The 54,744-nt window shown below is 72.0% G+C and carries 57 protein-coding genes and 1 riboswitch (1 of these 58 running past the window's edge); of the genes, 38 read left to right on the top strand and 19 right to left on the bottom strand.

Annotated features, from left to right (window positions below):
• Positions 1-1,566: chaperonin GroEL (groL, locus tag ACFO0B_RS21805; RefSeq protein ID WP_378614383.1), on the top strand; the 1,566-nt coding region annotated here is incomplete at its 5' end.
• A 151-nt stretch (positions 1,567-1,717) separates the two neighbouring features.
• Here the strand turns inward: groL and ACFO0B_RS21810 are convergent.
• From ACFO0B_RS21810 to ACFO0B_RS21820, 3 genes are all read right to left on the bottom strand, one after another.
• Complete coding sequence (locus ACFO0B_RS21810; protein ID WP_378614384.1) at positions 1,718-1,957, bottom strand: hypothetical protein; 240 nt, start codon at positions 1,955-1,957, stop codon at positions 1,718-1,720.
• A 1-nt stretch (position 1,958) separates the two neighbouring features.
• Positions 1,959-2,597, bottom strand: a complete 639-nt coding sequence (locus ACFO0B_RS21815; protein WP_281202002.1) for a sigma-70 family RNA polymerase sigma factor — start codon at positions 2,595-2,597, stop codon at positions 1,959-1,961.
• A gap of 258 nt (positions 2,598-2,855) precedes the next feature.
• Complete coding sequence (locus ACFO0B_RS21820; protein WP_378614385.1) at positions 2,856-3,149, bottom strand: WhiB family transcriptional regulator; 294 nt, start codon at positions 3,147-3,149, stop codon at positions 2,856-2,858.
• A 596-nt stretch (positions 3,150-3,745) separates the two neighbouring features.
• Here ACFO0B_RS21820 and ACFO0B_RS21825 point away from each other — a divergent pair.
• The 3 genes from ACFO0B_RS21825 to ACFO0B_RS21835 all read left to right on the top strand — a co-directional run bounded on the left by ACFO0B_RS21825 (position 3,746) and on the right by ACFO0B_RS21835 (position 6,523).
• Positions 3,746-4,675, top strand: coding sequence for a hypothetical protein (locus ACFO0B_RS21825; RefSeq protein ID WP_378614386.1), 930 nt, complete (start codon positions 3,746-3,748; stop codon positions 4,673-4,675).
• A 200-nt stretch (positions 4,676-4,875) separates the two neighbouring features.
• Entirely contained in the window at positions 4,876-5,454 is a 579-nt protein-coding gene (locus ACFO0B_RS21830; protein WP_378614387.1) for a sigma-70 family RNA polymerase sigma factor, read from the top strand.
• Complete coding sequence (locus ACFO0B_RS21835) at positions 5,447-6,523, top strand: anti-sigma-D factor RsdA (RefSeq protein ID WP_378614388.1); 1,077 nt, start codon at positions 5,447-5,449, stop codon at positions 6,521-6,523. Before ACFO0B_RS21830 ends, ACFO0B_RS21835 begins: the two co-directional genes overlap by 8 nt.
• A 131-nt stretch (positions 6,524-6,654) precedes the next feature.
• Here ACFO0B_RS21835 and ACFO0B_RS21840 read toward each other — a convergent pair whose 3' ends face one another.
• Positions 6,655-7,068 (bottom strand): DUF5319 domain-containing protein, encoded by a 414-nt coding sequence (locus tag ACFO0B_RS21840; RefSeq protein WP_011207424.1) that lies wholly within the window; start codon positions 7,066-7,068, stop codon positions 6,655-6,657.
• Between the two features lie 276 nt (positions 7,069-7,344).
• Here ACFO0B_RS21840 and guaB point away from each other — a divergent pair, with 276 nt between their 5' ends.
• Together guaB and ACFO0B_RS21850 are read left to right on the top strand one after the other, a co-directional pair.
• Positions 7,345-8,889 carry an IMP dehydrogenase gene (gene guaB / locus ACFO0B_RS21845; protein WP_378614389.1) on the top strand — a complete coding sequence of 515 codons (1,545 nt, stop codon included), beginning with the start codon at positions 7,345-7,347 and terminating at the stop codon, positions 8,887-8,889.
• Between the two features lie 252 nt (positions 8,890-9,141).
• Positions 9,142-10,302 (top strand): GuaB3 family IMP dehydrogenase-related protein, encoded by a 1,161-nt coding sequence (locus ACFO0B_RS21850; protein ID WP_378614390.1) that lies wholly within the window; start codon positions 9,142-9,144, stop codon positions 10,300-10,302.
• On the opposite strand, the gene ACFO0B_RS21855 is transcribed toward ACFO0B_RS21850, so the two are convergent.
• Positions 10,251-11,084, bottom strand: coding sequence for an alpha/beta fold hydrolase (locus ACFO0B_RS21855; RefSeq protein WP_378614391.1), 834 nt, complete (start codon positions 11,082-11,084; stop codon positions 10,251-10,253). The two genes, ACFO0B_RS21850 and ACFO0B_RS21855, sit on opposite strands and share 52 nt — an antisense overlap.
• Positions 11,085-11,150: 66 nt before the next feature.
• Here ACFO0B_RS21855 and guaA point away from each other — a divergent pair, with 66 nt between their 5' ends.
• Complete coding sequence (guaA, locus tag ACFO0B_RS21860) at positions 11,151-12,722, top strand: glutamine-hydrolyzing GMP synthase (protein ID WP_378614392.1); 1,572 nt, start codon at positions 11,151-11,153, stop codon at positions 12,720-12,722.
• 50 nt (positions 12,723-12,772) lie between these two features.
• Here guaA and ACFO0B_RS21865 read toward each other — a convergent pair whose 3' ends face one another.
• Both ACFO0B_RS21865 and ACFO0B_RS21870 read right to left on the bottom strand, forming a co-directional pair.
• Positions 12,773-12,991, bottom strand: a complete 219-nt coding sequence (locus tag ACFO0B_RS21865) for a hypothetical protein (protein WP_378614393.1) — start codon at positions 12,989-12,991, stop codon at positions 12,773-12,775.
• Positions 12,984-14,579 carry a PspC domain-containing protein gene (locus tag ACFO0B_RS21870; RefSeq protein WP_378614394.1) on the bottom strand — a complete coding sequence of 532 codons (1,596 nt, stop codon included), beginning with the start codon at positions 14,577-14,579 and terminating at the stop codon, positions 12,984-12,986. The genes ACFO0B_RS21865 and ACFO0B_RS21870 overlap by 8 nt, the downstream gene beginning before the upstream one ends.
• Before the next feature lie 125 nt (positions 14,580-14,704).
• On the opposite strand from ACFO0B_RS21870, the gene ACFO0B_RS21875 reads away from it, so the two are divergent.
• Together ACFO0B_RS21875 and ACFO0B_RS21880 are read left to right on the top strand one after the other, a co-directional pair.
• Positions 14,705-15,976, top strand: coding sequence for an ATP-binding protein (locus ACFO0B_RS21875; RefSeq protein WP_378614395.1), 1,272 nt, complete (start codon positions 14,705-14,707; stop codon positions 15,974-15,976).
• Between the two features lie 49 nt (positions 15,977-16,025).
• Complete coding sequence (locus ACFO0B_RS21880; protein WP_233021152.1) at positions 16,026-16,661, top strand: response regulator; 636 nt, start codon at positions 16,026-16,028, stop codon at positions 16,659-16,661.
• Between the two features lie 3 nt (positions 16,662-16,664).
• On the opposite strand, the gene ACFO0B_RS21885 is transcribed toward ACFO0B_RS21880, so the two are convergent.
• A complete protein-coding gene (locus tag ACFO0B_RS21885) occupies positions 16,665-17,813 on the bottom strand; it encodes a serine/threonine-protein kinase (protein WP_378614396.1) in 1,149 nt (382 codons plus the stop codon).
• 269 nt (positions 17,814-18,082) lie between these two features.
• On the opposite strand from ACFO0B_RS21885, the gene ACFO0B_RS21890 reads away from it, so the two are divergent.
• Positions 18,083-19,645, top strand: coding sequence for a DNA polymerase Y family protein (locus tag ACFO0B_RS21890; protein WP_378614397.1), 1,563 nt, complete (start codon positions 18,083-18,085; stop codon positions 19,643-19,645).
• Here the strand turns inward: ACFO0B_RS21890 and ACFO0B_RS21895 are convergent.
• Positions 19,636-20,145 (bottom strand): VOC family protein, encoded by a 510-nt coding sequence (locus tag ACFO0B_RS21895; RefSeq protein ID WP_378614398.1) that lies wholly within the window; start codon positions 20,143-20,145, stop codon positions 19,636-19,638. The two genes, ACFO0B_RS21890 and ACFO0B_RS21895, sit on opposite strands and share 10 nt — an antisense overlap.
• Before the next feature lie 84 nt (positions 20,146-20,229).
• Positions 20,230-21,150: an SDR family NAD(P)-dependent oxidoreductase gene (locus ACFO0B_RS21900; RefSeq protein WP_378614399.1), complete on the bottom strand. Its 921-nt coding sequence runs from the start codon at positions 21,148-21,150 to the stop codon at positions 20,230-20,232.
• 85 nt (positions 21,151-21,235) lie between these two features.
• On the opposite strand from ACFO0B_RS21900, the gene ACFO0B_RS21905 reads away from it, so the two are divergent.
• The 6 genes from ACFO0B_RS21905 (at position 21,236) to ACFO0B_RS21930 (ending at position 28,270) form a co-directional block, all read left to right on the top strand.
• The gene (locus ACFO0B_RS21905; protein WP_378614400.1) at positions 21,236-21,670 is read left to right on the top strand and encodes a MarR family winged helix-turn-helix transcriptional regulator; all 435 of its coding nucleotides are present in this window, start codon (positions 21,236-21,238) and stop codon (positions 21,668-21,670) included.
• Positions 21,670-22,860: an epoxide hydrolase family protein gene (locus tag ACFO0B_RS21910; RefSeq protein ID WP_378614401.1), complete on the top strand. Its 1,191-nt coding sequence runs from the start codon at positions 21,670-21,672 to the stop codon at positions 22,858-22,860. The genes ACFO0B_RS21905 and ACFO0B_RS21910 overlap by 1 nt, the downstream gene beginning before the upstream one ends.
• Before the next feature lie 79 nt (positions 22,861-22,939).
• On the top strand, positions 22,940-23,392 hold the full coding sequence (locus ACFO0B_RS21915) for a hypothetical protein (protein WP_233016145.1): 453 nt from the start codon (positions 22,940-22,942) through the stop codon (positions 23,390-23,392).
• 9 nt (positions 23,393-23,401) lie between these two features.
• Positions 23,402-26,971, top strand: coding sequence for an error-prone DNA polymerase (locus tag ACFO0B_RS21920; RefSeq protein ID WP_378614402.1), 3,570 nt, complete (start codon positions 23,402-23,404; stop codon positions 26,969-26,971).
• 20 nt (positions 26,972-26,991) lie between these two features.
• Positions 26,992-28,086 (top strand): DUF4349 domain-containing protein, encoded by a 1,095-nt coding sequence (locus ACFO0B_RS21925; protein ID WP_378614403.1) that lies wholly within the window; start codon positions 26,992-26,994, stop codon positions 28,084-28,086.
• The gene (locus tag ACFO0B_RS21930; protein ID WP_378614404.1) at positions 28,046-28,270 is read left to right on the top strand and encodes a DUF167 domain-containing protein; all 225 of its coding nucleotides are present in this window, start codon (positions 28,046-28,048) and stop codon (positions 28,268-28,270) included. The genes ACFO0B_RS21925 and ACFO0B_RS21930 overlap by 41 nt, the downstream gene beginning before the upstream one ends.
• Here the strand turns inward: ACFO0B_RS21930 and ACFO0B_RS21935 are convergent.
• Entirely contained in the window at positions 28,267-28,731 is a 465-nt protein-coding gene (locus ACFO0B_RS21935; protein ID WP_378614405.1) for a tRNA (cytidine(34)-2'-O)-methyltransferase, read from the bottom strand. The two genes, ACFO0B_RS21930 and ACFO0B_RS21935, sit on opposite strands and share 4 nt — an antisense overlap.
• A 99-nt stretch (positions 28,732-28,830) precedes the next feature.
• Here ACFO0B_RS21935 and ACFO0B_RS21940 point away from each other — a divergent pair, with 99 nt between their 5' ends.
• The 3 genes from ACFO0B_RS21940 to ACFO0B_RS21950 all read left to right on the top strand — a co-directional run bounded on the left by ACFO0B_RS21940 (position 28,831) and on the right by ACFO0B_RS21950 (position 30,388).
• Positions 28,831-29,622, top strand: coding sequence for a helix-turn-helix domain-containing protein (locus tag ACFO0B_RS21940; protein WP_378614406.1), 792 nt, complete (start codon positions 28,831-28,833; stop codon positions 29,620-29,622).
• 89 nt (positions 29,623-29,711) lie between these two features.
• Positions 29,712-30,068 (top strand): VOC family protein, encoded by a 357-nt coding sequence (locus tag ACFO0B_RS21945; RefSeq protein WP_378614407.1) that lies wholly within the window; start codon positions 29,712-29,714, stop codon positions 30,066-30,068.
• Positions 30,069-30,142: 74 nt separating this feature from the next.
• Entirely contained in the window at positions 30,143-30,388 is a 246-nt protein-coding gene (locus ACFO0B_RS21950; protein WP_233021153.1) for a DUF3017 domain-containing protein, read from the top strand.
• Here ACFO0B_RS21950 and metX read toward each other — a convergent pair.
• Both metX and ACFO0B_RS21960 read right to left on the bottom strand, forming a co-directional pair.
• Positions 30,385-31,512 carry a homoserine O-acetyltransferase MetX gene (gene metX / locus ACFO0B_RS21955; protein ID WP_378614408.1) on the bottom strand — a complete coding sequence of 376 codons (1,128 nt, stop codon included), beginning with the start codon at positions 31,510-31,512 and terminating at the stop codon, positions 30,385-30,387. The two genes, ACFO0B_RS21950 and metX, sit on opposite strands and share 4 nt — an antisense overlap.
• Positions 31,509-32,825, bottom strand: a complete 1,317-nt coding sequence (locus ACFO0B_RS21960) for a bifunctional o-acetylhomoserine/o-acetylserine sulfhydrylase (RefSeq protein WP_378614409.1) — start codon at positions 32,823-32,825, stop codon at positions 31,509-31,511. Before ACFO0B_RS21960 ends, metX begins: the two co-directional genes overlap by 4 nt.
• Before the next feature lie 13 nt (positions 32,826-32,838).
• Positions 32,839-32,949: riboswitch (SAM riboswitch) on the bottom strand.
• Positions 32,950-33,350: 401 nt separating this feature from the next.
• Between ACFO0B_RS21960 and ACFO0B_RS21965 the strand changes: the two genes are divergently transcribed.
• The 5 genes from ACFO0B_RS21965 to ACFO0B_RS21985 all read left to right on the top strand — a co-directional run bounded on the left by ACFO0B_RS21965 (position 33,351) and on the right by ACFO0B_RS21985 (position 37,128).
• Positions 33,351-34,568 carry an NADP-dependent isocitrate dehydrogenase gene (locus tag ACFO0B_RS21965; RefSeq protein WP_378614410.1) on the top strand — a complete coding sequence of 406 codons (1,218 nt, stop codon included), beginning with the start codon at positions 33,351-33,353 and terminating at the stop codon, positions 34,566-34,568.
• A 566-nt stretch (positions 34,569-35,134) separates the two neighbouring features.
• On the top strand, positions 35,135-35,395 hold the full coding sequence (locus ACFO0B_RS21970) for a hypothetical protein (protein WP_378614411.1): 261 nt from the start codon (positions 35,135-35,137) through the stop codon (positions 35,393-35,395).
• Positions 35,385-35,696, top strand: a complete 312-nt coding sequence (locus tag ACFO0B_RS21975) for a hypothetical protein (RefSeq protein WP_378614412.1) — start codon at positions 35,385-35,387, stop codon at positions 35,694-35,696. The genes ACFO0B_RS21970 and ACFO0B_RS21975 overlap by 11 nt, the downstream gene beginning before the upstream one ends.
• Positions 35,693-36,577 carry a hypothetical protein gene (locus ACFO0B_RS21980; protein ID WP_378614413.1) on the top strand — a complete coding sequence of 295 codons (885 nt, stop codon included), beginning with the start codon at positions 35,693-35,695 and terminating at the stop codon, positions 36,575-36,577. The genes ACFO0B_RS21975 and ACFO0B_RS21980 overlap by 4 nt, the downstream gene beginning before the upstream one ends.
• Positions 36,574-37,128: a hypothetical protein gene (locus tag ACFO0B_RS21985; protein ID WP_378614414.1), complete on the top strand. Its 555-nt coding sequence runs from the start codon at positions 36,574-36,576 to the stop codon at positions 37,126-37,128. Before ACFO0B_RS21980 ends, ACFO0B_RS21985 begins: the two co-directional genes overlap by 4 nt.
• A 38-nt stretch (positions 37,129-37,166) precedes the next feature.
• Here the strand turns inward: ACFO0B_RS21985 and ACFO0B_RS21990 are convergent, their stop codons facing one another.
• The gene (locus tag ACFO0B_RS21990) at positions 37,167-38,030 is read right to left on the bottom strand and encodes an NAD(P)-dependent oxidoreductase (protein ID WP_378614415.1); all 864 of its coding nucleotides are present in this window, start codon (positions 38,028-38,030) and stop codon (positions 37,167-37,169) included.
• 121 nt (positions 38,031-38,151) lie between these two features.
• Here ACFO0B_RS21990 and ACFO0B_RS21995 point away from each other — a divergent pair, with 121 nt between their 5' ends.
• The 5 genes from ACFO0B_RS21995 (at position 38,152) to ACFO0B_RS22015 (ending at position 43,375) form a co-directional block, all read left to right on the top strand.
• Entirely contained in the window at positions 38,152-39,135 is a 984-nt protein-coding gene (locus tag ACFO0B_RS21995; protein ID WP_378614416.1) for a helix-turn-helix domain-containing protein, read from the top strand.
• Between the two features lie 68 nt (positions 39,136-39,203).
• Positions 39,204-40,403 (top strand): MFS transporter, encoded by a 1,200-nt coding sequence (locus ACFO0B_RS22000; protein WP_378614417.1) that lies wholly within the window; start codon positions 39,204-39,206, stop codon positions 40,401-40,403.
• Between the two features lie 162 nt (positions 40,404-40,565).
• Entirely contained in the window at positions 40,566-41,198 is a 633-nt protein-coding gene (locus ACFO0B_RS22005; RefSeq protein WP_378614418.1) for a TetR/AcrR family transcriptional regulator, read from the top strand.
• Between the two features lie 93 nt (positions 41,199-41,291).
• Complete coding sequence (locus ACFO0B_RS22010; protein ID WP_378614419.1) at positions 41,292-42,524, top strand: acyl-CoA dehydrogenase family protein; 1,233 nt, start codon at positions 41,292-41,294, stop codon at positions 42,522-42,524.
• 11 nt (positions 42,525-42,535) lie between these two features.
• A complete protein-coding gene (locus tag ACFO0B_RS22015) occupies positions 42,536-43,375 on the top strand; it encodes an SDR family oxidoreductase (RefSeq protein WP_378614420.1) in 840 nt (279 codons plus the stop codon).
• Here ACFO0B_RS22015 and ACFO0B_RS22020 read toward each other — a convergent pair whose 3' ends face one another.
• On the bottom strand, positions 43,376-44,581 hold the full coding sequence (locus tag ACFO0B_RS22020) for an alpha/beta fold hydrolase (RefSeq protein WP_378614421.1): 1,206 nt from the start codon (positions 44,579-44,581) through the stop codon (positions 43,376-43,378). It lies immediately after the preceding gene.
• Positions 44,582-44,755: 174 nt separating this feature from the next.
• Here ACFO0B_RS22020 and ACFO0B_RS22025 point away from each other — a divergent pair, with 174 nt between their 5' ends.
• A complete protein-coding gene (locus ACFO0B_RS22025) occupies positions 44,756-45,592 on the top strand; it encodes an exodeoxyribonuclease III (RefSeq protein WP_378614422.1) in 837 nt (278 codons plus the stop codon).
• On the opposite strand, the gene ACFO0B_RS22030 is transcribed toward ACFO0B_RS22025, so the two are convergent.
• Entirely contained in the window at positions 45,589-45,810 is a 222-nt protein-coding gene (locus ACFO0B_RS22030) for a hypothetical protein (RefSeq protein WP_233016165.1), read from the bottom strand. The genes ACFO0B_RS22025 and ACFO0B_RS22030 overlap by 4 nt on opposite strands.
• A 313-nt stretch (positions 45,811-46,123) precedes the next feature.
• Here ACFO0B_RS22030 and ACFO0B_RS22035 point away from each other — a divergent pair, with 313 nt between their 5' ends.
• The 5 genes from ACFO0B_RS22035 to ACFO0B_RS22055 are packed head-to-tail and all read left to right on the top strand — an operon-like array spanning position 46,124 to position 49,396.
• The gene (locus tag ACFO0B_RS22035) at positions 46,124-47,344 is read left to right on the top strand and encodes a helix-turn-helix domain-containing protein (protein ID WP_378614423.1); all 1,221 of its coding nucleotides are present in this window, start codon (positions 46,124-46,126) and stop codon (positions 47,342-47,344) included.
• Between the two features lie 44 nt (positions 47,345-47,388).
• Positions 47,389-47,862: an NUDIX hydrolase gene (locus ACFO0B_RS22040; RefSeq protein ID WP_378614424.1), complete on the top strand. Its 474-nt coding sequence runs from the start codon at positions 47,389-47,391 to the stop codon at positions 47,860-47,862.
• A 6-nt stretch (positions 47,863-47,868) separates the two neighbouring features.
• Positions 47,869-48,390 carry a DUF6879 family protein gene (locus ACFO0B_RS22045; RefSeq protein ID WP_378614425.1) on the top strand — a complete coding sequence of 174 codons (522 nt, stop codon included), beginning with the start codon at positions 47,869-47,871 and terminating at the stop codon, positions 48,388-48,390.
• Positions 48,391-48,446: 56 nt separating this feature from the next.
• Complete coding sequence (locus ACFO0B_RS22050; RefSeq protein WP_378614426.1) at positions 48,447-48,938, top strand: ribonuclease domain-containing protein; 492 nt, start codon at positions 48,447-48,449, stop codon at positions 48,936-48,938.
• Positions 48,938-49,396: a barstar family protein gene (locus ACFO0B_RS22055; protein ID WP_378614427.1), complete on the top strand. Its 459-nt coding sequence runs from the start codon at positions 48,938-48,940 to the stop codon at positions 49,394-49,396. The genes ACFO0B_RS22050 and ACFO0B_RS22055 overlap by 1 nt, the downstream gene beginning before the upstream one ends.
• On the opposite strand, the gene ACFO0B_RS22060 is transcribed toward ACFO0B_RS22055, so the two are convergent.
• A complete protein-coding gene (locus tag ACFO0B_RS22060; protein WP_378614428.1) occupies positions 49,386-50,024 on the bottom strand; it encodes a TetR/AcrR family transcriptional regulator in 639 nt (212 codons plus the stop codon). The genes ACFO0B_RS22055 and ACFO0B_RS22060 overlap by 11 nt on opposite strands.
• Positions 50,025-50,129: 105 nt before the next feature.
• Between ACFO0B_RS22060 and ACFO0B_RS22065 the strand changes: the two genes are divergently transcribed.
• From ACFO0B_RS22065 to yhjD, 3 genes are read left to right on the top strand one after another with little or no spacing between them, the layout of a single operon-like run.
• Positions 50,130-51,044, top strand: coding sequence for an oxygenase MpaB family protein (locus ACFO0B_RS22065; RefSeq protein ID WP_378614429.1), 915 nt, complete (start codon positions 50,130-50,132; stop codon positions 51,042-51,044).
• Between the two features lie 22 nt (positions 51,045-51,066).
• A complete protein-coding gene (trpS, locus tag ACFO0B_RS22070) occupies positions 51,067-52,092 on the top strand; it encodes a tryptophan--tRNA ligase (RefSeq protein WP_378614431.1) in 1,026 nt (341 codons plus the stop codon).
• 33 nt (positions 52,093-52,125) lie between these two features.
• Positions 52,126-53,145, top strand: a complete 1,020-nt coding sequence (yhjD, locus tag ACFO0B_RS22075; RefSeq protein WP_378614433.1) for an inner membrane protein YhjD — start codon at positions 52,126-52,128, stop codon at positions 53,143-53,145.
• Between the two features lie 71 nt (positions 53,146-53,216).
• Here yhjD and ACFO0B_RS22080 read toward each other — a convergent pair whose 3' ends face one another.
• Complete coding sequence (locus ACFO0B_RS22080; protein WP_378614434.1) at positions 53,217-54,497, bottom strand: D-alanyl-D-alanine carboxypeptidase family protein; 1,281 nt, start codon at positions 54,495-54,497, stop codon at positions 53,217-53,219.
• 32 nt (positions 54,498-54,529) lie between these two features.
• Positions 54,530-54,744, bottom strand: partial view of a phenylalanine 4-monooxygenase gene (locus ACFO0B_RS22085; RefSeq protein WP_378614435.1) — the final stretch only. The gene runs 682 nt beyond the window's last position; only the last 215 of its 897 coding nucleotides appear in the window; the start codon falls outside the window, past its right edge; it ends in the stop codon at positions 54,530-54,532.

Below are 54,744 nucleotides of genomic sequence, written 5' to 3' on the forward strand. Positions count from 1 at the left end.
CTGGAACGCGGTGTCGACAAGCTCGCCGACGCCGTGAAGGTCACCCTCGGCCCGCGGGGCAGGCACGTCGTGCTCGCCAAGGCGTTCGGCGGCCCGACCGTGACCAACGACGGCGTCACGATCGCGCGCGACATCGAGCTCGAGGACCCGTTCGAGAACCTGGGCGCGCAGCTGGTGAAGAGCGTCGCGACCAAGACCAACGACGTCGCGGGCGACGGCACCACCACCGCCACCGTGCTGGCCCAGGCCCTGATCAGGGGCGGGCTCAAGAACATCGCCGCGGGTGCCAACCCGATCGCCGTCGGCGCGGGCATCGCCAAGGCGGCCGACGCCGTCTCCGAGGCGCTGCTGAAGCTGGCCACCCCGGTCTCCGGCGAGGAGGCCATCGCCCAGGTCGCCACGGTCTCCTCGCGCGACCCGGAGATCGGCGCGATGGTCGGCAAGGCGCTGACCACCGTCGGCAAGGACGGCGTCGTCACCGTCGAGGAGGCGTCGACGCTGCTGACCGAGCTGATCGTCACCGAGGGCGTGCAGTTCGACAAGGGCTACCTCTCGCCCTACTTCGTCACCGACACCGACGCGCAGCAGGCCGTCCTGGAGGACGCCTACATCCTGCTGCACCGCGAGAAGATCAGCTCGCTGCCCGACCTGCTCCCGCTGCTGGAGAAGATCGCGGAGAGCGGCAAGGCCGTCCTGATCATCGCCGAGGACATCGAGGGCGAGGCGCTCTCCACCCTGGTGGTGAACAGCATCCGCAAGACGATCAAGGCCGTCGCGGTCAAGGCGCCGTTCTTCGGCGACCGGCGCAAGGCGTTCCTGGACGACCTGGCCGTCGTCACCGCGGGCACCGTGGTGAACCCGGACATCGGCATCGGGCTGCGCGAGGCCGGGCTCGACGTGCTCGGCGTCGCCCGCCGCATCGTGGTCGGCAAGGACGAGACCACCATCATCGACGGTGCGGGCACCGCCGACGACATCGCCGCCCGCAGCGCCCAGCTGCGCCGGGAGATCGAGGCGACCGAGTCCGACTGGGATCGGGAGAAGCTCGAGGAGCGCCTGGCCAAGCTGGCAGGCGGCGTCGCGGTGATCCGGGTCGGCGCGGCCACCGAGACCGCGCTCAAGGAGCGCAAGTACCGGGTGGACGACGCGGTCGCGGCGGCCAAGGCCGCTGTCGCCGAGGGCATCGTGCCCGGCGGCGGCACCGCGCTGGTGCAGGCCGGGGCCTCGCTCGAGGCGCTGCGCGATTCGCTCTCCGGCGATCAGGCGGTCGGCGTCGAGGTGGTCAGGCAGGCGCTGCGCGCGCCGCTGTACTGGATCGCCACCAATGCCGGGCTGGACGGCGCGGTCGTGGTCAGCAAGATCATCGAGGGCGAGCTGGGCTTCAACGCGGCCACCCTGACCTACGGTGACCTGCTCGCCGAGGGCGTCGTCGACCCGGTCCGGGTCACCCGCTCCGCGGTGGTCAACGCTGCCTCGGTCGCGCGCATGGTGCTCACCACCGAGAGCGCGATCGTCGAGAAGCCCGCCGAGGCCGAGGATCACTCGCACCACGGGCACAGTCACTGAGTGTCACGTCGTGAACAGCGCCCCCGGACCGTGTGGTCCGGGGGCGCTGTTCGTCGTGGCGACGGTGATCGCGCCGTCCGGCGCGCGGGTTCGCGCTCCGCGCGGTCGGGCCCCGGTGCCGGTAGCGGCGGGCAGATCGGGCGCTGTGGCGTCAGGAGGCGGTGTCGCGCTCGGGGGCGATGGCGTCGAGGAGGCGGGCGCGGAGCGCGGGTGGCGGGGCCGCGGCGGTGACCTCGGAGAGCGCCGCGAGCGCCGCTCGGGAGCGTCTCACCTCGGTGCGGAACTTCTCGCGGGCCGCGGTGCCGAGCACCACGAGCATCGCTGCGTGGTCTTCGTCGTCGATCGAGCCGAGCGCGACGGTGTGCGCGAGGTCGAGACCCGGCTCGTCCATCTCACGGCACCCCCAAACTTCTCTTCAGGCGAGTGAGCCCGTCCCGTATCCGGGACTTGACCGTCGGCAAGCCTACGCCGAGATGGCGAGCCACCTCCGCGTAGGTGCGGCCGCCGTAGTAGGCGAGCGAGATCGCCTCGCGCTGCGTCTCGGTCAGCGTGGCGAGCCCGGCGACCACGGCCTGCTGCTCCAGCCTGCGTTCCACCTCCTCGGTCACCTCGTCGAAGTCGTACCCGAGTACCCGGCTGCCGTAGGTGTTCTCGCGCTGGCTGTGCGCCTGCTCCGCGCGCACCCGATCGACCGCGCGCCGGTGTGCCAGGGTCATCAGCCAGGTCAGCGCCGAGCCCTTGGCCGGGTCGAAGCCCGAGGCGGTGCGCCAGATCTGGAGGTAGACCTCTTGGGTCGTCTCCTCGGCGTAGCCTGCGTCCTGCAGCACCCGGAGCACCAGCCCGAAGACCCGCGCGCTCGTCCGGTCGTAGAGCTCGGCGAACGCCTCCTGGTCGGCGCGGCCGCAGCCGCGTAGCAGCTGCGCGAGCTCGAGATTCTCCGCCGCGCGCGCCGTCGTAGCAGTGCCCGTTCCCGGTGGGCAGGCTGCTCTCCGGAACGCATCGCCCCCTGCGGCCGAAGGCCGCGTCGTCACAACGCTCCATTCTGAGTCATCGCGGACTACGGTAGCGCGCGACTCCCAGAGCCGGGGCAGGACACGGCAAACCATCGGCCAACCGGCAGCGGGGCGGAAAAGTTCCGCTCCGGCACCGTGGCTACCAGCCATCGGCCGGTGCGGCCGGAAAACTTCCGATCACCGGCGCCGGAAACCCGCAGCACCGAGCGACCGTTTGGCTTACAGGCATTCGGCGCCGCTGCACCCGGTGGATGGGAGCGGTGGGCGGAACGGCTCTCAGACCGTCATCCGGCGCCGGTTGCGCCTGGCGTGCAGCTCCCGCTCGGTCTCGGACATTCCGCCCCAGATGCCGTACGGCTCGCTCACTTTGAGCGCGTGCGCGCGGCACTGGATGAGGACCGGGCAGGTTCGGCAGATCTCCTTGGCGCGCATCTCCCGCGCGGTGCGGGCGCGGCCGCGTTCTCCGTCGGGGTGGAAGAACACCGCCGAATCCACGCCGCGGCAGGAGCCGCGCATCTGCCAATCCCAGACGTCGGCGTTCGGTCCGGGGAGGTGGGTGGGCATGGGCATGGTGAACTCCTCGTGGTGCGAGCTCGTCGGCGTTGTCGAGCCGGTTCTACTGCGAACAGGTGTCAACCACGGCGTCGCCGGAACTCGCTGACGCGAGGTCGCTGTAATTTCGCGCGGCGCCGACCGTGGCGATGAGTTACGTTAGGACCCGGGTCGAAATTCCGTCAATAGTTCGGCGCAGGGGTTCCTCGAACAGGCGGAGAACAGATTTAACCTTCGCACTGTTTACAAGTGCGGCCCGTCCGGCGATACTGATCGGTTGACCAAACTGAGGTCGCTCATCGCCGTTCGGTGCATTCCTTGAAAAGCCCTGGTAGAAGCATTTTTGCCGATGATCGAGCGGTTTTTGCGCGTGCCCCGGGGCTGGGGCGGCGGCCCGGCGCGGCGTCGTGGTCGCCCGCCGACAGCGCCGGAGATGGCGAAAACGGGGCGCGCGGGTTAATAGCGGGAAACGTGCGTGAATTCGAAAGTCCACGCGATCGCCTTTGACCGGACGAGATTTACCTGATGGAAACATCGTTCACCGTGGAAAATGCTGAGAGATTGCCGCGCAGGTGAGAGTGGTTCGCTGGGGTCGCTCGGATACAGTGCCTCCGGTGGTAAGCCTCCCGCACTCGGTTCTCGCCGCCGCCGCCTTCGGCCCCGCGCCCGGCGCCGCCCGGCTACCGCCCGCGCGCACCCCGCTCGACCGCTGGCACCGCGCCGTCGCGCTCGGCGGCGCGGGCCGCTACGCCGCCGCCCGCGCCGAGCTCGCGGCGTTCAGCCGCCCCGGCACCGCCCCCGTGCTCCGCTCGCTCGCGCTCAGCACGACGGCCTCGCTCATCCGCCAGTCCGGCAGGCACGCCGCCGCCGCCGATCCCGACGGCCGAGCCGCCCACCTCGTCGCTGGTATCGGCCCGCGCGCGGGCCGCGCCGGCCCGTCGGCCGGCCGCCGCTCAGGTGCCGCCACCGCCGGCGAACCGGCGCGGCCGGAGGCCGACCCCGGTGCCCCCACCGCCGGCGGGCCGGACGCCGATCCCTGGTTCGGCGCCCCGGACGCCGTCGACGCCTGGTGCGACGCGCTCACCGGCCTCGCCGCCGACGCACTCGGCAGCGCCCGCCCCGCCCTCGCCTTCCGCCTCCTCGCCCGCGTGCGGGAGCCGGCGCGCACCCGCCCGCGCGCCGCGGTCCGGCTGCACTGGGTGACCGCGGAGACCGCGCTCTCGGTCGGCGACCCCGGCACCGCGCTCGAGCACGCCGCCGCGGCCGTGGAACTGGGGGCGCAAGCCCCCTCGACCCGGCACCGGGTGAAATCCGCCCTGCTGCTCGCCGCCGCCACCGCCGCGTCCGGCGACGCCGCGGGCGCCGCGGCGCTGGCCGAGCCGGTCGCGCGCGATTGCGCCGCGCACGATCTGCTCCCGCTGCGCTGGGCCACCGCCATGCTGCGGGCCGGGCTCGGGGTGGCCGCCGCGGCCGCGGAGGCGGCCGAATGCGCGGCCCTGCTGCGGGCAAGGGGGGGTGACTTCTCGGGTCCGGCCGGCTCCTGAACCGGATTCGATCTTCGGCCCGACCACGGCGTCAGCGCCCGCGCGGCGAAATACTCTCCCGGGGGCGGGATCCGCGGACCGCACCGGGTGCGCGTGTGGCATCTGTTGTGTCGCTATTGTTGGAGCCGTTCCGTCCGATCGGGCGGAAGCATCGGTTGTCACCGCCGGTGCCACTTGTAACGCCAGGAATCTCTCTGACGATGACGCACTCGGGCGAAGAGTTGGACCTCGCCGTCGCTGCCGCTGCGCAGGGCGACAGATCCGCTTTAGCTCAGGTACTCGCACTGGTCCGACCACTGGTGGTTCGTTACTGCCGGGCGCGGATCGGCGCCGCGGAGCGCGGCCAGCTCTCCGCCGACGACGTCGCGCAGGAGGTCTGCTTGGCCGTGATGACGGCGCTGCCCCGGTATCAGGACCAGGGCAGACCCTTCATGGCCTTCGTATACGGAATCGCTTCGCACAAGGTCGCCGACGCCCATCGGAACGCCGCCCGTAACAAGGCGGAGGCGATGGCCGAAGTACCAGATGTCATATCCACCGACCAGGGACCGGAGCAACGGGCTCTCGATTCCGAGACGAGCCGGCAGATGAACCGTCTGCTCGCGACTCTTCCGGAGAAGCATCGGGAGATTCTGATCCTCCGTCTGGTCATGGGTCTGTCAGCGGAAGAAACCGCGGTCGCCGTGGGCAGTACGGCGGGCGCGATACGGGTTGCCCAGCACAGGGCACTCGCGAAACTGAAGTCACAAGTGGCGAGGGCAGGTGAAATGTATGGCTAGGGATGGCGAGCGCGGCGATCGCACAGCGTGGCTCGGCGCGCGGAACAGCGGTCCCTATGCCGGGGGGACCGGTGACTCCGGTCCCGTCGATATCGCCGCGGTACGCCGCGACGACGCGCTCATCGACGCCATCGCCAGCGATGGACCGGTGCAGACCGACAGCCCGGAGGAGTTCCAGCTCGCGGCCTTGCTCGCGGACTGGCGCGCGGAAGTGGTCGCGCCACCCCTCCCGGCGGCGCCCGATCTCGACGAGATCGTGGCGGCTGTCAATCAGGAGATCGGTGCGAGGAAGGTGCGGGTCGGGCCGCGCGGCGGCAGGCTCCGGCTGGTCCGCCCGCTCATGGGGGCGGCGGCGGCGCTCGCCCTCGTCTTCGGCGGGATGACGGCATTCTCCTACAACGCCGAGCCGGGTGACCCGCTCTGGCGGGTCAAGGAAGTCGTTTTCAGCGAGCAGGCGCAGACCACCGTGGTGGCCCGCGCCGACGACGAGCTGAGCCAGGTGCAGGCGGCGCTCGCACAGGGCGACAACGACCAGGCGCGGGTGCTCCTCGACCGGGTGCGCGCTACCGCGCAGCAGGTCGACGACCCGGCCAAGCAGGACGATCTGATCGAGCGTTGGAACGCATTGGTGGCGGAACTGGGGAAGGTCGCGCCCGAAATCGCCAGCCAGATCACGTCCACCCAGGCCAGGCCGACGGAGCCGAAGCCGTCCGGGCAGGTGCCGACCACGGTGCCGACCGAGCCGGGTACCACCCCGGACCCGTCGGTGCTCGGCACCCAGGAGCCGAGTACCCAGGACCCGGGCACCGTGCTGCCGACCAGGCCGACGGGCCCGACCCAGGAGCCGACGCAGCAGCAGCCGCCGACGCAGCAGCCCACCCAACCGGAACAGCCCACACCCCCGGCACCGACCACGATCGCCTCGCCGACCGTGGTGGTGCCGACAGCCGGGGGCGGTGGCGCCCAGACCCAGCAGCCGGTGCCGACCCAGTCGGCGCCGGCTGTGGACACTGTGCCGCCGGCTCAGGTGCCCGCGGTTCCGGCGGTTCCGGTCACCCCCGGGGGCTGAGTACGACACAGCGAAGAGCCGGCCGTCGGGTGACGGCCGGCTCTTTCGCGTCCGCGCTCGGCGGGCTGTGTGCGTGCGCCCGCCTGGATCCGGCGCGCCCGGTGACCGCGCGCCGCAGGGTGTTCTTCGCCTCAGCTGTCGAAGCCGTCGAATCCGTCGCCGTGGAAGGCCTCGTTCATCGAGGCGTCCGCGTAGCCCCGGCAGTAATCCCAGGTGACGTAGGCCTCCGGGGTCGGGTCGTAGGCGGGCTCGTGCGGGCGGACGGTGCCGTCGACGAGCAGTTGGAGCAGATTCGCGCGGAGCATGTCCCAGTCGTGGTAGTGATCCTGCCTGCAGTCCTCGCAGCTGACCACGAGCCCGCGGATTCCGCGGTGTGCCAGCAGGGCTTCGTAGACAGCGAGGTCGGCGAGATCTTCCTCGACCGCGAGGCGCTCATGGGGATCCAGCGGCTCACCGGGCTCGATGGCGTCGAGCGCGGCGGACGGGTCGGAGGGGTCTCCGGCGAAGGGATCCGGCGGCAAGCCAGGTGGTAGATGGTCACGCACATCCCCACGGTACGCAGAACAGGTGGGTCTGCGCCAGCGGTGCGCCGGGCCAGTTTCCCGGGCGGACCGACTGGAACATCGCGTTCACGCGACCGATACCATAGGCGAAAGGCACAGGCGATGCCCGCGCAGCTCGGCGTATTTACGGAAGCCGTCCGTATCGCGCGCCGAATCCGGGGCCGCCTCCGCCGCCACCGTCCATCCGATTCACACCGCCGCGGCGCCGGTTCCGATCCGGTTCCCGGTGCCTTCGGCGTCCAGAAGGGGTCGATCCGAATGAGTAATCCCGTACCGGGCGAACGACTCGCCGCTCGCCCCCATACGGGTGGTGACGATCCGAACAAGATCGCCATGCTCGGTCTCACGTTCGACGACGTGCTGCTGCTGCCCGCGGCGTCGGACCTGATTCCCAGCTCGGTGGAGACCTCCAGCCAGCTGTCCAGGGAGATCCGGCTGCGCACCCCGCTGGTCAGCTCGGCGATGGACACCGTCACCGAGGCGCGGATGGCGATCGCCATGGCGCGCGCGGGCGGCATGGGCGTGCTGCACCGCAACCTCTCCGGCGCCGACCAGGCCGCCCAGGTGGAGACGGTGAAGCGCTCCGAGGCGGGCATGGTCACCGACCCGGTCACCTGTCGCCCGACCGACACCCTCGCCGAGGTGGACGCCATGTGCGCCCGCTTCCGGATCTCCGGCCTCCCGGTCGTCGACGAGCAGGGCGCGCTGGTCGGCATCATCACCAACCGCGACATGCGGTTCGAGGTGGACCAGAACCGCAGGGTCGCCGATGTCATGACCAAGGCGCCGCTGATCACCGCCCAGGAGGGCGTCACCGCGGAGGCGGCGCTCGGGCTGCTGCGCAGGCACAAGGTGGAGAAGCTGCCGATCGTCGACGGCGGCGGCAGGCTGCGCGGCCTGATCACGGTGAAGGATTTCGTCAAGACCGATCAGTATCCGAACGCCACCAAGGACCGGGACGGCAGGCTGCTGGTCGGCGCCGCGGTCGGCGTCGGCGACGATGCCTGGTCGCGCGCGATGACGCTGGCCGACGCCGGCGTGGACGTGCTGGTGGTCGACACCGCGCACGGCCACCAGGCGCAGGTGCTGCAGATGGTCACCAAGGTGAAGACCGAGGTCGGCGAGCGGATCCAGATCGTCGGCGGCAACGTCGCCACCAGGGCGGGCGCGCAGGCGCTCGTCGACGCGGGCGCGGACGCGGTGAAGGTCGGCGTCGGTCCCGGCTCGATCTGCACCACCCGCGTCGTCGCCGGCGTCGGCGCCCCGCAGATCACCGCGATCCTGGAGGCGGTCTCGGTGTGCCGGCCCGCGGGCGTCCCGGTGATCGCCGACGGCGGCATCCAGTTCTCCGGCGACATCGCCAAGGCCATCGCGGCCGGCGCCTCCACCGTCATGCTCGGCTCGCTGCTCGCAGGCACCGCGGAGTCTCCCGGTGAGCTCATCCTGGTCGGCGGCAAGCAGTTCAAGAGCTACCGCGGCATGGGCTCGCTCGGCGCCATGCAGGGCCGCGGCCAGGCCAAGAGCTTCTCCAAGGACCGCTACTTCCAGGACGACGTCCTCGCCGAGGACAAGCTGGTCCCCGAGGGCATCGAGGGAAGGGTCCCGTTCCGCGGCCCCGTCAACCAGGTGATCCACCAGCTCGTCGGCGGCCTCCGCGCCGCCATGGGCTACACCGGCTCGCAGAACATCGCGCACCTCCAGGACGCCCAGTTCGTCCAGATCACCGCCGCGGGCCTCAAGGAGAGCCACCCCCACGACATCACCATGACCGTCGAGGCCCCCAACTACACCGGCCGCGGCTAAGCTCTACCCCGGCTTGCGCAGAAGCCGGGGTAGAACCATGTCCGCCCCCGGCGCGGCACCCCCGGGGCGGCACCCCCGGGTCAACATCCGGATCCAGCGGCGACGTCACAGACGAGCCCACAACGGTTTGCGGCCCGTCCCGCGTTCGGCGGCCGAAGCAATGCGGCGCAGCCGCGAGTCTCGGCCGCCGAACGCGGGACCCCGAAGGGCCGCAAACCCGCCCGCGCCAGCGGGCAGAAAGGCACAGCACTTATGCGCGACATGGTTGAGATCGGCATGGGGCGTACAGCTCGCCGGACCTACGACCTGGACGACGTCGATATCGTCCCGTCGCGGCGCACCCGCTCCTCCAAGCAGGTCTCGCTGTCCTGGCAGCTGGACGCGTACCGCTTCGACATCCCGGTGGTGGCGCACCCGACCGACGCGCTGGTCTCGCCCGAGTTCGCGATCGAGCTGGGCAGGCTCGGCGGTCTCGGCGTGATCAACGGCGAGGGGCTCTGGGCCAGGCACGCGGACGTGCGGGCGAAGATCGAGCAGCTGACCGACCTGGCCTCCGCCGGCCCGTCCGATCGCGCGGTGGCGCTCCTGCAGGAGCTGCACGCGGCCCCCATGCAGCCGGACCTGCTGGCCGCGGCGGTGGCGCAGGTGCGCGCAGCCGGGGTCACGGTCGCGGTGCGGGTGAGCCCGCAGAACGCCCGCGCCCTGACCCCGGCGCTGGTGCAGGCCGGCGTCGACCTGCTCGTGGTGCACGGCACCATCATCTCGGCCGAGCACGTGAGCGAGGGCGAGCCGCTCAACCTCAAGACCTTCATCGCCGAGCTGGACGTCCCGGTGGTGGCGGGCGGGGTGAGCGATCACCGCACCGCGCTGCACCTGATGCGGACCGGCGCGGCGGGCGTGATCGTCGGCTACGGCTCGTACCCGGGCGCGACGACGACCGGCGAGGTGCTCGGGATCGGGGTGCCCATGGCGACCGCGATCGCGGACGCGGCGGCGGCGCGGCGGGACTACCTGGACGAGACCGGCGGCCGGTACGTGCACGTGATCGCGGACGGCGACGTCTCGACCTCGGGGCAGCTGGCGAAGGCGATCGCCTGTGGCGCGGATGCCGCGGTGCTCGGGGTTCCGCTGGCGCTGGCCGCGGAGGCGCCGGGCCGGGGCTGGTACTGGCCGTCGGCGGCGGCGCACCCCTCGGTGCCGCGCGGCGCGCTGCTCGAGGTGGACGACCCGTGGGACGCGGGCGGCGCCGACCCGGAGCGGGCGCGGCCCGATCTGCACCGGGTGCTCTTCGGCCCGTCGGACGACCCGTTCGGCTCGCTGAACCTGGTCGGTGGGTTGCGCCGGTCGATGGCGAAGGCGGGCTACTCCGATCTCAAGGAGTTCCAGAAGGTCGGGCTGACGGTCCGGGCCTGAGCGGTGTGCGCCCGGAGGAACCGGCCGATGGCGATGTTCACCGGCTCCGGGTGGGTCATGGTGACGGCGAGCCTGGCGCCGTCGATCTCCAGGTAGGTGGCGCCGGGCAGGCCGCGCGCGAGTTCGCGGGACCGGTCCCTGGCGATGCCGCTGTGGGTGGCGTGGATCACCAGGGCGGGGCAGGTGATCTCGTCGAGCCGGTCGGCCACCGAGTCGCGGGCGAGCACGCAGCCGGCGGCGACCTCGATGTCGCGGCGGCCCTGGCCGAGCCAGCGCCTGGTCCAGATGGCGCGGTACCAGTCGTCGTCGCCGATGAGCCAGCGGGCGAGCTGCTGCGCGGCCCGCTCGCGGGAGGTCTCGTCGTACCAGAGGTCGAGGAATCGCAGTGTGGCGGTCGACTGTTCGCGGCTGAGGCCACCTGCCTCGGTGCTGATCAGGATCAGCCCGGCAACCCGCTCCGGGGCGAGCAGCGCGGTGCGCAGCGCGGTGAAGCCGCCCTGCGCGGTGCCGCCGACCACCGCGCGCTCCACCCCGATGTGGTCGAGCACGGTCAGGGCGTCGCGGGCGGCGGTCCAGAAGGTGAAGGGGAGGCGCTGGTCACGCGTGCGGCCGTGGCCGCGCGCGTCCCACGACACGATGCGGAACTCCGGGCTGAGGGCGGCCTGCTGCGCGGCGAACATCGTTCGGTCCATGAAGAATTCGTGCGCCAGCAGAACGACCGGCCCGGTGCCCCCGCTGTCCTCGTAGTGGATGTCGGCGTCTATCGCACGGGCGAACGGCACGCCGATGAGGATAGCCAGCGGCGCGGGGGTGCGCGGGGCGATTCGCGCGCTCACTAAACTGTGCCGGTGGCAGATACCCAGAGCCCTGTTCTCGTCATCGACTTCGGCGCGCAGTACGCCCAGCTGATCGCCCGCCGGGTGCGCGAGGCGCGCGTCTTCTCCGAGGTGGTCCCGCACACCATCACGGTGGCGGAGATCGCCGAGCGGAAGCCGGCGGCTGTGATCCTGTCCGGCGGCCCGGCCAGCGTGTACGCCGACGGCGCGCCGCGGCTGGATGCCGGCCTGTTCGATCTCGACGTCCCGGTGTTCGGCATCTGCTACGGGTTCCAGGCGATGGCGCAGGCGCTCGGCGGCACCGTCGCGCAGACCGGGACCAGGGAGTACGGCCGCACCGAGCTGAATGTCGACGGCGGCGTGCTGCACGGCGGGCTGCCCGCGGTGCAGCCGGTCTGGATGAGCCACGGCGACGCGGTGACCGGCGCCCCCGACGGCTTCACCGTCACCGGGACGTCGGCGGGCGCGCCGGTCGCGGCCTTCGAGGACCGGGCGCGGCGGCTGGCCGGGGTGCAGTACCACCCCGAGGTGCTGCACTCGCCGCACGGTCAGCAGGTGCTGAGCCGGTTCCTGCACGAGCTGGCCGGGATCCCGGCCGGCTGGACCCCGGCCAATATCGCGGAGTCGCTGATCGGTGCGGTGCGCGAGCAGATCGGCGACGGCCACGCCATCTGCGGCCTCTCCGGCGGGGTGGACAGCGCGGTGGCGGCGGCGCTGGTGCAGCGCGCGATCGGGAACCGGCTGACCTGTGTCTTCGTCGACCACGGGCTGCTGCGGGCCGGTGAGCGCGAGCAGGTCCAGCAGGATTTCGTCGCCTCGACCGGCGCGAAGCTGGTGACGGTCGACGCGGTGGACAAGTTCCTCGGCGAGCTGAAGGGCGTCACCGACCCGGAGGAGAAGCGCAAGATCATCGGCCGGGAGTTCATCCGGTCGTTCGAGGACGCGGTCACCGGGATCGTGGCCGAGCAGAGCGAGGGGGGCGGCGCGGGCTCGGTGGAGTTCCTGGTGCAGGGCACGCTCTACCCGGACGTGGTCGAGTCCGGCGGCGGCAGCGGCACCGCGAACATCAAGTCGCACCACAATGTCGGCGGGCTGCCGGACGATCTGGAGTTCGCGCTGGTGGAGCCGTTGCGGCTGCTCTTCAAGGACGAGGTGCGCGCGGTCGGGCGCGAGCTCGGGCTGCCCGAGGAGATCGTCGGGCGCCAGCCCTTCCCCGGGCCGGGGCTCGCCATCCGGATCGTCGGCGAGGTGACCGGCGACCGGCTGGCCACGCTGCGCCAGGCCGACGCCATCGCCCGCGAGGAGCTCACCGCGGCCGGGCTGGACGGGCAGATCTGGCAGTGCCCGGTGGTGCTGCTCGCGGATGTGCGCAGTGTCGGCGTGCAGGGCGACGGCCGCACCTACGGCCACCCCATCGTGCTGCGCCCGGTGACCAGCGAGGACGCCATGACCGCCGACTGGACCCGGCTGCCCTACGAGGTGCTCGAGCGCATCTCCACCCGGATCACCAACGAGGTCGCCGAGGTCAACCGGGTCGTGCTCGACGTGACGAGCAAGCCGCCGGGCACCATCGAGTGGGAGTGACGCCGAACGGGCGCCGCTCCCGGTGGGAGCGGCGCCCGTTCGCGGCGCGGTCAGTCCTTCGTGTTCCGCCCGCGCGGGAGTACCAGCAGGATGCCTGCCACGATGGCGACGCCGACGGCGGTCCAGCCGAGCGGGATGATGTCCACCGCGCTCGGGCCGACGAAGGCCCCGATGCTGATCGCCAGGCCGATCAGCCCGGCCACCAGCATGGACAGCGACGGCCCGCTGCGGCGGCGCTTGCCGCACCCGGTCTCGGCGTGGTCAGCCACGGCGCACCTCCACGTTGCCCGCGACGACATCGATGTTCAGGTCGAGCACCGGCGCGCCGGGGGTGGCCGGGCCGCTGATGCCGGGGACGCAGTTGGACTCGCCCATGGTGGTCGCGCAGGTCATGTTCACCGTCAGGTCGGCGGGGAGCAGCACCTCGGCCTCGCCCAATCTGACCTCCAGCTGGACCGCGCGGTTCTCGGTGAGCGCGAGCTCGCGCAGGTCGAGCGTGGCGTTGCCCATGTTCACCCGGTAGGCGGGTTCGAGCGTGCTCGCCGACGCGGCGGTCCAGACGTGCTCGCCCATGTCGGCCCGGTCGAAGTTCATCGGGCCGATCAGCGAGGCGAGCAGCACGAACCCGGCCAGCGGAACGGCCGCGAGGTACAGCCCGTGGCCACGGCGCAGGAACGCGCCGACCAGCAGGCCGATACTGAGCACCGCCAGCGCGGCGCCGCCGATCATCGCCGGTGTCATCCACGCGGCGCCCGCGGCGGCGACGGAGCCCGCCGCGCCCGCGGCCAGGATGGCGAGGCCGATGGTCACCGGTGTGAGGCGGGAGCGCGGGTGGCGCTCGGGCGGCGCGACCGGTGTCTTTGCCGGGGTGGGCTCGGGGAGGTCCCAGGCGAGGGGGGCGACGCCGAGGGGGTCCCAGGAGGGCGGAACCGGGGTGGGGAAGGGGTGCCGGGCCGCCGGGGTCGGGGATTTGGTGAGGTTCGGGCGTTCGGGGGTCGGAATGCCGGATGAGGCATTCGGGTCGGCCGCGGCGATCGAGGGACCCGCGGTGCCGAGGTCGGCCGCGGCGACCGAGAGACCCGCGGTGCCGGAGCCGGTCGCGGCGGCCGGGGTACCCGCGGTGCCGGACCTGGCCGCGGTGGTCTCGGCCGCGCCGGTGGCCGGGGTTTCGCCGATCCGCTCCGGGTCGGCGGCCGCCTTGGTCAGGTCCGCCCCGTGGCCTTCCGGCTCGGCGTCCGGCTCCGCGCGCAGCGGCGTGGTCGCGGCGGGATCCTGCTCCGGCACGTAGAACTCCGGGAGCTTGGTGTACGGCGAGTACGGCCCCGGGTCGGCGCGGAACATGTCGCCGACCGAGCGCAGCGGCGACCCGGCCGGGACACCGGGGTAGCCGGTGGCGGGGAAGCCGCCGAACGAGGTCACGGGCTGCCCGGGCAGCCCGAGCGGCGGCTCCGGCTGCCGCAGGTGCAGCAGCCACCACCCGCCGAGCATGAGCGCCATGCTGATCAGCCCGGAGCCGCCGAGCCCGACGCCGATCGGGCCCATCGTGCTCACCGCGATGGCGAGCGCGACGATCAGCACCACCGTCTTGGTCTGCGACTGCGACTTGTCCAGCAGCGAGCGCGGGGGCACGCTCGGGTCGCCCGCGTCGTCGAGCATCAGCCAGGCCAGCAGGTAGAGCACGATGCCCGCCCCGCCGAACAGCGTCGACACCACGAACGCGATCCGCACCAGGACCGGGTCGATGTCGTAGCGCCTGCCGAAGCCGGCGGCGACGCCGGCGACCGGGCCCTGGCGCGACATCCGGACCGGCCGGGTCTGCCACAACTGCTGGAGCTGGTCTCCGATGCTCGTCTTCATGCTTTCCATGGTGGCGAGACCTGGGCTTTCGCGCATCGGGGGTAACCCTGAATCGCTACCGGGGGGCGGCGGGTCAGGGTGTTTCCCGATATCCCCCCGGGCGGGGGCGTGCCACCATCGGAGGTATGTCCCCCGCCCCCGCCACACCCGTGCCCGCCTCCCCGCCGCGGTTGGTGCGGCGCACCGGCGGCCGGGTGATCGGCGGCGTCGCGGGCGGGCTCGCGGATCACCTCGGCATCCGGGTCTTCCAGGTGCGGATGGCCTTCGTGCTGCTCTCCGCGCTGGCCGGGGCCGGGATCTTCGGCTACGGCCTGCTCTGGCTCTTCACCCCGGCGGGGGCGGACACCGAGGAGGTCTCCGGCGAGGAGCGGCGGCAGGCGGTCGGGCTGGTGCTGCTCGGCATCGGGCTCGCGGTGGCGGTGTCCTGGGTGTTCAGCGGGCGGATCGCGGGCATCGTCGCACCCATCGTGGTGGTGGCGGTCGGCGCCGCGCTGGTCTGGCGGGAGTACGACGCCGACGGCGGCGGCCCGCGCTCGCTGCTCGGGCTGCCCGCCAAGCCGACGGTGATCACCTGGTCCCGGATCATCGCGGGGGTCACGCTGGTCGTGGTCGGGCTCGGCGTCGTGGTGCTGGCCAGGATCGACCTCGGCTCGCTCGGGCCCGCGCTGCTCGCGGTCGGGGTCACGCTGCTCGGTGCCGGGCTGCTCACCGTCCCGCTCTGGGTGAAGACGGTGCGCGCGCTGAACGCCGAGCGCGCCGCCCGCATCCGGAACGAGGAGCGCGAGGAGATCGCCTCGCACCTGCACGACTCGGTGCTGCAGACGCTCGCGCTCATCCAGCGTCAGGCGGCCGACGCGCAGGAGGTGGTGCGGCTGGCCCGCAGCCAGGAGCGGGAGCTGCGGCGCTGGCTCTTCGAGGACGCGGGGCCCGCGCAGTCCAGCCTGGCCGCCGCGCTGCGCACGATCGCCGGCGAGGTGGAGGACCAGCACGGGGTGAAGGTCACCCCGGTGACCGTCGGCGACGTCAGCATGGATGTCGGCGACACCGGGAGCGGGCTGCCGAGGGAGCACTTCACCGCGCTGCTCGGGGCGGGCCGGGAGGCACTGGTGAACGCGGCCAAGCACGCGGGCGTCCCGGAGATCGACCTCTTCGCCGAGGCCGAGCCGCACCGGGTCAGCGTCTTCGTCCGGGATCGCGGCGTCGGCTTCGACCCGGCCGACATCCCGGCCGACCGGCAGGGGCTCGCGCGCTCGGTGCGCGGCCGGATCGAGCGGCGCGGCGGCACCGTCGAGGTGCGCTCCACCCCCGGCCGCGGCACCGAGGTGCGGATCGTCATGCCGCGCAGCGATTCCGGGGCGGAGGAGGAGGCCGTGCTCAGCCCCGCGGCCCGGCCGTGAGCTCCCACGGGCATGATGGCTCCGTGACGAGGAGGAGTAACCGGTGAGTGTGCGCGTCTTTCTGGTCGACGATCACGCCGTGTTCCGGTCGGGGGTCAGGGCCGAGCTGGGGCGGGAGGCCGACATGGAGGTGATCGGCGAGGCGGGCGGCGTCGCCGACGCGGTCTCCGGCATCAATACCGCCAGGCCCGATGTGGTGCTGCTGGACGTGCACATGCCGGACGGCGGCGGCGTCGCGGTGCTCAACGGCATCGACGACGGCCCGGTCTGCCTCGCGCTCAGCGTCTCGGACGCCGCCGAGGACGTCATCGCGGTGATCAGGGCGGGCGCCCGCGGCTACGTCACCAAGACCATCTCCGGCGCCGAGCTCGCCGACGGCATCCGCCGGGTCGCAGGCGGCGACGCCGTCTTCAGCCCGCGCCTGGCCGGCTTCGTGCTCGACTCCTTCACCGGCCGCTCCCCGGTGCCCGAGCCGCCGCTCGACCCCGAGCTGGACTCGCTCACCCCGCGCGAGCTGGAGGTGCTGCGGCTGCTCGCCCGCGGCTACACCTACCGGGAGATCGCCGAGGCGCTCTTCATCTCGGTGAAGACCGTGGAGACGCATGCCTCCAACGTGCTCCGCAAGACCCAGCAGTCCAACCGCAATGCCCTGACCCGCTGGGCGCACCGCCGCCGGATCGACTGAGGACTACAGCGCGACGATGATGATCGCGATCACCAGCACCAGCCCGATGAGCAGCCCGGCGGCGATCGCGAGCGGCGCGCCGGGGTTGCTGCTGAAGCCGCCGCCGCTGCCGGTACCGCTGCCGAGCCGCTGTTGCTGCTGCGGCGCCGCCTGCGCCCCCGCGTGCTGCCGGTGCGGGCGGGGCAGCGGGGTGGAGTGCGGGCTGCGCTGCCCGGAGGCGGAGTTGCGCGCGGCCCAGGCCGGAATGGTGCCGTCCTCGGTGCGCACCGGTGCGCCGAGGATGTACGGCGCGGTGCCGGGACCGAAAGCGGCGGTGAGGATCTCGTCGCGCGCCTCGGCCATGCTCGGGCGGCGCTGCGGGGCCGGCTCCATCATGTGCAGCAGCGCGGCGGTGAGGACGCCGCTGCGGGTGGGCGGGATGATCTGCGCCATGGCGGCCCGCGCCACGACGGCGTCGCTGTCGTCGTCGAAGCCGAAGGGCGGCTGGCCCTCGATGGCGGTGTAGAGCGTCGCGCCGAGCGAGAAGACGTCGCTGGCGGTGGTCGGCACCGCGCCGCGCGCCACCTCCGGCGGGAGGTAGGACGGGGTGCCGGTGATGATGCCGTCCTGGTGGTCGGCGGGGTCGCCGGCACCGCTGGAGATGCCGAAGTCGCTGAGCTTGGCCTTGCCGACCTCGGGGCCGCGGTCGGCGACCAGGATGTTGCCCGGCTTGATGTCGCGGTGCACGATCCCCGCCGCGTGCGCGGCGGCCAGCGCATCCGCCACCTGGGCGCCGATCTGCGCCACCTCGACCGGCGGCAGCGTCTCCACCAGTGCCAGCGCCCGCGCCACGCTGCGCGAGGGCAGGTGCTCCATCACCAGCCAGGGCTCGCCCGCCTCCAGCACCACGTCGTAGACCGCGATGGCGTGCTCGTGCGAGAGCTTCGCCGCGACCCGGCCCTCGTGCATGATCTGCTCCCGCACCGCCCGCGCCGTCGCCTCGTCCAGCCCGGCCGTCGTGAGCACCTGCTTGATCGCCACGTCCCGATTCAGCAGCCGGTCGAGCGCGAGCCACACGGCGCCCATGCCGCCGCCGCCGATCTTCGACTGGAGCCGGTATCGGCCTGCCACCAGGTAGTCCGGGCCGATGATGGGGCGGGGGCGATCGATCATGGTGTGCAGGGTAGTCGAAAGCCCCGGTAGCCGACCTGATTCGGGGCGGGGGTGAGACGGGCGTCCGGTTCGGCCTGCGGAGCCGACCCGGGGTCGGCTTCCCCTCCCCGGGCATCGAACGTATATTCGATTGCGGATCGATAGCTGGCAGCCGGAGGTGAGGGTTACATGGACCGATCGCGACGCCTCCCGCCAGGTTTGCCCATCCCCTCCCGCCCGGACGCGGGACCCCGAATGGCCGTGAACCCGGCCCGCCGGAGGCGGGCCCGGTGACACAGCGTCTGCTCGCGCTCTGGTGTCCGGACTGGCCTGCCGTCGCGGCTGCCTCGGTCGCCGGGATTCCGGCGCACCGTCCGGTGGCGGTGCTCGCCGCCAATCGGGTGGTCGCCTGCACCGCGACGGCGCGGGCGGCCGGGGTCCGGCGCGGCCTGCGCCGGCGTGAGGCCCAGGCCCGCTGCCCGGAGATCTTCCTGGCGCGCGAGGACCGGGACCGCGACGCCCGCCTCTTCGAGCCGATCGTCACCGCGGTGGAGGCGACGGTGCCCGGCGTCGAGGTGCTGCGCCCCGGCCTGCTCGTGCTGGCCGCCCGCGGCGCCGCCCGCTACTTCGGCTCCGAGGAGCTCGCGGCCGAGCGGCTGGTCGACGCGGTGGCGGCGGCGGGCGCGGAGGCGGCGGCCGGGATCGCCGACGCGCTCTCCACCGCTGTGCTCGCCGCCCGCCGCGGCGCCGTCGTCGCGCCGGGCGGCGGTGCGGAGTTCCTCGCCCCGCTCCCGATCGCCGAGCTCGCGGCCGAGCCGGGCGCGGACGCGAAGTACCGCGCCGACCTGGTCGATCTGCTGCACCGGCTCGGCCTGCGCCGGATCGGCGACTTCGCCGCGCTCACCCCGGCCGAGATCGCCTCCCGCTTCGGCGCCGACGCCGTCGCCGCGCACCGCTGCGCCCGCGCCGTGGCGGAGCGCACCGTCTCCGCCCGCCGCCCGCCGCCCGAGTTCACCGTGGTGTACCGCTGCGACCCGCCGATCGACCGGGTGGACGCCGCCGCCTTCGCCGGCCGCATGCTCGCCACCAGACTGCACGCCGCGCTCGCCGCCGCGGGCACCGCGTGCACCCGGCTGGTGGTGAGCGCGGAGACCGAAGCGGGCGAGGAACTCTCCCGGGTCTGGCGCTGCGCCGAGCCGCTCACCGCCGCGGGAACGGCGGACCGGGTGCGCTGGCAGCTGGACGGCTGGCTCACGCACCGCTCCCGCCCGACCGGGCCGATCACCGTGCTCCGGCTGGAGCCGAGCGAGGTGGTGCCCGCCGGTGCGCTGCAGCTCGGGCTGTGGGGCGGGTCGGGGGAGACCGAGGGGCAGGCGCGCCGCGCGCTGATCCGGGTGCAGGGGCTGCTCGGCGGGGAGGCCGTGCAGTTCGGGGTGCTCAGCGGGGGTCGCGGGCCGGGGGAGCGGGTGACCATGGTCGCGCTCGGCGACGAGCGGGTGCCCGCCGCCGATCCGGCGCTGCCCTGGCCGGGCAGGCTGCCCGAGCCCGCGCCCGGCGTCGTCCTGGTCGACCAGCCCGCGGTGCTGCTCGAGGCCGCCGACGGCGCCGCGGTCGAGGTCACCGAGCGCGGCGTCTTCAGCACCGCCCCGGCCCGGCTGCGCTGGGGCAGCCGGGAGTGGGCGCTGGCCGGCTGGGCCGGGCCGTGGCCGGTGGACGAGCGCTGGTGGGCGCCGGGCTCGGCGACGGTCCGCGCCCGCGCGCAGATCCGGCTGGACGGCGAGCCGGCGGACGCCAGGGTGCTGCTGCTCGCCTACCGGGACGGCGGCTGGCGCGCCGAGGGGGTCTACGACTGACCGCGCGCCATCTCCGCCGCCAGGGTCTCGCCCACGTAGCCCAGCGCCGCGACGTACTCCGGGAGCGCGAACCGGCGCATCATCTCGGCGGCATCGACATCCTCGACGCGCTCGTGCACCCACCACAGGTGGCCCTGCGGATCGCGGAAGCGGGCGATCGTGTCGCCGAACGGCATCGCGGCAGGCTCGGTCACGATCCGGGCGCCGCGCTCGCGGGCCGCGCGCACCGCCGCGGCGAGATCGGGCACGTACACCCGCGTATGGGCGGGGGTCGACGGCCATTCGGGTGGTGCGTCGAACAGCATGAGCGACCCGCCGGAGAGCTCGATCTCGACGTGGTTGATCATCGCGCCGTTCATGACGCGGCTGCCGTGGCGCTCGGTGGCGCCGAAGACGGCTGCGAGGAATTCCAGCTCGGCTTCGGTGTCGCGCGAGATGATCCAGCTCGCGACCGGGGCGACCCCGGCGGGCGCCGGGCCGGTGGACGGGGTGTTCGTCACGGTGACTCCTCCCTGTTGCTCACTCCGATCGTCGCAGCAGCCACCGACATTCGCCGCGGGCGGCGCGCGCCACGGCGCCCGGCGTCACCAGTGTGTGCCCGGCACCCAGCGCCCGACCCGGCGCAGCGCGGTCCCGGTGACCCGCAGCGGCGTCGAGCGTGATCGCGACGGCTCGGCCCACCCCGAATCCTGCTGCGGCGCAGCCTCGTTCTCGCCCTTGGCGGCGGGGGAGTCGGGCAGCGCGCGGTAGTAGCGGTGCAGGATCCGGTCGCGCAGCTTCGGGGTGAGCAGCGCGCCGTACTCGGCGATGGTGCCGAGCGGCACATCGATCCGCCGCGGCCGCTCGATCAGCGCGCGCACGATGGTGGCCGCCGCCCACTCCGGCGTCTCGGCCGGCCCCTGGTTACCGCTCGGCGCGATCATCGGGGTGCGCACCAGCGGCATGTGGATGGTCGTGAAGGTCACCCCGTCCGCCATCGTCTCCACCGCCGCCACCTCGGTGAACTTGTCCAGCGCCGCCTTGCTGGCCAGGTACGCGGCGAAGCGCGGCGTCGCCACCTGCACCCCGGCGCTGCTGATGTTCACGATGTGCCCGAAGCGCCGCTCGCGCATCTGCGGCAGCAGCGCGAGGGTGAGCCGGAGCGCGCCGAAGTAGTTCACCGCCATGGTGCGCTCGAAGTCGTGCAGCCGGTCGGTGGAGCGGTGGATCGCACGCCGGATGGAGCGGCCCGCGTTGTTGACCAGCATGTCCACCCGGCCGTGCTCGTCGAGGATGGCGCGCACCGTGCGCTCCACCGACTCGTCCTCGGTGATGTCGCAGGGGTAGCCGTACGCGTCACCACCGGCCGCGCGCACCTCGGCGACCGCCTCGTCGAGCTCGTCCGCGCGCCGGGCCAGCAGGAACACCGTGGCGCCCTTGGCCGCGGTGGCGAGCGCGGCGGCCCGGCCGATCCCGGAGGAGGCGCCGGTGATGAGCACGTGGCGGCCGGTCAGAGTTTCACCCATGGGCTGAACTTACTCTCAAGTAAGATGACCTGCCAAGGTCCAATCGAATCAGAAACTTATATAAATTTCTGCTAGAAAGGGGGGCGTGCCCGACCTCGATCCCGCCGCCCTGACCTCCGTCATGGAGCAGTTCACCCGGATGTTCATCCGCCTGCCCGCGGTGCAGCAGCGCAGCTTCACCACGCTCTCGGTGCTGCACACGCTGGCCGGGCGCGGCCCGCAGCGGCTCTCCGCGCTCACCGCGGGCGAGCAGGTCACCCAGCCCGCCATCACGCAGATCGTGGCCAAGCTGGAGCGCGACGGCCTGGTGGCGCGCGGCCCCGACCCGAGTGACGGCCGCGCCGTGCTGGTCCGGATCACCCCGCGCGGCGCGGCGACGGTGGCGAGCAGGCGTACCGCCAGGGTGGCGCGGATGGCCGAGCTCGTCGCGCTGCTGGAACCGGAGCACCGCACGGCGCTGACCGCCGCGCTGCCCGCGCTGGCCCGGCTGGCCGAACTCGACGACGAACGGAGCCGGTGATGGAACGCAGCCCCGTCCACGTGCCCGACGCGGTGCTCGACGATCTCCGGCAGCGGCTCGCCCTGACCCGCAGGGCCGCCGTCCCCGGCGACGGCTACGGCGTCTCCGGCGCCTACCTGCGTGAACTGTGCGAGTACTGGCGCACCGAGTACGACTGGCGCGCCGCCGAAGCCGCCATGAACGCCTACGACCACTACCGCGTGACCGTCGACGGCGTCCCGGTGCACTTCCTGCGCAGGCCGGGCGTCGGCCCCGCGCCGCGGCCGCTGATCCTCACGCACGGCTGGCCGTGGACCTTCTGGCACTGGTCGAAAGTGCTGGAGCCGCTGGCCGATCCCGGCGCGCACGGCGGCGACCCGGCCGACGCCTTCGACCTGATCGTTCCCTCGCTCCCCGGCTTCGGCTTCTCCACCCCGCTCGACCGCACCGACCTGAACTTCTGGCGGATCGCCGAGCTCTGGCACACGCTGATGACCGAGGTCCTCGGGTTCGAGCGCTACGCCGCCGCGGGCTGCGATGTCGGGGCGCTGGTCACCGCCCAGCTCGGGCACCGGTACCCGGACGCGGTGTACGGCATCCACATCGGCTCCGGGCAGCCGCTCACGCTCTTCAACGGCGACCGCGGCTGGGACGTCAGCGGCGGCAGGCCCATCCCGGACGACCTGCCCGGCCCGGCCAGGGACCGGCTGATCGCCCTCGAGCACCGCTTCGCGGTGCACCTGGCCGCGCACACGCTGGCGCCGGACACCCTGGCGCACGCCCTCGCCGATTCGCCCGCGGGCATGCTGGCCTGGATCCTGGAGCGCTGGACGTCGTGGAGCGACTGCGGCGGCGACGTCGAGCGGGTGTTCCCGCGCGACGACCTGCTCACCCAGGCCACGATCTACTGGGTCGGCAACTCGATCGGCACCTCGATGCGCACCTACGCCAACAACAACCGCCACCCCTGGACGCCGGCGCACGACCGGAAACCCGTGGTCCAGGTGCCGACCGGGGTGACGCTGGTGGCGCACGAGAACCCGCCGGGCGTACCGACCGCGGAGCGCGCCGCCTGGTTCCGCGCCACCCGGGCGGAGTGGTACCGGCTGGGCGAGGTCACCGTGCACGAGCGCGGCGGCCACTTCATCCCCTGGGAGATCCCCGGTGAATGGGTCGCTGACCTGCGCCGGACCTTCCGGGCCGCGCGCTGATCCGCGGATAACCGCGACGTTGCGAACAGATGTTCGATCCGCACTCGAAACGTTCGAACACATGTGCGATACTCGGCGCATGGCGGACGATCGGATGGCGGATATCTACGCCGCGGTGCGGCTCGGAGGTGTTGACCGTGCGGCGGCGCGACGCGCGCTCACGGAGGTATGGGAGGAGCTCGGCGAGGACGGTGATCCCGTGCAGCGGTGCGTGGTCGCGCACCACCTCGCCGACGTCCAGGACTGCGCGGAGGACGCGCTGTACTGGGATCAGCGGGCGCTGGCGGCGGTCTTCGCCTACGGCGTCCCGCTGGACGAGGGGCTACGCGGCTTCCTCCCCTCGCTCTACCTGAATCTGGCCGACAGCCAGCGCCGGACCGGCGATTTCGAGTCGGCCCGGATGCAGCTGACCATCGCGCGCGGCCATCTCGACGTGCTGGCGCACGACGCGTACGGCGACATCATCAGGTCCGGGCTGGAGCACGTGGAGCAGGCGCTCGCGGCGGGCTCCACCGAGCGGCTCTCGGCCTGAGGCGCGGTCGTGGGCTGGGATCACGGCCCGCCCACCTGGGCGGAGATGGAGCGGATGCTCTCCGGCCGCCGCTCGGGCCGCGCCGATCCGGCGACGATGCACCCGGGCGACGGCGGCGACAGCCCGGCGTGGTCGCGCAGGCGCGGCGCGTACCGGGCCGGTCCCGCGGCGCCCGTGAGCGCCGCGGTGCCGTACGCGGAGCTGCACGCGCACTCGGCGTACAGCTTCCTGGACGGCGCCGTGCACCCTGAGGAGCTGGTGGAAGAGGCGGCGCGGCTGGGCCTTTCGGCGCTCGCGCTGACCGATCACAACGGTTTCTACGGCACCGTGCGCTTCGCCGAGGCGGCGAAGGAGTGGGGGTTGCCCACCGTCTTCGGCGTCGAGCTCTCGCTGGGCTCCGCGCCGGAGCGGGGGCGTCCGGCGGTCGCCGGCTGCGGTACCTCCTCCCGGAATGAGGGCCGGGAGGAGGGGTCCCCGGCGGCCGGGGACGGCAGGGGCACCGATGGGCGTTCCGATCCGGAGCGGGCGGCGCGCGGCGGCGCGCGGCGGGGCGGTCGCTCCAGGGGCGGGTCCGGGCTGCGCAGCCGCGGGGCGCGGGGGCCTGCGGTCGAGGCCGCGCCGACCGGGGCCGCGGTCGGCGGGCACGCGGAGGCACCGGATTCCGCGCCGCGCACCGGCGAGCCCGATCCGGCCGGGCCGCACCTGCTCGTCCTCGCCCGCGGTGCCGAGGGGTACCGCAGGCTCTCCCGTGAGGTGGCCGCCGCACACCTGGCGGCGGGCGAGAAGGGCATCCTGCGCTACGACCTGGACGCGCTCACCGCCGCGGCGGGCGGCCACTGGCACATCCTCACCGGCTGCCGCAAGGGAACGGTGCGCCGCGCCCTCGCGCTCGACGTGCTCGCCCGCGATTCCCGCGCCCCGCGCGCCGAGGCCGCGCTGCGCGACCTGGTGGAGCGCTTCGGCGCCGACCGGGTGAGCGTCGAGCTCACCCACCACGGCATCCCGGAGGACGACGAGCGCAACGCCCTGCTGATCGCGCTGGCCGACCGGGCCGGGCTCCCGGTGCTCGCCACCACCGGCGCGCATTTCGCCGCCCCCGCGCACCGCCGCCGCGCCATGGCGCTCGCCGCCATCAGGGCCAACCGCGGGCTGGACGAGATGGCGGGCTGGCTGGCCGCGGCGGGCGGAGCGCACCTGCGCTCCGGCGCGGAGCTGGCCGAACTCTTCGCCGACTGCCCGGCCGCGGTGGCGCACGCCGCCGAGCTGGGCCGCGAGTGCGCCTTCGACCTCCGGCTCATCGCCCCGACGCTGCCGCCCTTCGACGTCCCGCCCGGCCACGACGAGCTGTCCTGGCTGCGCGAGCTCAGCTATCGGGGCGCCGCGAAGCGCTACGGCCCGCGCGCGGCGAACGAGCCCGCCTACGCGCAGATCGAGCACGAGCTCACGGTGATCGGCCGGATGAAGTTCCCCGGGTACTTCCTGGTGGTGCACGACATCGTGGACTTCTGCCACCGCAACGGCATCCTCTGCCAGGGCAGGGGCTCCGCGGCGAACTCCGCGGTCTGCTACGCCATCGGCATCACCAATGTCGACCCGGTCGGCAACCACCTGCTCTTCGAGCGGTTCCTCGCACCGGAGCGCGACGGCCCGCCCGACATCGACCTCGATATCGAGTCCGACCGCAGGGAGGAGGCCATCCAGCACGTCTACTCCAGGTACGGCCGGGAGAACGCGGCGCAGGTGGCGAATGTGATCACCTACCGCGGCAAGTCGGCGGTGCGCGACGCCGCGCGGGCGCTCGGCTTCTCGCCCGGCCAGCAGGATGCCTGGAGCAAACAGGTGAGCCGGTGGTCCGGGGTCGCCGCCGAGACCGGCACCGACATCCCCGCCGACGTGCTCGAGCTGGCCGCCGAGCTGGAGGGGCTGCCGCGGCACCTCGGCATCCACTCCGGCGGGATGGTGATCTGTGACCGGCCGATCGCCGACGTCTGCCCGGTGGAGTGGGCCCGGATGGCGGGCCGCAGCGTGCTGCAGTGGGACAAGGACGACTGCGCCGCCATCAACCTGGTGAAGTTCGACCTGCTCGGCCTCGGCATGCTCTCCGCCCTGCACTACATGATCGACCTGGTCGGCGAGCACATCGGCGAGACCGTGGAGCTGCACGCCATCGACCTCGGCGAGCCCGCGGTCTACGCCATGTTGACCAGCGCCGATTCGGTCGGCGTCTTCCAGGTGGAGTCGCGGGCGCAGATGGCGACGCTGCCCCGGCTGAAGCCGCGCGAGTTCTACGACCTGGTGGTCGAGGTCGCGCTGATCCGCCCCGGCCCGATCCAGGGCGGCTCGGTGCACCCCTACATCCGCCGCCGCAACGGCGAGCCCTACCGGCTCGACCACGAGGCGCTGCGCCCCACCCTCGACCGCACCTACGGCGTGCCGCTCTTCCAGGAGCAGCTCATGCAGCTCGCCGTCGACGTCGCCGGCTTCACCGCCGCCGAGGCCGACGAGCTGCGCCGGGCCATGGGCTCCAAGCGCTCGAAGGCCCGCATGGAGCGGCTCAGGGACCGGCTCTTCGCCGGGATGCGGGAGCGGCACGGGATCACCGGCGAGGTGGCCGAGCGGATCTACGAGCAGATGTACGCCTTCGCGAATTTCGGCTTCCCGGAGAGTCATTCGCAGAGCTTCGCGGCGCTGGTCTTCTACTCCGCGTGGTTCAAGCTGCACTACCCGGCGGCGTTCTGCGCGGGGCTGCTGCGCGCCCAGCCGATGGGGTTCTACTCGCCGCAGTCGCTGGTCGCCGATGCCCGCAGGCACGGCGTCGCGGTGCACGGGCCGGATGTGAACGCGAGCCGCGCCGAGCCCACCCTCGAGCGCCGCGGCACCGAGGTACGGCTCGGGCTGGCCGCGGTGCGGCACATCGGCGACGAACTGGCCGCCCGGATCGTCGCCGCGCGCGACAAGGACGGCCCCTACACCTCGTTCACCGACCTCACCGGCCGGGTCGAGCTCACCGTGCCGCAGGCGGAGTCGCTCGCCACCGCGGGCGCGCTCGGCGCACTGGCCGGTCCGCGCCGCTCGGCGCTCTGGGCGGCAGGCGCGGCGGCGGGGGAGCGGCCGGACCGGCTGCCCGGCATCGGCGCGGCCACCGCGGCGCCGTCCCTGCCCGGCATGAGCGGCCTCGAGCTGGCCGCCGCCGACGTGTGGGCCACCGGCGTCTCACCGGACAGCTACCCCACCGAGTTCCTCCGCGCCTACCTGGACAGCATCGACGTGCGCCCGGCATCCGGGCTGCTCGCGGTGCGCGACGGCACCCGGGTGCTGGTGGCGGGCGCGGTGACGCACCGGCAGCGCCCGGCCACCGCGGGCGGGGTCACCTTCATGAACCTGGAGGACGAGACCGGCATGGTGAACGTGGTCTGCTCGGTGGGGCTGTGGCAGCGGCACCGCAGGCTCGCGCAGAGCGCCTCCGCGCTGATCGTGCGCGGCCTCGTGCAGAACGCCGAGGGCGCGGTGAGCGTGGTGGCCGAGCATCTGCAGCCACTGGACCTGCGGATGGCGTCGAAGTCGCGGGACTTCCGGTAGCGGGCCGCTACGCTGCGCTCATGCGGAAGGTTGCGGTGTTCTGTGCCGGGCTGCTCGGGCTCGCCCTGCTCGTCGGCTGCGGGGCGGACGGCTCCGAAAGCGCGCCCGGCGCACCGGATTCCACGGTCGCCGCGCCCGCCGTGAGCCCGCCGGGGCTGCGCGAGCAGGGCGCACCGGCGCCGTCGGACAACGAACAGGCGCCGGACACCACGCGCAAGGAGGTCGTCACCGGCGACGTCGCACTGGTCGCCGACGACCCCATCGCCGCGGCGGGCATCATCGCCGACCGCGTGCGCGCCCTCGGCGGCCGGGTGGACAGCCGCACCGAGCAGCCGCGCACCGACGAGAACGACGGCAGCTCCGGTTACCGCCCCCTGCCGCAGGGGCCGAGCGCCTCGCTCACCGTCCGTGTCCCGAGCGACCGCACCGACGCCTTCGTCGACGGCCTCGGCCAGGTCGGCCGGATCACCAGGATCAGCCTGAACCGCGCCGACGTCACCATGCAGTGGGAAGACCTCGACGCCCGCATCCGTGCCCTGCAGACCTCGGTCGACCGCCTGCGCGCCCTCATCGCCGGCGCCACCACTACCGCCGACCTGATCGCCGCCGAGCAGGCGCTCTCCTCCCGCCAGGGCGAGCTGGACAGCCTCATCTCGCAGCAGCGGCTTCTCGACGACCAGGTCGCGCTCTCCACCCTGAGCATCTCGGTCACCACCCCCGCCGCCAACCCGGTCGACGACGACGAGCCGAGTTCCTTCTGGGGTGGCATCGTCGCCGGCTGGAACGGGCTGGTCGACCGGCTCGGTGACGCGGTCGTCTTCACCGGCAAGGCGCTGCCGACGCTCGCTTTCCTCGCCGTCGTCGGCGGGCTGATCTTCGCCGTGTTCCGCGCCGTTCGCCGCCGTCGCGGCTCGGGCACCGCCCCCGCCCCGGGCAAGGCGTGGGCCGAGCCCGAACCGGCGGCCGCCTCGGCGAAGGCCGAACCGGCTACCGGCACGGCCGGGGGGAACGTCGAACCGGCCGCAGCGGTGCAGCCGGATGCACCCGCTTCGAAGCCAGGCAGGGGCACCTCCGATGCCGACCGTCCGCGCGACGATCACCCCGAACAGCCGTAAGGGCCCCCTGGTCGAGCAGCTCGACGACGGCACCCTGAAGCTCTACGTCCGAGCCCCCGCCACCGAGGGCAAGGCCAACCGCGCCGCCGTCGAACTTCTCGCCGCGCACTTCGGCGTCCCCCGATCAGCGGTCCGCCTCACCGCGGGCGCGGCCTCCCGCCACAAGCGCTTCGAGATCGGCTAGACCCCGCCGGAAAATCCCTGCTGCCGCCACGCCTCGTACACCGTCACCGCCGCCGCGTTCGACAGGTTCATCGACCGCCGCCCCGGCACCAGCGGAATCCGCACCCGCGCCGTCACCCGCGGATCGGTGAGCACCTCCTCCGGCAACCCCGTCGGCTCGGTCCCGAACAACAGCACGTCACCGGGCTGATAAGCGACATCCGTATACCGCACCTCCCCCTGCGTGCTGAACGCCAACACCCGCTCCGGCCGGATCACCTCGAACGCCGTCTCCAGATTGGGATGCACCCGCACCGAAGCCAGATCGTGGTAATCCAGCCCCGCCCTGCGCAGCTTCGCCTCCGACAGGTCGAACCCCAGCGGCTCGATCAGATGCAGCTCACACCCGGTCCCCGCGACCAGGCGGATCGCGTTGCCGGTATTCGGCGGAATGCACGGCTCGTGGAACATCAGGTGAAACACAAGGGAAAATCCTCTCAGATCACGGCGGGCCGGAGAGTTCGGACGTCGGGATTGCCGCTGCGGCGGACCGAGCCATGGCGCAGGATGGGAGCTATGGGCGTGAGCTCCTCGGAGTCGGTCGCGGCGCCGCCACATCCGGCGCTCGCCGGGCTGGTCGGCGCGTATGCCGAGTTCAGCGAGCGGGCCGGTGGGCCCGTTGTGCGATACGAGCCGGCGAATGCCGGGGCGGTGCTGGTGGTCGAGTTCGCGGATCCGCTGGTCGTCGCCGATGCGGCGGAGCCCGCGGTATCGCGCACCTGGCGGGCGTTCGCGGCGGGGCCGAGCCTGGGGCCGACGCGGACCGAGCACGCGGGGGTGCAGCACTGTGTGGAGGTGCGGCTGACACCGCTCGGGCTGTATCGGGTGGTGGGAGATGTGTCCGAGCTGGCCGATCGGACGGTCGGGCCGGCGGAGTTGTTCGGCCGGGACGGCCGGGAGTTGCCGGAAAGAATGGTGGCGCAGCGGGACTCGGCAAGCAGGTTCGCGTTGCTCGACGCGCTGTTCGGCCGGGCAACGGCGGACGGCCCCGAGCCGGACCCCGAGGTCGTGTACACCTGGCACACCCTGCAGCGGAGCGGCGGCACGGCGGGGATCGGCGAGATCCGCGCCGAGATCGGCTGGAGCCGGGCCCGGCTTGCGCGCCGGTTCCGCGCCCAGATCGGGCTCACGCCCAAGGCGGCGGCCAGGGTGATCCGCTTCGGTCGGGCAGCCGCCCTGCTCCGCGCACCGGACCCGCAGCCGCTGGCCGCCATCGCCTTCTCCTGCGGCTACGCCGACCAAGCGCACTTCACCCGCGACTTCCGCGAGTTCGCCGGCCGCCCGCCGAGCACCTGGGCCGCCGGCCAGGGGTGACGCCGCCGCGCGGGTGAACATTCGTTCAAGACCGGCGACGCACCGCGCACCTAGGGTCGGGCGAACCACCGAAACGGAGGGAACCACCCATGACCGGTGAACCGAGCTTCTTCGAGATCGGCGTCCCCGACGCCGGCCGCGCCCGCTCGTTCTACGAGCGACTCCTCGGCTGGAAATCGCACGAGACCCAACCGGGCGGCCCGGCCTGGCTGGAGACCGGCGGCGTCCGCGGCGGCGTGCACAACGGCGACGAGGACCGCCGGATCGACATCTTCTTCCGAGTCGACGACATCGAGGCCGCGGCGCGGAAGGTCCGCGAACTGGGCGGCGAAGCCGACGACCCCGGCCCGGAAACGGAGGGCTTCGGCCGCTTCGCCTTCTGCCGCGACGACCAGGGCGTGCGATTCGGGCTGCACCAGCCGGGTCTGTCACAATCGCAGGCGTGACAGACCCGACCGTGGCGCGAAGCGAATCCGGAGGCGGCAGCTGGGGCGCGCAGTTCCTGCGCTGTCACCTGCCGATGGTGGTCGTCGGGCTGGTCGTGCTGGTGGCGATCGTCTTCGTCGCCTCCGACCGCTGGCGCCGCGGCGCCTTCATCTTCGGCAGTGCGGCGCTGCTCGCGGCCGTCTTCCGGCTGTGCCTGCCGACGGTGCGGGTGGGGCTGCTCGCGGTGCGCGGCAAGCCGTTCGACGTGGCGGCGCTGAGCCTGCTCGGCAGCACCATCGTCTTCCTCGCCGCCACCATCAACACGCTCGGCGTCGGTTAACGGTTCGCCCTCGCCAGCTCGGCGGTGCGGGCCAGCAGAAGCGAGATCTGCTCGGCCTCGGTGAGGAAGCCGTCGTGGCCGTCCCTGGAGTGGATGACGTCCAGCCCGGTGCAGCCGGGCAGCAGCTCGGCCAGCTCGCGCTGGGTGCGCAGCGGGTAGAGCCGATCCGAGTCGACCCCGCCGACCACGCACGGCACCGGGGTCGAGCCGAGCGCGGCCGCGACCCCGCCGCGGCCGCGGCCGACATCGTGCCGGTTCATGGCCTCGGAGAGCAGCACGTAGGTGGCGGCGTCGAACCGCGCGACCAGCTTCTCCGCCTGGTGCTCCAGGTAGCTCTGCACCGCGTACCTGCCGCCGTCCCACGGGTCCTCGCCGTCCTGCGGCAGGTTCTCGAAGCGGTGGTCCAGCTCGGCCTCGGTGCGGTAGCTGAGGTGCGCGATCCGCCGGGCGACGGCGAGCCCGGTCACGGGAGCGCTGCCGGTGCCGTGGTACTCGCCGCCCTGCCAGGCCGGGTCGCCGACGATGGCGGCGATCTGCGTGGTCTGGGTGCCGATCTGGTCCGCGGTGGCGCGCGCGCCGACCGCGAGGACCAGCGCCGCGGCCACCCGCTCCGGCTTGCCGACCATCCACTCCAGCACCCGCATGCCGCCCATGGAGCCGCCGATCGCGGCGGCCAGCCGCTCGATGCCGAGCAGGTCGGCCAGCGCGATCTCGGCGGTCACCTGGTCGCGGATGGAGATCTCCGGGAACCGGCTGCCCCACGGCTTGCCGTCGGGGGCGGGGGCGGCGGGGCCGGTGCTGCCCTTGCAGCCGCCGAGCACATTGGTGGCGATCACGCACCACTCGTCGGTGTCCAGCGGGGCGCCGGGGCCGACCATGCCCTCCCACCAGCCGGGCGCGGGATTGTCCGGGGCGCTGGCGACGTGCGCGTCGCCGGTCAGCGCGTGCTCGACCAGGATCACGTTGTCCAGCGCGGGGGAGAGCTCGCCCCAGCGCTGCACGGCCAGCCGCACATCCGGGACGACAGCGCCGTTCTCCAGCTTGACGTCGCCCACCGCGATCACGCCGGACGTGCCGTCCGGTGGTGGCAGCAGGGCGGTGCCCGCTTCGATACCCACGGTCACGACGCCGCGTCGAAGCCCGCGCGCAGGTCGGCCAGGATGTCCTGCAGCCCCTCGATGCCGACGGCGAGCCGGACCAGCCCCGGCGTGACGCCGGAGCTCGCCTGCTCGTCCGGGGTGAGCTGGGAGTGCGTGGTGGAGGCCGGGTGGATCACCAGCGAGCGCACGTCGCCGATATTGGCGACATGGCTGTGCAGCGTCAGCGCGTCGACGAACTTCTTGCCCGCCTCGACGCCGCCCTTCAGCTCGAAGGCGATCACCGCGCCCGCGCCCTTCGGCGTCAGCTGCCTGCCGCGCTCGTACCAGGGCGAGGTGGGCAGCCCGGCGTAGGCGACCGAGGTCACCGCCGGGTGCGTGGCGAGGAACTCGGCGACCGCCTGCGCGTTCTGCACGTGCCGCTCCATGCGCAGGCTCAGCGTCTCGATGCCCTGGCTGATCAGGAAGGCGTTGAACGGCGAGACCGCGGAGCCGAGGTCGCGCAGCAGCTGCACCCGTGCCTTGAGCGCGAAGGCGGGCGCGCCGAGCTCGGCGAAGACTGCTCCGTGGTAGCTGGGGTCCGGGGTGGTGAAGCCGGGGAAGCGGTCCTCGCCGGATTCGGTCGTGCCGGTCCAGTCGAAGGTGCCGCCGTCGACGATCGCCCCGGCGATGGCGGCGCCGTGGCCGCCCAGGTACTTGGTGGCCGAGTGCACCACGATGTCGGCGCCGTGCTCCAGCGGCCGCAGCAGGTAGGGCGTGGCCACCGTGTTGTCGACGATAAGCGGGACGCCCGCGTCGTGCGCGACGGCGGAGATGCCGGGCAGGTCGAGGATGGCGCTGCTCGGGTTGGCGATGGTCTCGCCGTAGAACGCCTTGGTGTTCGGCCGGACGGCGCCGCGCCACTGCTCCAGGTCGTCCGGGTCGTCCACGAAGGAGACGGTGATGCCGAGCTTGGGCAGGGTGTAGTGGAAGAGGTTGTAGGTGCCGCCGTAGAGGTGCGGGCTGGAGACGATGTGGTCGCCCGCGTTGGCCAGGTTCAGGATGGCGAAGGTCTCGGCCGCCTGGCCGGAGGCGACGACCAGCGCCGCGACGCCACCCTCGAGGGCCGCGATCCGCTGCTCCACCACGTCCTGGGTGGGGTTCATGATCCGGGTGTAGATGTTGCCCGGCTCGGCGAGGCCGAAGAGCGCAGCGGCGTGCGCGGTGTCCCGGAAGGTGTAGGACGTGGTCTGGTAGATCGGCAGGGCACGGGCGTTGGTGCTGCCGTCGGGGGTCTGCCCCGCGTGCACCTGCTTGGTCTCGAAGGACCAGTTCGCGGTGGGGTCGGTCGTCTCGGTCACGTGTTACCTCCAGAAAGCGCGCTTGCTCCCGGCCGTCGGGAGCCGGGTCATCACCCGGAGCACCCCGCCGCTGCTGGAGGGTTGCCGGCCAGCAAGCCGGGGCTTCGCGCTGGCACTCATGACCTGTTCGACATCGTAACCGGACCGAGGTCTGCCGATCGAACCCGAGTGCGGGGCTATCCACAGGTGAGCGTTGTGAATGCGATCACAGGGGGTTCACGGGCGCTCTGGGCGGGTGGGTGCTGCGCCGCCCGTGGCTCTCGTCGTAGGCTCGAACGGTGAGCAAGGGGCGTGTCCTCGGTCACGCCGGACCTACTCGCGAGTAACGAGCCAGGGTCGCCGCAAGGGTGACCCTCGTCGTTCCCTGCGAGGTCGGGCAGCAGTACGCTTGTCTTGTTTGCACCACAGGGTCTCGCCGACCAAGCGGGACATCGATGTTGTCTGTTGGACAGCTGGGGTCCGCTCACAAGCGTGTTCGCCTGGCCGTGCAATGAGGGCACACACCCTAGGAGGACACGAAGATCCATGTCCAAGATCAAGGTTGAAGGCACCGTCGTAGAGCTCGACGGCGACGAGATGACGCGGATCATCTGGCAGTTCATCAAGGACAAGCTGGTCCACCCGTACCTCGATGTGAACCTCGAGTACTACGACCTCGGCATCGAGTACCGCGACAAGACCGACGACCAGGTCACCGTGGACGCCGCCGAGGCGATCAAGCGCCACGGCGTCGGGGTCAAGTGCGCCACGATCACCCCGGACGAGGCGCGGGTCGAGGAATTCGGGCTGAAGAAGATGTGGCGGTCGCCGAACGGCACCATCCGCAACATCCTCGGCGGCACGATCTTCCGCGCGCCGATCATCATCTCCAACGTCCCGCGGCTGGTGCCGGGCTGGACCAAGCCGATCATCATCGGCCGCCACGCCTTCGGTGACCAGTACCGCGCCACCGACTTCAAGGTGTTCGAGGCGGGCACCGTCACCCTCACCTTCACCCCGGAGGACGGCAGCGAGCCGATCGTGCACGAGGTCGTGAAGATGCCGGAGGCCGGCGGCGTCGTCATGGGCATGTACAACTTCAAGAAGTCCATCGAGGACTTCGCGCGGGCCTCGTTCAACTACGGCCTGCAGCAGAACTACCCGGTCTACATGTCGACCAAGAACACCATCCTCAAGGCCTACGACGGCATGTTCAAGGACACCTTCCAGGAGGTGTTCGACGCCGAGTTCAAGAGCCAGTTCGACGCCGCCGGGCTCACCTACGAGCACCGGCTGATCGACGACATGGTCGCCTCCTCCATGAAGTGGGAGGGCGGCTACGTCTGGGCCTGCAAGAACTACGACGGCGACGTGCAGTCCGACACCGTCGCGCAGGGCTTCGGATCGCTCGGCCTGATGACCTCGGTGCTGCTCACCCCGGACGGCCAGACCTGTGAGGCCGAGGCCGCGCACGGCACCGTGACCAGGCACTTCCGCCAGCACCAGCAGGGCAAGCCGACCTCGACCAACCCGATCGCGTCGATCTTCGCCTGGACCCGCGGGCTCGAGCACCGCGGCAAGCTGGACAACACCCCCGAGGTGATCGGCTTCGCGCAGACGCTCGAGGACGTCGTCATCAAGACGGTCGAGGGTGGTCAGATGACCAAGGATCTGGCCGCGCTGGTCGGCGGGGACCAGGGGTACCTGAGCACCGAGGAGTTCCTCGGCGCGCTCGACGTCAACCTGGCGCGCGCGCTGCGCTGATCTCGCTCGCGCAGGCCCCCGTTCCGCTGCTCGCGGAGCGGGGGTTTTGCGATTGACAAGGCCCCGCGTCGGCACAAGAGTGGTCAGCAGAGGGATATGGGGGCCGGCGATGCGGGGAGGGTTCTACAACCATGTGGACGATCCTGACGAATTCTGGGACGACGAGCCGATCACGCGGCGGGCCGCTCCGCCCGTCGCAGCGGTGGCGGCCGAGCCGCCGCCACTGACGGAGCCCGCCCCGTCCACCGTCGCTTCGCCGCGCGTCTCCATGGCGATCGACGGGGGATGTCTCCCTATCGGAATTTCGACGAGCCCGGGGTGGCGACCCGGGCCGGGGGTGGCCGGTGAACTCATGGCGGCGTACCGGGCAGCCGTGGCTGAGCGCCTCGAGCAGCTGTGTGGCAGCGGCAGCTGGCCAACCGAGCGACAAATCTCGGATGCGGCTGTTCCCGATCTCCGGACCATGCTGACGGTGCTGCTGGAGACCCGCACCTGGGACGAGTACAGCAGGCTCTCCAGCGAGCTGATCGGCAACGGGCGGGTTCCATGCGGCGGGCCGGGCCGTCGTGCACGGGGAGCACGCCGTCACCATGATCGCCGACCGGACGTACATCCGCTCGATCGCGGTGCGCGGGGAATGGGCCGCGACGGCCCATCCCGACGAGGTCTGCGACGAGATTCTCGGCTGCGCGGACAGGATCCGCTCGGTACGCCCGCGGCTCGGCGCGCGCGGGGACTATTCACGCTGGACGGACACCGAGCTCGAACACGAACTCGATCTGCACCGGCTCCGACTACTCGATTCCGAGGTGCACCGTGACCGATGAAGTGGGCGTGAGCATCGCCGCGATGCGCTTGGCCGTTCGGAGCTGGCAGGAAGCCGCCGTCAGCGTCGGCGAGGGTGTCGGTACGACATCGAAACTCGAGATCGCGGCGACGCACGCCGGAACATTCGCGGAGGCCCTCGGCAAATACCAACCGGCACCCGGGTACTTCCGTGACCGGCTGAGCGAAGGCGTCACGGTCCTCGAGGACATCGCGGAAGTCCTGAACGCGGCCTGCAACGCCCATGAGGCCGAGGAGCGGGCGAGCACGGGCCAGCTGACGAAGCTGGAGAGCGAGATATGAGCGGCGACCGGGCGAGCCTCATCGACAAGATCTCGTACATCAGGGAGAAGAAGGATCGAATCGGCGATCTCCCGGCGAAGGTGGACGACTATGCCGGGGTTCTCGTGTCGCACGTCCGGGCCAGCGGTTACGGAAGCGCTGTCGTGAACCCGCTCGGGGCGCTGAGCGTCGAGGACGCGGTCGACGAGATCTGGCGGGAACGAGACAAAGCGAACAGCGCCATCCGGGAGACCTGGGCGAAGCTGGACCAGCTCGATCCCGATCTCGAAGTGCCGGTGCGGTTCATCGATGTCGCGAACGAGTGGCGCGGGCTCAGGAACACCCTCATCGAAGTCGGGAACAACTTCAACGACACCAATCTCGCCAGCGAATGGCAGGGTGCCGCAGCGACCAGGTACGCGGAACTGCGGGTGCGACAGAAGGACGCCTTCGATTTCCTGCCCCTGGAGTTCGACAAGATCGCGCAGAGCCTGGAGACGATCGCGTCCTCGGAGCTGACGCTGTACGGCGAGCTCGCGGTCAAGGCGCAGGAGCTCATCACCAAGGTGGAGGAAGTCACCGTCGACTATATCGACGCGCTGCTCGACGTCTTCTCGCTCAGTGGTGCGGTCGCGCAGATCAAGGCGCTCACCTCGGCGGTCGAGGCCGCCAATTCCTTTATTCTCGGTGTCGTTCGCGGGATGGCAGAGGCCGCCAAGAACAACATGATCGAGGGGAACAAGATCGCCGAGTCCATCGATGTTCAAAAGGGATTGCCGGACAACAGGTGGCCCAGCGCGGTGAAGTCTTCCTATGGAGCCGGAATCGAGGGGATCCGCGCGGCGATCGGGGACGGGTCGACGCGGGACGGGGACAAATCGGACTGGAGTGTGGCGCGATGAGGCACGGGCTGCCGATTCTCGTCGGTGTAGCTCTGCTGGCGGGGGTGACGGGATGTACCGATCCGCCGCCGGAGCCGACCCCGGTGCCGACCCCGGTGCGGGACGCGATGACACACGGGGAGCTGTGTGATGCGGTGGCCGGCTTCTTCGCGGACGAGCTGAGGGCCGTCGCTGTGCAAGCCGATCCGAATGTTTCCGCGGACCTGGAGGTCGGCCCCGGCACGATCTGCGAGATCAGGCAGGACGGTGGTCGGATCGGCTACTACTCGGCGCGGAGCGCGCCGGACGAGCCGGATCCGACCGACCGGGTCCGCGGATTCGTCCGGGAGCCCGCGCTGGGTGACGCGGTCTGGGTCTACGACCTGCGGGCGGCCCCGGAGGACCCCTCGACCAAGGTCCGCTTCGCCACCCGGGTCGAGGAGTGGAACGCCACCCTCGAGGTCGTGGACACCGAGACGCGGACGGCAGACGGCGGGCTGCGGCTGAGCGACGGCGACAAGGTTGCGGCAGTTCGCTTCCTGCGGGAGCTGACCGCCGAACTCACCGGCTGACTCCGGTCCCGTCCCTGGGAGGCGGGACGGGAGGGTGGTCAGTCCACGGCGGCCGGGTGTAGTGCGGCGACCGCGCGGCTGAAGCTCGCGGTGCCGTGCCCGGCCGCCTCCTGCTCCTCGAAGATCCGCAGCAGCGGATCGAGGAGGCCGGTGCGGACGCCCGCGCCCGTGGCGGTGGCCTGGATGTCGGCGAGCCCGCTGCGGTTCACCGCCAGGTCGGAGAAGCTGACCGGGTACTCGCCGGAGTCGATCTCGTCGGCCAGCATCGGGAGCAGGTCGAGCACCGAGCGCAGCCAGGGCAGCAGCAGGTCGTCGGTGAAGGGGCGGGCCGAGCCGCCGACCATGGCCGTGGCCTGGAAGAAGCCGGCGAACAGGCCGTACATGCCGCCGAGCACCGCCATGTCGCGCAGTGCGGCGGCGCCGGGGTCGGTGCCGAGGTAGCGGGCGGTGCCCCAGGCGGCGAGCACGTCGGCGTACTCGGCGCGGGCGGATTCGGAGCCGCTGTGCAGCAGCACGCTCTCCGGGGTGCCGAGCGTCTGCGGCACCGCGAGCATGGCGCCGTCCAGGAAGCGGGCGCCGTGTGGCTCCAGCGCGGCGGCGAGGTCGCGGGCCTGGTCCGGGCGGCCGGTGGCGACGTTCAGAACGGTGCGGCCGCGCAGTGCGGGGCCGAGCGGGAGCAGCGTCTCGGCCGCCGTGGTGGTGCTCGCCGAGACGGAGACGATCAGCGGGCTCGCCGCGACCGCGTCCGCGAGTTCCGTGGCGACGGTGGCGCCGGTGAGGTCCGCGCCACGGCCCGGCGTGCGGTTCCAGACGGTGACGGGGTGGCCGGTGCGCAGCAACAGGGCGGCGATGGCAGCGCCCATCCGGCCGAGGCCGAGCACCGTGACGGGGGTGGAGGTCATCGGAGTTCCCTTCGGAAGTAGTCGGGGTGGGCGCCCGGCATCCAGTCTTCGTGCGGCGAGGCGGCGACGACAGTGGCAGGACAGACCGCTGACGAACGATTCCCGCCATACCCTGAACGGCATGCGGAACCGCACCGTCGCTCTCGCGCTCGCTCCCGGCGCGCTGCACCCCTGGGACCTCTACGAGCTGGGCGTGGTCGCCGCCGTCTTCGGCACCCCGCAGCCCGACCTCGCCGATCCCTGGTACGACCTCCGGGTCTGCGCGATCGGCGGGGCCGGGGCGGAGCAGCCCATCGGGTTCGGCACGGTCATCCGGCCGGAGTACGGGCCGGAGGGGTTGGTCGGCGTGGACACGGTGATCGTGCCGTCGGTCTCGCACGAGTGTGTCGGTGCTGAGCGGCCGGTGCCGGAGGAGCTGGTGCGCGCGCTGGCCGCCGCGCACGCGCGGGGAGCCAGGATGGTCGCGCTCTGCGACGGCGTCTTCGCGCTGGCGGCGGCGGGGGTGCTCGACGACCGCCGGGTGACGGTGCACTGGGAGCACGCCGAGCTGCTTGCGCGCAGGCACCCCCTGGTCCGGGTGGACGATTCGGTGCTCTACGTGGACGACGGCGATGTGCTCACCAGCGCCGGGATGACCGCCGCGGTCGATGTCTGCCTGCACCTCGTGCGCCGCGACCTGGGCGCCGTCGTGGCGAACAAGCTGGCCAGGCGGATGGTGGTGCCCCCGCACCGCTCCGGCGGGCAGGCCCAGTTCGTCGAGCTCGCGGTGCCCGAACGGCCCGCCGACGACCTCGGCCCGGTGCTGCAGTGGGCGCTGGCCCACCTCGGCGAGCCGCTCACCGTGGAGATGCTCGCCGCCCGCGCCGCCATGAGCCCCCGCACCTTCCACCGGCGGCTGCTGAAGTCGACCGGCTCCACGCCCATGCGGTGGCTGCTGAACCAGCGCCTCGCGCACGCCAGGATGCTGCTGGAGACCAGCGCGCTGCCGGTGGAGCGGGTCGCCGGCCTCTGCGGGCTCGGCACCGCGACCAATCTGCGCAGGCACTTCGCCGCGGTGCTCGGCGTCTCCCCCGCGCAGTACCGGCGCACCTTCGAACAGCACTGACCACGGGGTGGCCGATCTCACCGCGGGATCGGGAAACCTGCCGCACACCGGCGAGGTTGCACGGGAGCGTGACTTCTACCGCGACCGCTGTCGCGACTCCGCGCACCAGCTGGCACCTGCCCGCCGTGCTGGCCATGGCGCTCGGCGGGTTCGGGATCGGGACCACCGAGTTCGTCACCATGGGGCTGCTGCCCGATATCGCGGGCGCCATGAACGTCTCCGAGCCGACGGCCGGGCACGCGGTCTCCGCCTACGCGCTCGGCGTGGTGATCGGCGCGCCGGTGATCGCGGCCGCCTTCGCGCGGGTGCCGCGGAAGAAGCTGCTGGTCGGGTTGATGGTGGCGTTCACCATCGGCAATCTGGCGACGGTGCTCGCGCCGAGCTACGGCCCCCTCGTTGCCGCGCGGTTCGTGGCGGGGCTGCCGCACGGCGCCTACTTCGGCGTCGCCTCGCTGGCCGCCGCGAGCCTGGCGCCCGCCGGGCAGCGGGCCAAGGCGGTGGCGGCGGTGATGCTCGGGCTCAGCGTGGCCAATGTGGTCGGGGTGCCCGCCGCCACCTGGCTCGGGCAGGCTTTCGGCTGGCGTTCGGCCTTCGTCGTGGTCGCGGTGATCGGGCTCGCCACCGTCGCGGCGCTGCTCCGCTTCGTGCCACCGCTGACCGGGATCGTCACCACCAACCCGCTCACCGAGCTGAGCGCGCTGCGCAGGCCGCAGGTGCTGCTCACGCTCGCGGTCGGCGCCATCGGCTTCGGTGGGATGTTCGCGGTCTACACCTACGTGGCCACCACGCTCACCGATGTCGCCGGGCTCGGCGCCGGGCTGGTGCCGCTGGTGCTCGCGCTCTTCGGGGTCGGGATGGTGATCGGCAATATCGCGGGCGGCTTCCTGGCCGATCGGGGGGTGGATCGCTCGATCTTCCTCGGCATGATCGCCATGGTGGTGATCCTGGCCGGGTTCGTCGCGGCCGCGCACAATCCGGTGACCGCCGCGATCGGGGCGCTGCTGGTCGGGGCCTCGGGCGCCGCGCTCGCACCCGGGTTGCAGACCCGGCTCATGGATGTCGCCGCCGACGCCCAGACGCTGGCCGCCGCGCTCAACCACGCCGCGCTGAACATCGCCAACGCCGCGGGCGCCTGGCTCGGTGGTCTGGTGATCGCCGCGGGCTACGGCTACACCGCGCCCGCCGCGGTCGGCGCCGCCCTCGCCATCAGCGGCGTCCTGCTCTTCGCGATCACCGTCGCGCTGGCCCGCCGGGCACCCGCGCACTGAACCGCCGCCGACACCGCGTGAGGCGGTCTTCCAGGACGGCACAGGCCGCGCGCTCACCCAGGGCCTCTCCTCCGTTGCTCGCGTCAGCCCGACGGCCGCGCCGGTCGGCCCGTGCCCGCGCGCACCCCCCGCCACCGCCCGCCTCGCGCGTAGAATCCGCTGATGGCCAGCAGCGTGGCGGGCGGCCGCCGCACCCAGCACGAGCGCAGCAGCGCCATGCGTGAGCGGCTGCTCGACGCCACCGTCGACTGCCTGGTCGAGTACGGCTACGCGGGCACGACGACGCCGCGCATCGCGGCACGGGCCGGGGTGACCCGCGGCGCCCAGGTGCACCACTTCGGCGCCAAGGCCGATCTGGTGGTCGCCGCCGTCCGGCACCTGGCGCAGCGCCGCTCGGAGATCGCGGTCCGCGAACTGGACCGCGCCACCACCAGCGCCGACCCGCTCGGCGTCGCGCTGGAGCTGCTCTGGGAGACCCACCAGGGCCCGCTCTTCGCCGCCTCCGCCGAACTCTGGATCGCCGGCCGCACCGACCCGGTCCTCGCCGCCGCCCTGCGCGAGGCCGAACCGGTCATCGACGAGATGGTGCTGACCACCGTCGCCCACCTGCTCCCCGCCGACCGCGACGCCCGCCCGCTGCGCGACCTGCTCTACACCGCCATGGACGTGCTGCGCGGCATCCTGGTCGCCGACTTCGTCGGCACCGACCCCACCCGCGCCCGCCGCCGCTGGCTCCGCGCCATTACCGAATTGCGCCGTACGCTGCCGGAACAGCCCCCCGGCGTGCCACGCTGACACCGGTTGCAGCGAACCCGCCCGCCCCCGCGACCCCGCCGGTATGGTCACTTCCATACAAGCGTGCACGCATGTATGCCGGGAGGAACAACGATGTTCGAGTGGTCCGAGACCGACCTGATGATCCGCGACGCGGTGCGCGGTTTCGTGGACAAGGAGCTCCGGCCCCGGCTGGACGAGCTGGAGAGCGGTGAGCTGCCGCCGTACCCGGTGATCCGGAAACTGTTCGCGCAGTTCGGGATCGACGCCATGTCGGACGAGGCGGTGCGCAAGTCGCTGGCCCGCGAGCGGGCGGGCGAGAGCGCCGCCGGGGCGAGCGAGGAGAACTCGCAGGACTCCATGATGGCGGTGCTCATCTCCGAGCTCTCCGGTGTGAGCCTGGGCCTGGTCAGCGCGCTCGGCGTGAGCCTCGGGCTGGGCGCGGCCACCATCCGGGCGCGCGGCACGCTGGCGCAGAAGGAGCGCTGGCTCGCCGATCTCATGACCATGCGCAAGGTCGCCTCCTGGGCGATCACCGAACCGGACTCCGGCTCGGACGCCTTCGGCGGCATGCAGACCACGGTCCGCCGGGACGGCGACGACTACATCCTCAACGGCCAGAAGACCTTCATCACCAACGGCCCCTACGCCGACGTGGTCATCGTCTACGCCAAACTCGACGACGGCACCACCGCCAAGCGCGACCGCAAGGTCCTCACCTTCGTGCTCGACTCCGGCATGCCCGGCTTCACCCAGGGCAAGCCGTTCAAGAAGATGGGGCTGCACGCCTCGCCCACCGGCCAGCTCTTCTTCGACGACGTCCGGCTCGGCCGCGACCGGCTGCTCGGCGAGACCGAGGAGCACAGCAGCGGCGACGGCAGGGAGAGCGCGCGCTCCAGCTTCACCGCCGAGCGGGTCGGGGTGGCGTTCCAGGCGCTCGGCATCATCGAGGAATGCCTGCGGCTCTCGGTCGACTACGCCCGCGCCCGCACGCTGTGGGGTCAGGAGATCGGCCGCTTCCAGCTCATCCAGCTCAAGCTGGCGAAGATGGAAGTGGCCAGGATCAACGTGCGCAACATGGTCTTCAGCACCCTGGAGCGCGGCCGGGCCGGGAAGCCGCCGAGCCTGGCCGAGGCGTCGGCGATGAAGTTGTACGCCTCGGAGGCGGCTACCGACGTGGCCATGGACGCGATCCAGCTGTTCGGCGGCAACGGGTACATGCAGGAGTACCGGGTGGAGCAGCTGGCGCGGGACGCGAAGTCGCTGATGATCTACGCGGGCAGCAATGAAATCCAGGTCACCCACATCGCCAAGGGGTTGCTCGCCGACTCCGCCACCAAGCGCTGAGAGGAACCCGCATGGCAACGGCAACCACCATCGCGGGCAAGGTCGTCGTCATCACCGGCGGCGCGCGCGGCATCGGCTTCGCCACCGCGAAGCACCTGCGTGACCAGGGCGCCCAGGTGGCGATCGGCGATATCGACGAGGCGAAGGTCAAGGAGGCGGGCGCCGACCTCGGCCTCGAGGTCTACGGCAGGCTCGACGTCACCGACCCGGACTCCTTCGCCGCCTTCCTGGATCAGGTGGAGCGCCAGCTCGGCCCGGTGGACGTGCTGGTCAACAATGCCGGGATCATGCCTGCGGGCCGTTTCGACGAGGAACCGGACCGGGTGAGCCGCCGGATCATGGACATCAACGTGCACGGCGTGATCGTCGGCAGCAAGCTCGCCACCCAGCGGATGGCGCCGCGGCGCAGCGGCCACGTCATCAATATCGCCTCGCTGGCCGGCGAGGCGCCGACGCCCGGCCTCGCCACCTACTGCGCCAGCAAGGCGGCGGTGCTCGCGCTCACCGACACGCTGCGGGCGGAGTACCGGGAGCAGGGCGTCGAGTTCTCCGCGGTGCTGCCGACCTTCACCAATACCGAGCTGGTCTCGGGCACCGCGGGAGCCAAGGGCATGAAGAACGCCGAGCCCGAGGACATCGCGGCGGCGGTCGCCGGGCTGATCGCCAAGCCGAAGCGCCGGGTCGCGGTCACCAAGCTGGCCGGGGCGCTGGTGGCCTCGCAGTACTTCCTGCCGACGAAGGTGAGCGAGTACCTGGCGCATGCCTTCGGGCTGGAGAAGGTCTTCCTCGACGATGTCGACACCGCCGCGCGCAGCGCCTACGAGCGCCGCGCGCGGGGCGAGGACGAGTAGCTACAGGGCGCGCAGCCGGTTCCGGCTGGCGTAGACGTGCTCGGCGATGAGCGTGGCGATCCGGTCCGGCGCCTCCAGCATGGGGACGTGGCCGACGCCGTTGACCAGGATGCGGTCGGCGGAGTCGGGGAGTTCGGTCAGGTAGCGGCGGGCGTAGACCCGGTTCGGGATCACCCGGTCGTACTCGGCCAGCAGCAGCCGGACCGGGGTGCCGAGCGTGGCGAGGTCGGGGAGTGCGGGGTGGCGCACGCCGCCGAGCAGCAGGGGAACCATGGCCGCGCACTGCAGGACGGCCTGCACGGCGGCGCTGGAATCCCGGCTCGCGATCCGGCCGGGGTGCTTGGCCAGCGCGTACCCGGCCAGCCTTCGCACGACCGGGTTGTCCATCGGCCGCACCCCGATCCGCTTTCCCGCCTCGGCGAGCGGGACCAGCGCGAGGAACTTCAGCCCCACCCGGAACTGGGTCAGGCTCGGCGAGCCCCAGCCGCCCGCCGGGGCGATCAGCGTCAGCGTGCGGGCCCGGCCGCGCCGCGCCAGCTCGGCGCCGATCCAGCCGCCGAGCGAGTTGCCCGCGATATGGCAGGTGCGCCAGCCCTTCTCGTCCAGCATCCGCTCGACCTCGTCGGCCAGTTTCCCCACGTCGAGGGGGCCGTCGACCGGGGGGCCGCCCCAGTGGCCAGGCAGTGCGGGCGCGAAGACCTCGCAGCGCGCCGCCATCCGCGCCGCCACCTGCTCCCAGCAGTGCGGGGAGAGCAGGAAGCCGTGCAGGAGCAGCAGCGGGTCGCCGGAGCCGAGGTGCAGCGCGGCGATCGGCTGCGGGCGGGCCGGAGTCGGGCGCTTCGCCTTCGGCGCCGGCTCCGGGGCCGGGCGCGCGGGCAGCGTGGTCACTCGCCGGGTGCCGTAGTGGCGGGTCAGCGGCTCCTCGCCAGGCGTGCCCGTGGCGATTACCGATTGCGATCCGTGCGCTGCCGGAGCTGCCGTGCGCTGTGCGCCGTGCGCTTCGGCGCGGGCGATACCCGACCCGGGCGGGATGGTGTCCGCGGACGCCGGGGCCCCTGCGGGCGCGGCGGCCGGGAACGGCTCGCCTGCGGCGGTGGCGAGCGCGGGCGCATGCGGAACGGCCGCGTCGAGCGGCCCGACCCTGCGGCGGCGGACGAAGGTGGCACGCGGGAAAGTGCGGCGGAATGAACCGGTGTCGGACGACATCGTCGGCACCCCTTCCTGGGCGGTGACGGCGGTGTCGCGGCGCCCGGGGGACGTTCGCCGGGGCCGGTCGGCTCCGGAGTTGCGGAGCCCGCCGGTGCGGTGGGCTCCCGCGGACGCCCGGTGCCGGGTGTGGCGCCGGGAACGTACGTGTGACCAGCATTGTACGGTTTTCGGGTGCCAGGAATCATCACAACGGTGAACGTCAACGGCGTCCGGGCGGCAACCGGCAAGGGGCTGCTGGAGTGGTTGGCTTCGACCGAGGCCGACGTCGTCTGCCTGCAGGAGACCAGGGCCACCGACGCCCAGACCCGCGCCGCGCTCGCCCCCGCGCTCGGGATGTGGCACCTGGTGAACGCCGAACCGGGTGCGAAGGGCCGCGCCGGAGTCGCGATCCTCTCCCGGCAGGAGCCGTCGGCCGTCCGGATCGGCTTCGGCAGTGCGGAATTCGACGGGTCCGGACGGTACGTCGAGGTGGACTTCGACGGGTTGACCGTCGCCAGCGTCTACGTCCCCTCCGGCGATGTCGGCACCCCGCGCCAGGACGAGAAGTTCCGCTTCCTCGCCGAGTTCGGCGCACACCTGGCGGCTCGCGGCGGTGCCGCTGTCGTGGCGGGCGACTGGAATATCGCGCACACCGAGCGGGATTTGAAGGCTTGGAAAGCCAATCGCAAGTCGTCCGGGTTCCTCCCCGAGGAGCGGGCCTGGATCGACGGACTCCTCGCAGACGGGTGGGTGGACGTCGTCCGCGCCCTGCACCCCGAGGGTGACGGCCCGTACTCCTGGTGGTCCTACCGCGGCCGCGCCTACGACAACGACACCGGCTGGCGCATCGACGCGGTCTTCGCGACCCCTGAGGTCGCGCACTTCGCGGAGTCCGCGCGCGTGGAGCGGGCGGCGACCTACGCCGAGCGGTGGTCCGATCACGCTCCGGTCACGGTCGGATTCAGCGAGCTTCCGGGGATCACCGGCACCCGGACCGGCATGGCCCTGGCGGGAAGCCGCACCTCCTAGGTGATCAGGTACAGCCGTTCGTTCGGCAGACGGCGAAACTGCGGAGCGCAGTCGCTGTCCACCCGCACCGCATCCACATACCGGCGTTCCGCGTGCTCCTGCACGAAGATCAGCGCCGCTGTCAGGCAGGCGATGTAGTCCAGCGGTATTCCGCCGAGCCGGATGCTCAGGTGCACATCCGGCTCGTCGGGCGCCGGAGAGGCGGGCATCGGCAGCACGGGACGTTCTCGCCCGCCGGGAGTCGGCCCCTCCCAGTTGCGGAGCGCGACTGCGACGGCTTCCACCGTCTCCGCTGAGACAGCGCGGTGTTGCCCCCGTGTCCGAGGAAACGGAACACGTTGTGGCAATGACCTTCTCATCAGTTCCCCCTTCGCTGCCTGGTTCGCGCTCGACACCAGGAACGGACACCGGTGCCGAGCGCTGGGGAAAGACGGTAGGAAGTCCGGGCACCTGCGCGGGGTACATTTCCTACCCCCCACGGAGCCGATACCCTTGATGCGAGGTGACACCAGGCGGGAAGGTGGTCCCACGATGACAATCGACGAACTCCCGATCGGGATGCGAATCAAACGGCTGCGGACACGGAGGGGCATGTCGAGGCCGGTGCTGGCCGGACTTCTCGGCCGGTCCGCCGAGTGGGTCAAGGCCGTGGAGAACGGCCGTATCAAGACCCCGGCGCTACCGATGCTGCTCCGCATTGCCCGGGCTCTCGAAATCAAAGACCTGGCTGAGCTGACCGGAGACGGTTACGCGGTCCCCGTCGGCGTATTCGCCGGCGAACGACATGCGGCACTGACCGACGTGCAACAGGCGCTCACCGATTACCGAACGCACAACGCGTCACGACCGGAATCGGTGGGGCACCTGGCGGTGCGCCTGAATCAGGCTTGGACGATTCGTCATTCCAGCCCGGATCACAGAACACAACTGGGTGCCCTGTTACCCGGTCTTATCCGGGATGCGCAGGGCGCGGTACGAGCCGGCGGACCGGACCGCCGATCCGCACGCCGGGTACTTGCGGGCGTCTATCAACTGGCGGATTTCTACGTCGCCTATCAACCCGCCCCTGAGCTGGTCTGGCTCGTCGCCGACCGGGCATTGAACGAGGGGTACGAATCCGACGACCCCTACGTCATCGCCTGTGGCGCCTGGGCGATGGTCCAGGCGCTGCGGGATTCGGGGCGTTGGGAGGAAGCGATCGGCCTCGCCCGGACAGCGGGTGAACGAATCGCTCCCTATCTCGATCGCGACAACACGCCGAACGATTGGCACGGCATCGCCGGGGCGCTGGACGCCGAGCTCGCCTACGTCCACGCTCGCTGCGGTCGGCATGGTGAAGCATGGGCGTACTGGGAGAGGGCCGATCGGGTGGCCAGTGCGCTCGGCGCTGACTATCGGCACGTCCAGACCTCGTTCTCGATGCCGGTCATGGCAGCACACGCCACGACCCTCGGCGTGGAATTGCGACGATCCGGAGAAGCGGTGCGGGCAGCGAACAGCTTCGACGCAGGCAGCATCGCGTCGGTGCCGCGACGATCCCGCCACTTCATCGAGGTGGCGCGAGCACACACGCAGCGTGCTGAACACGCGGTCGCATTCGCGCTGCTGGACAAGGCGGCACAAACCGCGCCCGAGACTATTCGGTACAACGGTTTCGCGCGGGAGATGTTGCACGGGTTGCGGAAGAATCCGCCATCGGGGTTGCGCACCGATATTCGGCGATTGTGCGATGAGGTCGGTATCGCGGCGTAGTCGGGCAGTGCGCGGCAGTGTCACATCGACGCAAGGATTCGCGAGTGGGCGCACGGCGTGATCACTACCGAGACCCGGACGCGCCACTTCCGAACTCGCTGAAGCCGGGGGCTGCGGCACTGGTCACCGATGAGTGCGGACGCGTGCTGATGCAGCGCCGCGGTGACTCGGGCAACTGGTCGCTTCCCGGCGGGATCATGGAAGTGGGCGAGACGCTGGGAGAGTGCGCGGTCCGGGAGACCCGCGAAGAAACCGGGCTCGATATAGCGATCACCGGGCTGCTCGGCATCTATACCGACCCCGCGCACGTGATCGCACACGCGGATGGCGAGGTCAGGCAGGAGTTCGCGGTGGTGTACTACGGCCAGGTGATCGGCGGGGAGATCTCGATATCCGACGAGTCGACGGAAGTGAAGTTCCTCGGTCTCGAAGAGCTGGAAGCGCTGCCTGTGCACGATACAGTCCGGATTCGACTGCGGCATCATGCCGAGCAGCGACCGAGCCCTTATCTGGGATGAGGTTCGGTGCGCTATCTACAGTCTGAGCCGCCGGATTGGACCTCCCTTTTGGGCGAATGCCGGGCGGAGGCGTTCCACCTCGAGGTCCGGGACGCCTATGCCGTGCCCACCGAGTCGGAGCGGTTCCGTCGCTTCCTCGAGGGTGCGCCCGCGCTGCCGGACGAGCACAAGAACCGGTGGAACGATCTCATCCGGGAGACCACGGCGCGGGGCGTGATCGTGGGCCGGGTACGGGTTGTCACCGTCCCGCACACCGACTATCACCGCTGGCTGTTGTCGGTCACCGATTCGAACACTGCGGCGGGTGAGGTCATTCGATATCTGCCGCGGCATCTGGCCGGAGAGGTGCCACCCGATGATTGGTGGCTCATCGACAATGAACGGGTCGTCTACAACCTGGTCGGTGCAGACGGGAAACCGGCGGGGCTGGCGGTGACCACCGATCCCGCGATCGTGGGGTACTCCCGGAGCGTGAAAGAACGGCCATGGGCGCTGGCCATCCCCTATCGCGAGTACATCAGCCGGTGACCGGGTGACGTAGATTCCTGTGTCATGACGAAAAGCCGCAGCGCTGAGCAGCACCGATGAGCGAGGCGCAGAAGGGCAGAAGCCCCCTGACCAAGGTGCTGATCGCGCTCGGCGGGTTGGTCGTGATCGTCCTGGTCGGACTGTTCGCGCGCGGTGGCGACGACCAGGGCAGCGCCTCGCCCTCGGTGGCAGCGACAACGACGCAACCGGCGAAATCCACGACCGCGACCGGCGAACGGAACGCCCCGGTCACCGCCCAGGCCCCGGACGTCCCGGCCCGCGCCTACGACACCCTGACGGAGATCGACGCCGGCCGCTGGCCGGACTCCGCCAACGCCCCCGGCACCAAGGGCGGCGACCGCTGGCAGAACCGCGAAGGCAACCTCCCGCGCACCGGCACCGACGGCAAACCCGTCACCTACCAGGAGTGGGACGTCAACCCCAAGCAGCGCAACCGGAACCGCGACGCCGAGCGAATAGTCACCGGCAGCGACGGCACCGCCTGGTACACCGGCGACCACTACGCCACCTTCACGAGGATGCGCTGATGACCAGGCCGATCCCGCTGGCCCGCTTCCTGACCCCGGACGACGCGGAGCCCCCGCTCGGCTCGCTCGCGGTGGACCCGGCCGAATTCACCGAGGTCCGGCACCGTGCGCCCGCCGGTTTCGTGGTGCGCGAACTGCGCGGCAGCCGGATGCGCACCGTGAGCGGGCTATTCGACGAGTTCGCGGCCGCCTTCCAGTTCCCGTACTACTTCGGCGCCAACAAGGACGCCTTCGACGAGTGCCTGCGCGATCTCGACGAGAGCCTCGGCGCGGCCACGGGGTACCTCGCGGCCATCAGGGATTCGGCGGAGCTGCTGGCCGAGCAGCCCGCCGAGCGGGGCTGGTTCGCCGACGCCATGCGGGACGGCGCGGAGTACTGGGCGCGCCGCGAGGTCCGGTTCCGGGTGGTGCTGCAGGGCGAGCCGGCCCCGGTGCGCGCGGTGCCGCTCACGCTCTGAAGCGGCGCGCCAGATCCTCGCCGAGCAGCACGAACACCTCGGTGGTGTGCTCGATCAGCTGCTCCTTGGACATCGTGAGGTCGCCCTGCAGCCAGACGGTCAGGGTCTGTACCAGGCCGCCGACGAGGTAGGTGGCGCGGAAGTCGATGAGCGGATCCGAGGTGGGGTCGGTGACGCCGTAGAAGTCGCCGCCCTGGGCCGCTACCAGCCGGGCGAAGGCGCGGACGGTGGCGTTGGTGCGGGCCCGCAGCTCGGGGGTCGCCATGCCGGCGATCAGCGCGACCTCGGCTTTGCGCGGGTCGTCGGTGAGCAGGTGGATGCCTGCCGCGATGGCGGCGTGCGCCTTGGCGCCCGGCTCGTCGGGAGCGGTGCGCAGCGCGGTCAGGATGGTGGCGGCGAGCTCCTCGGCGATGCTGTCGATCAGCGCGGTGAGCACCGCGTCCCTGCTGTCGAAGCTCTCGTAGTAGTACCGCTCGTTCAGCCCGGCCGCGGTGCACAGCCCGGAGACGGTGAGCTTGCCGAGGCCGTGCGTGCCGATGATCTCCAGCGCCGCCGTGAGCAGGGCCGATCGCCGCTGCGCCCGCCGCTCGTCGGCGGAGACGCCGCCGTAGGTCCGCTGGGCTGTCACAGTCTCGATTCTGACACGGCCGTGTTCCGGCTCCGCCCGGTTGCCTCGGACCATAATCTGGGGGATCATCTTGCCAGATGCCACGAACGGAAGGCGGCACCCCCGATGAGCACCGGATACTTCGCGGACAGCTCGATGGCCAGGCGGGTCATGAGCAAGCGCATCGTCGGCCTGACGTACGGGCAGCGCGCCCTCGTCGTCGGCGCGGTGAACCCGCTGCTCTACGTCGGCACGGCGGAGAACACCGCGCACCGCGCCACCCCGTACACCCGGCTCGCGCTCACCGGCAGGCTCTTCGAGGCGGTCTTCCTCGGCACGAAGGACGAGGCCGACCGGGCCCGTGCCTACACCGCGCGCAGGCACGCCCCGGTGCGCGGCGCGCTGCCCGAGGACGCGGGCGCGCACCACCCGGCGGGCACCGCGTACTCCGCGAACGACCCGCACCTGATGTTCCTGACCATGGCCTTCACCTTCGACTCCGCCGAGGTCATGTACGACCTGCTGGTGCGCCGGCTCACCGACGGCGAGCGCGAGGGGCTCTACCAGGACTACGTCCGGTGGGGCGAGCTCTTCGGCATGCCGCGCGGCGCGGCCCCCGCGAGCTACCGCGGCTTCCGCGCGTACTTCGACGGCTACCTCGCCTCGGACGAGCTGTTCCTCACCGAGGAGGCGAAGCTGGTCGGCTCCTACCTGGCCGGGCAGAAGGTGCCGTACCCGCAGCGGCCGCCGCTGCAGCAGGTCACCTCCGGCTTCTTCCTGCTGGTGCAGGGCAGCCTGCCGCCGCGTATCCGGGAGATGTACGAGATGCGCTGGGGGCTGCGCGAGGAGGCGGGGTACCGGGCGCTGGTGCGGGCGGCCCGCGCCGCGCACCTGCACCCGCCGCTGCTGCCGCCGGTGCTGCGCTCCACGCTGGCCGGGCCGAGCGCGCCGATGTACAAGCTGGTCTCGAAGCGCGAGCAGGAGCTGGTGCGCACCGGAAGGCCGAGCATGCCGGGGGTGGACACCCGGAATTCCGCTTGATGGGCCGTGCGAAGATCGGGGCATGTCCAGCCCCGCGCAGCCCGGTGAGCGCAAACAGCGCGTGCTCTCCGGGATCCAGCCGACCAGTTCCTCGTTCCACCTCGGCAACTACCTGGGTGCGCTGCAGTACTGGGTCACCATGCAGGACGACTACGACGCCCTGTACTTCATCCCGGACCTGCACGCCATCACCGTCCCCCAGGACCCGAAGGAGCTGCGCGCCCGCACCCGCGGCGCCGCCGCGCAGCTGCTCGCCATCGGCATCGACCCGGCGAAGTCGACGCTCTTCGTGCAGAGCCAGGTGCCCGAGCACGCCGAGCTCGCCTGGGTGCTGAGCTGTATCACCGGCTTCGGCGAGGCGAGCCGGATGACCCAGTTCAAGGACAAGTCGCTCAAGCAGGGCGCGGACAACACCACCGTCGGGCTCTTCACCTACCCGGTGCTCATGGCCGCGGACATCCTGCTCTACCGCCCGCACCAGGTACCGGTCGGCGAGGACCAGCGCCAGCACCTGGAGCTCACCCGAAACCTCGCGCAGCGCTTCAACACCCGCTTCAAGAAGACCTTCGTCGTCCCCGAGGCGCACATCGTGAAGGGCACCGCCAAGATCTACGACCTGCAGGACCCGACGGCCAAGATGAGCAAGTCGGCCTCGACCGACGCCGGGCTGATCAACCTGCTGGACGACCCGAAGGTGACGGCCAAGAAGATCCGCTCCGCGGTGACCGACACCGAGCGCGAGATCCGCTTCGACCAGGCGGCCAAGCCGGGCGTCAGCAACCTGCTGGTGATCCTGAGTTCGGTCTCCGGTACCCCGATCGCCACGCTCGAGAAGGATTACGCGGGTAAGGGTTACGGCGACCTGAAAGCCGATGTCGCCGCGGCCCTTGTCGAGTTCGTCACCCCGTTCCGCGCGCGGGTCGACGAGTACCTGAGTGATCAGGGCGAACTCGACCGCATCCTCGCCGCCGGTGCCGCGCGGGCGCGCGAGATCGCCGGCAACACGCTCGCACAGGTTTACGATCGGGTGGGGCTGCTCACTCGGTGAGTAAGCGCGGGGGCCGAGCCGAGGGGCGAGACCATGCAGGTGATCGACGACACCAAGGCCGGGATCGAACGGCGCATCCAGGCCCGGCCGTGGCTGGACCACCTGGTCCGGGCCGGTGGCCGCTACCAGCGGCAGCGGGGTGACTACTACGCCGCCGGGATTACCTACTTCACCGTGCTCTCGCTCTTCCCGCTGCTCATGGTGGCCTTCGCGGTCGCCGGGTTCGTGCTCGCGGGCAACCCCGACCTGCTCGGCGAGGTGCAGCAGAAGGTCATCGAGAACGTCCCCGGCTCGATGGGCGACCAGCTCAACGACCTGATCGACCAGGCCATCCGCTCGCGGAGCACGGTCGGGGTGCTCGGCCTGCTCACCGGCGTCTACACCGGGCTCGGCTGGATGACGAACCTGCGCGCCGCGCTCACCGAGCAGTGGGACCAGAAGACCGAGGAGGGGAACTGGTTCACCACCAAGCTCTCCGACTTCGTCGCGCTGCTCGGGCTCGGGCTGGCCATGGCGGTCTCGCTCGGGCTCTCCGGGCTGGCCTCCAGCGGGCTCGGCGAGTGGCTGCTGCGGTTCTTCAAGCTCTCCGAGCTGCCGGGGGCGCGGTTCCTGCTGGTGCTGATCGGCATCGTGCTCGGCTCACTCGCCTCGTGGGCGGTGTTCTGCTGGATCATCGCGCGGCTGCCGCGCGAGCCGGTCACGCTGAAGAGCGCGGCGAAGGCGGCGGCGATCGCCGCGGTGGTGTTCGAGGTGTTCAAACTGGTGGCCTCGCTCTACCTGCAGACGGTACTGAGCAGTCCGGCCGGGGCGACCTTCGGGTCGATCATCGGCCTGATGGTGTTCAGCTACATCACCTATCGGATCGTGCTCTTCGCGACGGCGTGGGCGGCGACCGCCACGGAGAACGAGCGCGAGGTGACGATTCCCGCGCCCGCGCCCGTCGTCATCGAGCCGCGGGTCGGGCCCGCCGGGACCACGGCCGCGGCGGGGGCCGCCTGGTTCGGCGCGGGCGCCGCTGCCGCGCTGGGAGTTTGGTTGCTCCGCAAGCGCTGAGCGGAAATGCCACGGTGGCCGCGCCCCGCGGCTGCTGCCGGGCAGGCCGGGCGGCGCGCCCGGCCCCCGGATCAGCGGCGGCGGTTGACGCTGCGGGCGGCGACGAGCAGCGCCAGCACGACGAAGACGCCCGCTGCGATGAAGAAGATCCGGGCGCGGTCGCGGGTGTCGCTCGCCGCGGGCAGGTCCCGATCGCCGGGGTCGGCGGCGGGCGGCGCGGCCAGCGTCGGACCCCCGCCGGCCGGCGCGGCGGACGCGTCCGGCAGGGTGCCGACCCCGCCTCCCCGCCGCACGGCGAACCCGTAGTCGAGCAGCCGAGCCGCCTGCTCCCACGGCCGCAGCGGCAGCACATCCGCCTTGAGCAGCGTCACCACCAGCCTGCGGCCGCCACGCTCGGCGCCGGCGACGAAGGTCTGCCTGGCGTCGTCGGTGAACCCGGTCTTGCCGCCGAGCGCACCCTCGTAGTTGTAGAGCAGGTGGTTGTCGTTGCCGATCACGAAGCCCGGGTGGTCGGGGTCGCCGGGGATCCGCGGATCCGGCGGGAAGCCGGGGAAGTCGATCTGCTCGGTGCGGATGAACTCGGCGAACCGCGGCTCGCCCATGGCTTCGCGGAAGATCACCGCCAGGTCGTAGGCGGAGGTGCTCATGCCGGGGCCGTCCAGCCCGGACGGCGTCGCGGCCCTGGTGTCGAGCGCCCGCAGCGAGCGCGCCAGGTCGTTCATCTTCGCGACCGCGACCGGGTCGCCGCCGAGCTGGGCGGAGAGCGCGTGCGCGGCGTCGTTGCCGGAGGCCATCACCAGTGCCTGCAGCAGCTGCCGGTTGGTGTAGCGCCCGCCGGGGCCGATGCCGACCCGGGTTCCCTCCACGTCGGCGTCCGCGGCGGTGCCGGTGACCACGGTGTCGAGTTTCAGCGCGCGCAGCGCGACCGTGGCGAGCAGCACCTTGATGGTGCTCGCGGGCCGGTAGCGGCCGTGCGGATCCTTGGCGGCGAGCACCTCGCCGGTGTCCAGGTCGGCGACCACCCAGGCGGTGGCGGAGATGTCGGCGGGCACGGGTCCGGCCGAATCGGGCAGTACGACACCGCATTCCGCCATCCGTTTGCCACCGATGGCAGGTGACGGCACCGGCAGCGGCTCGGGCGCGCGCTCGCCCGGCTCGGGCACCTCGGAGGCGTCGATCGGGGCGGGCGGCTTGGTCCGCTGCGCGCAGTCGCCGGTGTCCGGCGTGCTGAACGGGGTGGTGGTCGGCGGTGGAGCGGGCTGGGCGAGGGCCGGCGCGGCCACGGCGCCGGCGAGCACGGCGGCGGTGGCCAGCACCGCGGCGACCGCGCGCCACGGGTCGCGAGTGATCATCAGGGAGAAGGGTATCCGGTCTGCTCGGCCGGTCAGACGGGTAGCCGCCCGTCCCTGGCGCAGCGGGCGGGGGTGTCGTCGTCCATGCCGGTGAAGAAGGCGCCGAGCACCTCCTCGACCTCGGTGAACGAGCGGGCGCAGTAGAGCACCGGCTGGTAGTGCGTGATGTCGTAGCCGGCGGTGCCCATGGCGGCCACGTCCAGCGGGCGCAGCCGGGCCGCGCGGAACTCCTCGATCTCGCCGTACG

Origin of the sequence: Nocardia jiangsuensis (assembly GCF_042650385.1) — a bacterium.
In the GTDB taxonomy this organism is placed as follows: Bacteria; Actinomycetota; Actinomycetes; order Mycobacteriales; family Mycobacteriaceae; genus Nocardia; species Nocardia jiangsuensis.

Bases quoted from the DNA above. Each gene is read 5' to 3' on its own strand.
- ACFO0B_RS22080 (WP_378614434.1), bottom strand. From the start codon at position 54,497: ATGATCACTCGCGACCCGTGGCGCGCGGTCGCCGCGGTGCTGGCCACC.
- ACFO0B_RS21830 (WP_378614387.1), top strand. From the start codon at position 4,876: ATGACGCACTCGGGCGAAGAGTTGGACCTCGCCGTCGCTGCCGCTGCG.
- ACFO0B_RS21980 (WP_378614413.1), top strand. From the start codon at position 35,693: ATGAGCGGCGACCGGGCGAGCCTCATCGACAAGATCTCGTACATCAGG.
- ACFO0B_RS21915 (WP_233016145.1), top strand. From the start codon at position 22,940: ATGGCGGACGATCGGATGGCGGATATCTACGCCGCGGTGCGGCTCGGA.
- ACFO0B_RS21910 (WP_378614401.1), top strand. From the start codon at position 21,670: ATGGAACGCAGCCCCGTCCACGTGCCCGACGCGGTGCTCGACGATCTC.
- ACFO0B_RS21810 (WP_378614384.1), bottom strand. From the start codon at position 1,957: ATGGACGAGCCGGGTCTCGACCTCGCGCACACCGTCGCGCTCGGCTCG.
- ACFO0B_RS21820 (WP_378614385.1), bottom strand. From the start codon at position 3,149: ATGCCCATGCCCACCCACCTCCCCGGACCGAACGCCGACGTCTGGGAT.
- ACFO0B_RS21945 (WP_378614407.1), top strand. From the start codon at position 29,712: ATGACCGGTGAACCGAGCTTCTTCGAGATCGGCGTCCCCGACGCCGGC.
- ACFO0B_RS21875 (WP_378614395.1), top strand. From the start codon at position 14,705: ATGTCCCCCGCCCCCGCCACACCCGTGCCCGCCTCCCCGCCGCGGTTG.
- ACFO0B_RS21850 (WP_378614390.1), top strand. From the start codon at position 9,142: ATGCGCGACATGGTTGAGATCGGCATGGGGCGTACAGCTCGCCGGACC.
- ACFO0B_RS22015 (WP_378614420.1), top strand. From the start codon at position 42,536: ATGGCAACGGCAACCACCATCGCGGGCAAGGTCGTCGTCATCACCGGC.
- ACFO0B_RS21900 (WP_378614399.1), bottom strand. From the start codon at position 21,150: ATGGGTGAAACTCTGACCGGCCGCCACGTGCTCATCACCGGCGCCTCC.
- ACFO0B_RS22035 (WP_378614423.1), top strand. From the start codon at position 46,124: ATGACAATCGACGAACTCCCGATCGGGATGCGAATCAAACGGCTGCGG.
- ACFO0B_RS22055 (WP_378614427.1), top strand. From the start codon at position 48,938: ATGACCAGGCCGATCCCGCTGGCCCGCTTCCTGACCCCGGACGACGCG.
- ACFO0B_RS21885 (WP_378614396.1), bottom strand. From the start codon at position 17,813: ATGATCGATCGCCCCCGCCCCATCATCGGCCCGGACTACCTGGTGGCA.
- ACFO0B_RS21995 (WP_378614416.1), top strand. From the start codon at position 38,152: ATGCGGAACCGCACCGTCGCTCTCGCGCTCGCTCCCGGCGCGCTGCAC.
- guaB (WP_378614389.1), top strand. From the start codon at position 7,345: ATGAGTAATCCCGTACCGGGCGAACGACTCGCCGCTCGCCCCCATACG.
- ACFO0B_RS21930 (WP_378614404.1), top strand. From the start codon at position 28,046: ATGCCGACCGTCCGCGCGACGATCACCCCGAACAGCCGTAAGGGCCCC.
- ACFO0B_RS22005 (WP_378614418.1), top strand. From the start codon at position 40,566: ATGGCCAGCAGCGTGGCGGGCGGCCGCCGCACCCAGCACGAGCGCAGC.
- ACFO0B_RS22050 (WP_378614426.1), top strand. From the start codon at position 48,447: ATGAGCGAGGCGCAGAAGGGCAGAAGCCCCCTGACCAAGGTGCTGATC.
- ACFO0B_RS21990 (WP_378614415.1), bottom strand. From the start codon at position 38,030: ATGACCTCCACCCCCGTCACGGTGCTCGGCCTCGGCCGGATGGGCGCT.
- ACFO0B_RS21985 (WP_378614414.1), top strand. From the start codon at position 36,574: ATGAGGCACGGGCTGCCGATTCTCGTCGGTGTAGCTCTGCTGGCGGGG.
- yhjD (WP_378614433.1), top strand. From the start codon at position 52,126: ATGCAGGTGATCGACGACACCAAGGCCGGGATCGAACGGCGCATCCAG.
- trpS (WP_378614431.1), top strand. From the start codon at position 51,067: ATGTCCAGCCCCGCGCAGCCCGGTGAGCGCAAACAGCGCGTGCTCTCC.
- ACFO0B_RS22010 (WP_378614419.1), top strand. From the start codon at position 41,292: ATGTTCGAGTGGTCCGAGACCGACCTGATGATCCGCGACGCGGTGCGC.
- ACFO0B_RS22020 (WP_378614421.1), bottom strand. From the start codon at position 44,581: ATGTCGTCCGACACCGGTTCATTCCGCCGCACTTTCCCGCGTGCCACC.
- ACFO0B_RS21925 (WP_378614403.1), top strand. From the start codon at position 26,992: ATGCGGAAGGTTGCGGTGTTCTGTGCCGGGCTGCTCGGGCTCGCCCTG.
- ACFO0B_RS21950 (WP_233021153.1), top strand. From the start codon at position 30,143: ATGGTGGTCGTCGGGCTGGTCGTGCTGGTGGCGATCGTCTTCGTCGCC.
- ACFO0B_RS21870 (WP_378614394.1), bottom strand. From the start codon at position 14,579: ATGAAGACGAGCATCGGAGACCAGCTCCAGCAGTTGTGGCAGACCCGG.
- ACFO0B_RS21835 (WP_378614388.1), top strand. From the start codon at position 5,447: ATGGCTAGGGATGGCGAGCGCGGCGATCGCACAGCGTGGCTCGGCGCG.
- ACFO0B_RS21965 (WP_378614410.1), top strand. From the start codon at position 33,351: ATGTCCAAGATCAAGGTTGAAGGCACCGTCGTAGAGCTCGACGGCGAC.
- ACFO0B_RS22065 (WP_378614429.1), top strand. From the start codon at position 50,130: ATGAGCACCGGATACTTCGCGGACAGCTCGATGGCCAGGCGGGTCATG.